The sequence below is a fragment of the Streptomyces sp. NPDC051567 genome (genome assembly GCF_044454165.1).
GTDB lineage: Bacteria > Actinomycetota > Actinomycetes > Streptomycetales > Streptomycetaceae > Streptomyces.
In genome coordinates this window covers 26,682-83,976 of record NZ_JBITDK010000005.1, presented here as the reverse complement: position 1 = coordinate 83,976, position 57,295 = coordinate 26,682, and the positions used below count along the sequence as shown (strand labels likewise).

At 71.9% G+C, this 57,295-nt stretch carries 49 protein-coding genes (1 of these 49 running past the window's edge); 27 read left to right on the top strand and 22 right to left on the bottom strand.

Annotated features, from left to right (window positions below):
* Together ACIA5F_RS08050 and ACIA5F_RS08045 are read right to left on the bottom strand one after the other, a co-directional pair.
* Positions 1-278 carry the start of a hypothetical protein gene (locus ACIA5F_RS08050; RefSeq protein ID WP_399350381.1) on the bottom strand. 3,034 nt of this gene lie to the left of the window's left edge, so only the first 278 of its 3,312 coding nucleotides appear in the window; the start codon lies at positions 276-278; its stop codon lies beyond the left edge, outside the window.
* On the bottom strand, positions 257-1,375 hold the full coding sequence (locus tag ACIA5F_RS08045) for a hypothetical protein (RefSeq protein ID WP_399350379.1): 1,119 nt from the start codon (positions 1,373-1,375) through the stop codon (positions 257-259). The genes ACIA5F_RS08050 and ACIA5F_RS08045 overlap by 22 nt, the downstream gene beginning before the upstream one ends.
* A gap of 3 nt (positions 1,376-1,378) precedes the next feature.
* Between ACIA5F_RS08045 and ACIA5F_RS08040 the strand changes: the two genes are divergently transcribed.
* Positions 1,379-2,287, top strand: a complete 909-nt coding sequence (locus tag ACIA5F_RS08040) for a serine/threonine protein kinase (RefSeq protein WP_399350377.1) — start codon at positions 1,379-1,381, stop codon at positions 2,285-2,287.
* Here the strand turns inward: ACIA5F_RS08040 and ACIA5F_RS08035 are convergent.
* Positions 2,260-5,013 (bottom strand): ATP-binding protein, encoded by a 2,754-nt coding sequence (locus ACIA5F_RS08035; RefSeq protein ID WP_399350375.1) that lies wholly within the window; start codon positions 5,011-5,013, stop codon positions 2,260-2,262. The two genes, ACIA5F_RS08040 and ACIA5F_RS08035, sit on opposite strands and share 28 nt — an antisense overlap.
* A 301-nt stretch (positions 5,014-5,314) precedes the next feature.
* Between ACIA5F_RS08035 and ACIA5F_RS08030 the strand changes: the two genes are divergently transcribed.
* The 4 genes from ACIA5F_RS08030 (at position 5,315) to ACIA5F_RS08015 (ending at position 7,209) form a co-directional block, all read left to right on the top strand.
* A complete protein-coding gene (locus ACIA5F_RS08030; protein WP_399350373.1) occupies positions 5,315-5,464 on the top strand; it encodes a hypothetical protein in 150 nt (49 codons plus the stop codon).
* 119 nt (positions 5,465-5,583) lie between these two features.
* Positions 5,584-6,333, top strand: a complete 750-nt coding sequence (locus tag ACIA5F_RS08025) for a hypothetical protein (RefSeq protein WP_399350371.1) — start codon at positions 5,584-5,586, stop codon at positions 6,331-6,333.
* The gene (locus ACIA5F_RS08020; protein WP_399350369.1) at positions 6,330-6,641 is read left to right on the top strand and encodes a helix-turn-helix domain-containing protein; all 312 of its coding nucleotides are present in this window, start codon (positions 6,330-6,332) and stop codon (positions 6,639-6,641) included. The genes ACIA5F_RS08025 and ACIA5F_RS08020 overlap by 4 nt, the downstream gene beginning before the upstream one ends.
* A gap of 205 nt (positions 6,642-6,846) precedes the next feature.
* The gene (locus ACIA5F_RS08015; RefSeq protein WP_399350367.1) at positions 6,847-7,209 is read left to right on the top strand and encodes a hypothetical protein; all 363 of its coding nucleotides are present in this window, start codon (positions 6,847-6,849) and stop codon (positions 7,207-7,209) included.
* Between the two features lie 39 nt (positions 7,210-7,248).
* Here ACIA5F_RS08015 and ACIA5F_RS08010 read toward each other — a convergent pair whose 3' ends face one another.
* The 6 genes from ACIA5F_RS08010 to ACIA5F_RS07985 all read right to left on the bottom strand — a co-directional run bounded on the left by ACIA5F_RS08010 (position 7,249) and on the right by ACIA5F_RS07985 (position 16,904).
* Positions 7,249-7,767, bottom strand: a complete 519-nt coding sequence (locus ACIA5F_RS08010) for a DUF4240 domain-containing protein (RefSeq protein ID WP_399350365.1) — start codon at positions 7,765-7,767, stop codon at positions 7,249-7,251.
* A 120-nt stretch (positions 7,768-7,887) separates the two neighbouring features.
* Positions 7,888-10,584 (bottom strand): pyruvate dehydrogenase (acetyl-transferring), homodimeric type, encoded by a 2,697-nt coding sequence (gene aceE / locus ACIA5F_RS08005; RefSeq protein WP_399350363.1) that lies wholly within the window; start codon positions 10,582-10,584, stop codon positions 7,888-7,890.
* 337 nt (positions 10,585-10,921) lie between these two features.
* Entirely contained in the window at positions 10,922-11,545 is a 624-nt protein-coding gene (locus ACIA5F_RS08000; protein WP_399350788.1) for a GntR family transcriptional regulator, read from the bottom strand.
* A gap of 203 nt (positions 11,546-11,748) precedes the next feature.
* Positions 11,749-13,536, bottom strand: coding sequence for a 2-oxoglutarate dehydrogenase, E2 component, dihydrolipoamide succinyltransferase (gene sucB / locus ACIA5F_RS07995; RefSeq protein WP_399350361.1), 1,788 nt, complete (start codon positions 13,534-13,536; stop codon positions 11,749-11,751).
* Positions 13,537-13,629: 93 nt separating this feature from the next.
* Complete coding sequence (lpdA, locus tag ACIA5F_RS07990) at positions 13,630-15,018, bottom strand: dihydrolipoyl dehydrogenase (RefSeq protein WP_399350359.1); 1,389 nt, start codon at positions 15,016-15,018, stop codon at positions 13,630-13,632.
* Between the two features lie 356 nt (positions 15,019-15,374).
* A complete protein-coding gene (locus ACIA5F_RS07985; RefSeq protein WP_399350357.1) occupies positions 15,375-16,904 on the bottom strand; it encodes a leucyl aminopeptidase in 1,530 nt (509 codons plus the stop codon).
* Positions 16,905-17,262: 358 nt separating this feature from the next.
* On the opposite strand from ACIA5F_RS07985, the gene ACIA5F_RS07980 reads away from it, so the two are divergent.
* The 5 genes from ACIA5F_RS07980 (at position 17,263) to ACIA5F_RS07960 (ending at position 24,159) form a co-directional block, all read left to right on the top strand.
* Positions 17,263-19,290: a hypothetical protein gene (locus ACIA5F_RS07980; RefSeq protein ID WP_399350355.1), complete on the top strand. Its 2,028-nt coding sequence runs from the start codon at positions 17,263-17,265 to the stop codon at positions 19,288-19,290.
* 201 nt (positions 19,291-19,491) lie between these two features.
* Positions 19,492-21,057: a GT4 family glycosyltransferase PelF gene (gene pelF / locus ACIA5F_RS07975; RefSeq protein WP_399350353.1), complete on the top strand. Its 1,566-nt coding sequence runs from the start codon at positions 19,492-19,494 to the stop codon at positions 21,055-21,057.
* Positions 21,054-22,595, top strand: a complete 1,542-nt coding sequence (locus ACIA5F_RS07970; protein WP_399350351.1) for a hypothetical protein — start codon at positions 21,054-21,056, stop codon at positions 22,593-22,595. The genes pelF and ACIA5F_RS07970 overlap by 4 nt, the downstream gene beginning before the upstream one ends.
* Before the next feature lie 101 nt (positions 22,596-22,696).
* Positions 22,697-23,347: a spherulation-specific family 4 protein gene (locus ACIA5F_RS07965; RefSeq protein ID WP_399350349.1), complete on the top strand. Its 651-nt coding sequence runs from the start codon at positions 22,697-22,699 to the stop codon at positions 23,345-23,347.
* Entirely contained in the window at positions 23,344-24,159 is an 816-nt protein-coding gene (locus ACIA5F_RS07960) for an endo alpha-1,4 polygalactosaminidase (RefSeq protein ID WP_399350347.1), read from the top strand. The genes ACIA5F_RS07965 and ACIA5F_RS07960 overlap by 4 nt, the downstream gene beginning before the upstream one ends.
* A 163-nt stretch (positions 24,160-24,322) precedes the next feature.
* On the opposite strand, the gene ACIA5F_RS07955 is transcribed toward ACIA5F_RS07960, so the two are convergent.
* The 5 genes from ACIA5F_RS07955 to ACIA5F_RS07935 form a co-directional block, all read right to left on the bottom strand.
* The gene (locus ACIA5F_RS07955) at positions 24,323-25,564 is read right to left on the bottom strand and encodes a sensor histidine kinase (protein ID WP_399350345.1); all 1,242 of its coding nucleotides are present in this window, start codon (positions 25,562-25,564) and stop codon (positions 24,323-24,325) included.
* 29 nt (positions 25,565-25,593) lie between these two features.
* A complete protein-coding gene (locus ACIA5F_RS07950; RefSeq protein ID WP_399350343.1) occupies positions 25,594-26,358 on the bottom strand; it encodes a hypothetical protein in 765 nt (254 codons plus the stop codon).
* Positions 26,355-28,262 (bottom strand): phosphatidylglycerol lysyltransferase domain-containing protein, encoded by a 1,908-nt coding sequence (locus ACIA5F_RS07945; RefSeq protein WP_399350341.1) that lies wholly within the window; start codon positions 28,260-28,262, stop codon positions 26,355-26,357. The genes ACIA5F_RS07950 and ACIA5F_RS07945 overlap by 4 nt, the downstream gene beginning before the upstream one ends.
* Before the next feature lie 106 nt (positions 28,263-28,368).
* Complete coding sequence (gene cobT, locus ACIA5F_RS07940; RefSeq protein ID WP_399350339.1) at positions 28,369-29,433, bottom strand: nicotinate-nucleotide--dimethylbenzimidazole phosphoribosyltransferase; 1,065 nt, start codon at positions 29,431-29,433, stop codon at positions 28,369-28,371.
* A gap of 82 nt (positions 29,434-29,515) precedes the next feature.
* Positions 29,516-30,739, bottom strand: a complete 1,224-nt coding sequence (locus ACIA5F_RS07935) for a bifunctional adenosylcobinamide kinase/adenosylcobinamide-phosphate guanylyltransferase (RefSeq protein WP_399350337.1) — start codon at positions 30,737-30,739, stop codon at positions 29,516-29,518.
* A gap of 104 nt (positions 30,740-30,843) precedes the next feature.
* On the opposite strand from ACIA5F_RS07935, the gene ACIA5F_RS07930 reads away from it, so the two are divergent.
* Positions 30,844-31,056 carry a hypothetical protein gene (locus ACIA5F_RS07930; protein ID WP_399350335.1) on the top strand — a complete coding sequence of 71 codons (213 nt, stop codon included), beginning with the start codon at positions 30,844-30,846 and terminating at the stop codon, positions 31,054-31,056.
* Positions 31,057-31,155: 99 nt separating this feature from the next.
* Here ACIA5F_RS07930 and ACIA5F_RS07925 read toward each other — a convergent pair whose 3' ends face one another.
* Entirely contained in the window at positions 31,156-31,899 is a 744-nt protein-coding gene (locus ACIA5F_RS07925; protein ID WP_399350786.1) for a class I SAM-dependent methyltransferase, read from the bottom strand.
* 65 nt (positions 31,900-31,964) lie between these two features.
* The gene (locus ACIA5F_RS07920) at positions 31,965-32,573 is read right to left on the bottom strand and encodes a DUF3043 domain-containing protein (RefSeq protein WP_399350333.1); all 609 of its coding nucleotides are present in this window, start codon (positions 32,571-32,573) and stop codon (positions 31,965-31,967) included.
* A 324-nt stretch (positions 32,574-32,897) separates the two neighbouring features.
* Between ACIA5F_RS07920 and ACIA5F_RS07915 the strand changes: the two genes are divergently transcribed.
* Complete coding sequence (locus tag ACIA5F_RS07915) at positions 32,898-33,692, top strand: PspA/IM30 family protein (RefSeq protein ID WP_399350332.1); 795 nt, start codon at positions 32,898-32,900, stop codon at positions 33,690-33,692.
* 13 nt (positions 33,693-33,705) lie between these two features.
* On the top strand, positions 33,706-33,984 hold the full coding sequence (locus ACIA5F_RS07910) for a hypothetical protein (protein ID WP_399350330.1): 279 nt from the start codon (positions 33,706-33,708) through the stop codon (positions 33,982-33,984).
* A gap of 53 nt (positions 33,985-34,037) precedes the next feature.
* Here ACIA5F_RS07910 and ACIA5F_RS07905 read toward each other — a convergent pair whose 3' ends face one another.
* A complete protein-coding gene (locus ACIA5F_RS07905) occupies positions 34,038-34,811 on the bottom strand; it encodes a hypothetical protein (RefSeq protein ID WP_399350328.1) in 774 nt (257 codons plus the stop codon).
* Positions 34,812-34,898: 87 nt separating this feature from the next.
* Between ACIA5F_RS07905 and cobS the strand changes: the two genes are divergently transcribed.
* The 3 genes from cobS to ACIA5F_RS07890 all read left to right on the top strand — a co-directional run bounded on the left by cobS (position 34,899) and on the right by ACIA5F_RS07890 (position 39,798).
* Positions 34,899-35,720 carry an adenosylcobinamide-GDP ribazoletransferase gene (cobS, locus tag ACIA5F_RS07900; protein ID WP_399350326.1) on the top strand — a complete coding sequence of 274 codons (822 nt, stop codon included), beginning with the start codon at positions 34,899-34,901 and terminating at the stop codon, positions 35,718-35,720.
* Positions 35,721-35,754: 34 nt separating this feature from the next.
* Positions 35,755-36,480, top strand: coding sequence for a response regulator (locus tag ACIA5F_RS07895; protein ID WP_399350324.1), 726 nt, complete (start codon positions 35,755-35,757; stop codon positions 36,478-36,480).
* Between the two features lie 189 nt (positions 36,481-36,669).
* Positions 36,670-39,798 carry an efflux RND transporter permease subunit gene (locus tag ACIA5F_RS07890; protein WP_399350322.1) on the top strand — a complete coding sequence of 1,043 codons (3,129 nt, stop codon included), beginning with the start codon at positions 36,670-36,672 and terminating at the stop codon, positions 39,796-39,798.
* Between the two features lie 80 nt (positions 39,799-39,878).
* Here ACIA5F_RS07890 and nadA read toward each other — a convergent pair whose 3' ends face one another.
* Complete coding sequence (gene nadA, locus ACIA5F_RS07885) at positions 39,879-41,066, bottom strand: quinolinate synthase NadA (protein WP_399350320.1); 1,188 nt, start codon at positions 41,064-41,066, stop codon at positions 39,879-39,881.
* Between the two features lie 295 nt (positions 41,067-41,361).
* Here nadA and ACIA5F_RS07880 point away from each other — a divergent pair, with 295 nt between their 5' ends.
* A complete protein-coding gene (locus ACIA5F_RS07880; RefSeq protein WP_399350318.1) occupies positions 41,362-41,718 on the top strand; it encodes a HesB/IscA family protein in 357 nt (118 codons plus the stop codon).
* A 110-nt stretch (positions 41,719-41,828) separates the two neighbouring features.
* Here ACIA5F_RS07880 and ACIA5F_RS07875 read toward each other — a convergent pair whose 3' ends face one another.
* Positions 41,829-43,295 (bottom strand): hypothetical protein, encoded by a 1,467-nt coding sequence (locus ACIA5F_RS07875; RefSeq protein ID WP_399350316.1) that lies wholly within the window; start codon positions 43,293-43,295, stop codon positions 41,829-41,831.
* 90 nt (positions 43,296-43,385) lie between these two features.
* Positions 43,386-43,622, bottom strand: coding sequence for a hypothetical protein (locus tag ACIA5F_RS07870; protein ID WP_399350314.1), 237 nt, complete (start codon positions 43,620-43,622; stop codon positions 43,386-43,388).
* 132 nt (positions 43,623-43,754) lie between these two features.
* On the opposite strand from ACIA5F_RS07870, the gene ACIA5F_RS07865 reads away from it, so the two are divergent.
* Positions 43,755-44,732, top strand: coding sequence for a carbohydrate kinase family protein (locus ACIA5F_RS07865; protein WP_399350313.1), 978 nt, complete (start codon positions 43,755-43,757; stop codon positions 44,730-44,732).
* 67 nt (positions 44,733-44,799) lie between these two features.
* Here ACIA5F_RS07865 and ACIA5F_RS07860 read toward each other — a convergent pair whose 3' ends face one another.
* A complete protein-coding gene (locus ACIA5F_RS07860) occupies positions 44,800-46,191 on the bottom strand; it encodes a cysteine desulfurase/sulfurtransferase TusA family protein (protein WP_399350311.1) in 1,392 nt (463 codons plus the stop codon).
* A gap of 289 nt (positions 46,192-46,480) precedes the next feature.
* On the opposite strand from ACIA5F_RS07860, the gene ACIA5F_RS07855 reads away from it, so the two are divergent.
* The 4 genes from ACIA5F_RS07855 (at position 46,481) to ACIA5F_RS07840 (ending at position 51,040) form a co-directional block, all read left to right on the top strand.
* A complete protein-coding gene (locus tag ACIA5F_RS07855; RefSeq protein ID WP_399350309.1) occupies positions 46,481-47,542 on the top strand; it encodes a cytochrome c oxidase subunit II in 1,062 nt (353 codons plus the stop codon).
* Positions 47,539-49,272, top strand: coding sequence for a cytochrome c oxidase subunit I (gene ctaD, locus ACIA5F_RS07850; RefSeq protein WP_399350307.1), 1,734 nt, complete (start codon positions 47,539-47,541; stop codon positions 49,270-49,272). Before ACIA5F_RS07855 ends, ctaD begins: the two co-directional genes overlap by 4 nt.
* Positions 49,269-49,667, top strand: coding sequence for a cytochrome c oxidase subunit 4 (locus ACIA5F_RS07845; protein ID WP_399350305.1), 399 nt, complete (start codon positions 49,269-49,271; stop codon positions 49,665-49,667). The genes ctaD and ACIA5F_RS07845 overlap by 4 nt, the downstream gene beginning before the upstream one ends.
* Positions 49,668-49,792: 125 nt before the next feature.
* Positions 49,793-51,040, top strand: coding sequence for an Ig-like domain-containing protein (locus tag ACIA5F_RS07840; RefSeq protein ID WP_399350303.1), 1,248 nt, complete (start codon positions 49,793-49,795; stop codon positions 51,038-51,040).
* A 119-nt stretch (positions 51,041-51,159) separates the two neighbouring features.
* Here the strand turns inward: ACIA5F_RS07840 and ACIA5F_RS07835 are convergent, their stop codons facing one another.
* The gene (locus ACIA5F_RS07835; RefSeq protein WP_399350301.1) at positions 51,160-51,561 is read right to left on the bottom strand and encodes a hypothetical protein; all 402 of its coding nucleotides are present in this window, start codon (positions 51,559-51,561) and stop codon (positions 51,160-51,162) included.
* Positions 51,562-51,785: 224 nt separating this feature from the next.
* On the opposite strand from ACIA5F_RS07835, the gene ACIA5F_RS07830 reads away from it, so the two are divergent.
* From ACIA5F_RS07830 to trpD, 5 genes are all read left to right on the top strand, one after another.
* The gene (locus ACIA5F_RS07830; RefSeq protein ID WP_399350299.1) at positions 51,786-52,406 is read left to right on the top strand and encodes a heme-copper oxidase subunit III; all 621 of its coding nucleotides are present in this window, start codon (positions 51,786-51,788) and stop codon (positions 52,404-52,406) included.
* A 76-nt stretch (positions 52,407-52,482) separates the two neighbouring features.
* On the top strand, positions 52,483-53,292 hold the full coding sequence (locus ACIA5F_RS07825) for a c-type cytochrome (protein ID WP_399350297.1): 810 nt from the start codon (positions 52,483-52,485) through the stop codon (positions 53,290-53,292).
* The gene (locus ACIA5F_RS07820) at positions 53,289-54,347 is read left to right on the top strand and encodes a Rieske 2Fe-2S domain-containing protein (protein ID WP_399350295.1); all 1,059 of its coding nucleotides are present in this window, start codon (positions 53,289-53,291) and stop codon (positions 54,345-54,347) included. Before ACIA5F_RS07825 ends, ACIA5F_RS07820 begins: the two co-directional genes overlap by 4 nt.
* Positions 54,344-55,993 (top strand): cytochrome bc complex cytochrome b subunit, encoded by a 1,650-nt coding sequence (locus tag ACIA5F_RS07815; RefSeq protein WP_399350293.1) that lies wholly within the window; start codon positions 54,344-54,346, stop codon positions 55,991-55,993. Before ACIA5F_RS07820 ends, ACIA5F_RS07815 begins: the two co-directional genes overlap by 4 nt.
* A gap of 175 nt (positions 55,994-56,168) precedes the next feature.
* Positions 56,169-57,233: an anthranilate phosphoribosyltransferase gene (gene trpD, locus ACIA5F_RS07810; RefSeq protein WP_399350291.1), complete on the top strand. Its 1,065-nt coding sequence runs from the start codon at positions 56,169-56,171 to the stop codon at positions 57,231-57,233.
* The last annotated feature ends 62 nt before the right edge of the window (positions 57,234-57,295 follow it).

Below are 57,295 nucleotides of genomic sequence, written 5' to 3'. Positions count from 1 at the left end.
GCGGAGCGCTCCTGGAACGGCCAGAGTGTCTGGCGGGCCGTGCGGAGCACAGCCTCGGCACCGGGGTCGAGCGAAGCCGACCAGACCCGGGCGAAGGGGTGTCCACCGAAGAGCACCCAGCCCGCCACGACGGATGTTCCGGGCAGCAGCGTTTCGAGAAGCAGCAGACCGGTCTCCACCCGGCACAGCTCCTCCAACTGCGTCCGGTCCAGACGGTGTCCTGGATGTGCGGCGAGTTCGTCCACCACCGGACGGGTCACTGGTGCGATGTCACGCATGGGGCTCCTTCTGAGCTGTGGTGGGAGAGCGGCGCCGGACGGCCGAGTCCGGCAGGGCTGGTGAGCCGTACGCGGGGGACGGCGGCCACGTCGAGGCACGACTCGAACGCCTCCCGGAAGCCGGGTCGGCGGATGTGGTGGTCGGGAACGGCCACGATCAGCGTTCCGTCGACGTGCGAGAGGAGTTCGGACACCCGTGCCGCCAGCAGCCCGGGGTGCTTCCGGTCGTACACGCCCAGCAGACGGGGCTCCTGGCCGGCCGGTGAGGTCAGGCGGAAGAGGCTCCGTGCGGGTTCGTGCGGTTCCACCGTGACTCCGTGCACGGTCAGGCCCGTCAGAACGGCCCGCTCGGTGGGCGCGGTCAGACAGAGGAACGTGCGCAGCGCCGGATCGAGCAGCAGGGCGCCGTCCGGCGCCGTGTCCACCCGTGGCGGCGGGAGCTCGGTGGCGCAGTCCTCCCGTTCGCACGGGACGGACGGAGCGTTCCGTCCGCTCCCACCGGTCGGCCGGTGCGCGGGGAGTCCGCAGCCGGTGCACAGCAATTGCCCCGTACCGGCAGGGGAGTAGACCCTGCGGACCTGCTCCCACACCCGGGGGTCGCCGCCCCGGCCGTCAGGGACGACCGGGTGGGTGAGGAGGAAGGACCGGCACTCCCGGAACAGTGAGGGCGTCGGACAGCGGGCTTCGATGTGTGCCATCAGCCGGTTCGCCCGCTGCTCCACCAGACCGTGCCGACCGTACGACGCGAGCTCGGCACAGGTACGGGTCGGGACGCCGGTCTCCGGCACCAGCAGCCGGGCCTCCGGAGGCACCAGCCGGGACGGCGGGCGGACCGGGAACTGCCCGATCGTGCGGTGCCTGCACCAGCCGACGAGCGCGGGCAGGTTCTCCGGCGGCTCCACGCTGTGGGCCATGCAGTACAGCACGACCCGGTCGAGCGCGGACTGCGCTTCGCGCGGGTACGGCAGGGCGAAGGCATGGGGCAGCCACGACCGGGAAAGGATGACCAGGGCCCTGGCCAGCAAGGCCAGGATTTCCATGGCGGACTGGGTGCCTTCCTGCGGCTGGCCGGTGGTGACGGCGGCGTCAAGGGGCAAAGGGTGACCCTCCTGGGGGTGGTGTGCGTGCGCGGTGAGGTCGTCGGCGATCGGTTCAAGGTGTACGAGCAGGTGACAACGGCCGGTCAGGGAGAGCTGTACAGCGCTTTCGAGGACGGGACGGGGCGGAAGGTCGCGGTGAAACTCCAACTGCCCAGGGCATTCGAGGAGACGTCCGAGTACGGACTCGACGCGCGGGACATGAAGGACGAAGCGGTGCGGGGCGTCCGGCTGGCCGGACCGGGCATTCCCGAGATCTACTGGCACGGGCCCTACGACAACCGGTACTGCATCGTCATGGAGTATCTGGAAGGGCCGACCCTGGCCGAGGCCCTGGCGCGGCGCCGGCCGGTGAAGACGCCCACCGTGGCCGCCGTCGTCGGCAGGCTCTGCGAGATCCTCGGCCGGGTGCACGGGGAGGGGCTCGTGCACCGTGATGTCAAACCGTCGAACGTGATGCTGGAATCTCCGCGGGGCCGGGTGAAGCTCCTGGACCTCGGATACGCGGAACGGGCCGGCCGGCTGCCGTACAGGACGGCGGGTACCGTCGGCTGGATGGCCCCCGAGCAGTTCGACGCGCGCGTGGTGGTGACACCGGCCTCGGACATCTTCGCCCTCGGATGCCTGATCCTGGACATGACGGTGATGACGCTTCCCTACGGCGCGGGGCCGGGCCGCCCGGAGCGGAGCGCACCGGTTCTCCCCGCCGACCGCCTGGCAGCCCTGCCCGGGGATCTGCGGGACCTGGCCCTCGCCATGGTGTCCTGGGCGCCGGGAGATCGGCCCGGTTCCGCGAAGGAGGTGCTCGACGCGCTCGCGCCGGTACTGCCGACTCCGGGGAGCCCGCCCCCGGCCAGGCCCCTGGACCCCGATCCGACCACGGGCTACCGGCTGGCCGGCCGGTCCTGCTGAACCGTGTCGTGGTCCTGGATGCGGCCTTCCAGGTTACGGGCCCTGCGCAGGGACTGCCGTACCTCGGCCAGGCTTCCGGACCGTAGCTGTACCCGGCCCAGCAGGCGGAGCGTCCGGGCTTCGCGGGGCCAGTAGTCCAGGGAGCGGTAGAGCTTCACCGCCGCCGCGTAGGCGGCGGCGGCCGGCCGGAGGTCTCCTCCGGCCGCATGGACATCGCCGATGGTGACGAACACGTTGGCCTGGCTGCTGCGGTCCGTCGTCGTCACGAAACTGTCCTGTGCCGCCGTCGCGTGCGCCAGGGCTTCGGCCCGGTCCCCCCGGTCCAGTGCCAGCCGGGCCATGCCGTTCAGGGCGCTCCCCGCGCCCAGCGGGTCGTCGAGCTCCCGGAAGACGGCGAGGGCCCGTACGAACTGCTCCCGTGCCTCGTCGGGGAGCCCTTGCTTGCGCCGCACCCCGGCGAGCATGTTCAGGGACAGGGCAAGGCTCATCCGGTCCTCCGCCGAGGACTGCCGCTCGCTCAGCGCGATCGCGTGCCCGAGGTGGGCGGCGGCCACCGGCAGCCGGTCCCGGTCCTGGTTCCAGTAGCAACCGGCGAGCATCCGGTGGACCATCGCCCGTTCGCCGGCGTTCGTGATGTCCTGGGAGGTGGCGAGCACGTCCGTGAGGTTGCGGGCCGCTTCCTCGTACCGGCTCCTGCGCCACTGGTAGGTCACGAGGGCCATGGACAGGAGCCATACGGTGCGCACGTCACCGGCCTCACGGGCCAGTTCGAGCACCGCGCGGGCGGTCTCGTACTCCGAGTCGAGACAGAGCATGGCCGCCTTCTCGCTCCCGGGGGTGTCGGTCCTGATGTCCGGCCGGTCCGCGACCGGCAGGTGACGGCCCCGGACCAGGACCCGGTCACAGGCCCACACCTGGTGCAGCATGTGGTCGCAGATCCGTCGTACGGTGCGGGCGCGGACGGCCTCGCCCAGGGGCGGGGTGAGCTCCCGGGCGTAGATCCGGATCAGGCCGTGCAGGGTGAGGCGTTCGGCGGTGCGTTCCAGGAGACTGGCCGCGGTCAGTTCGTCTGCGGCCCGGCCGGGGTCGGCGATGCCTGCCGCCGGGCCGAGGTCGAGGAGCGCGTGCCATCCGATGGAGGGGCCGGGGTGGACGGCCAGCTGCCGCAGCAGCAGGGCGGCGGGTTCCGAAAGGTGCCGGTAGGAACAGTCGAAGGCGAGCCGGACACTGACCTGCTCACCGTCCGACGATGTCAGCGCGTCCAGTGCGGCCCGGCCGTCGCGCAGTTCGCCGACCAGGATGCGCAGATCGGCCAGCGGGCGGTTGCGGATGCGGCCGGCGACGATGGTGAGTGCCAGGGGGAGCCGGTCGCAGAGGTCGACCAGTTCATGGACGAGTTGTTCCGCGAGCCGCGGGTTCCCGGCCCCGTGCTCCCGGCTGACGGCCTGGTGGAGCAGGGCGGCGGCGTCGGCCCGGTCGAGCGGTGTGATGCGCATGCTGTGTGCCTCCTCGCCGTCACAGACGCCCCGCAGGGCGTTGCGACTGGTCACGATGGTGGCGCTGGTACCTGATCCCGGCAGGAGCGGAATGAGTTGCTCCGAATTTCGGGCGTTGTCCAGGACGACGAGTACCGAGCGCTCTGCCAGTGCGGACCGGTAGGCGCAAATCTTGCCGTTCAATGTTGCTGGAACGGGTTCGACACCGAGCGCGTCGAGGAACCCGGCCAGGACGTCCTCGGGGTCGGCTCCCTCGGCACGGCCCACCGTGTACCCGTGGAGGTCCTGGTACAGAGTGCCGCCGGGGAAGCGGGACTCGCAGCGGGCGGCGATGCGCAGGAGCAGGGCGGTCTTGCCCACGCCGGGGAGGCCGCTCAGCAGCACGATCCGCCGACGGTGTTTCTGGCCACCGGTGAGCAGGGACCTCATCTCTCGCAGTTCCGCGCCGCGTCCGGTGATCGGCCGGCCGGTCGGCGGGAGCTGGCGGGGGACCCGGGGCCGGCTGCCGCGGCCGTCCGGGCGTCGGCCGGCGGGCTGTTCGCGGGCGTAGTAGTTGATGGTGGCCCGCAACTGGGCGCCGGGTGTTCCGTGCCGGGCGGTCCACTCTGCGATCTCCTGCCTGACCTCCGACGTCCTGCGGCAGGAGGCGAGCGCCTCCACCCGGAGCCCGAACAGGTCCTGGTCGCCCGGCCACAGGGCCAGCAGCCGTTCGGTGTCGTCCAGCACGGCCGGCACGTCGTTCGTGGCGAGCTCGGCCCGGAGACACGCGAGCCACGCCCGGTGCCGCTCGTCGTCCAGTCGTGACCGTTCCTTGCGGAACAGGTCGGCAGGCAGGTGCCGGAGGGCGCCGCCGTCGTCGCACAGGCGGAGCACGTCGCGGAGCCGGCGAGCGAGGTCGGCACTGTCCGGTGGGCTCTGCCGGTCCGCGACGACATCGCGCAGGTGTGCCAGGTCGACGCGGTCCCTGGGCACCTTCAGCGAGCAGACCTGGTCATGACTGGTCACTTCGACATCCGGCAGGGCCTTGCGCAGTTGCTTCAGGCACGTCCGGAACGCCGCATTGCTGGGTGGTTCTCCCAGCCATGCCAGGTTCTGGAGCTGGGAGTGCGGCCCTTGCAGACCGGGGGAGATCAGGAGGGCGGTGAGCAGCCTCGTCTGCAGAGGGCTCGTGAGGAGAGCGGGCCAGGCGGTGAAGAAGGCATCGCGGGGCCCGAGTACCCGGAATTTCATGGAGGTTCCTTCGAATGCTCTCGCCGGCGGTGCGGCGTATCAGCGAAACACCTTCAGGATCATGGCACTTGACCTCGCCTTTCATGCCCGCATTTCAGGTATGGCGATTAATGGCCCTCCCGCCTCACGCCTGCCTCACGCCTGGCTCACGCGCGGCCGTCCGCGCCTCTCACCGGGGCTGGCAGCATCGGTCGAGTCGAGAACGGGACGGCCGACGAAGGCCCGTTCCTTTTCGGCTCTCTTGCGAATATTCAGACGGGTGTTCGCATTCTGGTGAATCGAAAAGAGAAGGAGTCCTTTCATGGTGAAGCCGAAGAAGACCGTCCGCGGACGCCCGATGCCGACCCGCTCGGACTGCTCCCCGCGCCGTGCGCAGCCGTCGGCCCCGCGAGCGGGCGGTGTCGTCCCGGCAGGAGACACCCCGGCCGGCGGACGGCCGGACCAGGGCTGACCGGAGCCCGATACCGCCGGGTGCCCGCCGGGACGGCGGGCACCCGGCCCCTGCCCCCTCCTTTGCCTCCTTTGCGGGCATCCGAGCATCCGAGCATCCGAGCTGTGAGGAGCACTTCCATGGCACTACTCCGCTGGAACGGCGTGCACGAAGCCATCGAGGAACACGTCACCCGCACCGCGTTCTTCCGGCAGACCTGCCTCCTCGTCCCCCTCGGTACGGAGCGGGTCTCCGTGCTGCCGCAGGAAGCCCGTGGCGTGGTCTACGGCCCGCGGGCCGACGACCCGCTCCGCGCGGCGCTCTGGCAGCTGGTGATCCACAGCGCCCACGAGGAACGCGCCCCCTCGGAACACTGGCGCATGTTCGCGATCTGGCTCGCCGCCCCCGGCCTTCGGCGCACCGCCCACCGCGTCGCGGCGCGCATGCGCGCCGACCGCAAGGACGTGGAGGGCGAACTGCTCCTGGGCCTGCTGGAGGAGATCCGCGACTGTGACCCGCAGAGCCCGGCCGCGATCGGCCGTGTCCTGCGGGCGGTCCACGGACGGGCCTGGTCGTACGCCCGGTCCACGTCGGTGGAGAGGGTCGTGGCGGAAGTCTCCGAGGAACGGGCGTCGTGGGACCCGTTGCGCGGCCGGGGCGACGCCGGACCGGAGACCCCCCGGGAACCGGAGGTCCCGCCCCCGCCTGCCCCGCCCGAATTCCCGGCCCCGCTGCGGTGCGCGGGGTCGGCGACCCGGAGGGAGGGCGAGCGGCTCGGGGTACTGGCCGAGCACCTGGACCTGGAGGACCTGGTGTTCCGGGCGAGGCGCCCGGGGACCGGCCGACGCATCGGCACGCTCGCTCTCCGCGCCCCCGGAGGCGCCCGGTGAGCACACGTCAGGAATCCGCACTCACCTTCGCGGAAGCGTTCGTCCTGCCGCTCTCCGTCGACCTGCGTACGGCAGCCCGCGCCTTCGGCATGTGTATCGCGACGGCCTACAAGCTGGTGCGCGAGGGAGGGTTTCCCTGCTCCGTGGTCAAGGTGGGCCGCAAGTACCGCGTGCCCACCGCGGACCTGATGCGCAGCCTCGGCATCGAGGAGATGCCGGTGTACGCGAGCGACGTACGCTCCGGCGCGGACTGGGCGGCCGGGGAGCGGGTGCCCGAAGGAGGGGCTCAACTGCTCTTCGACTTCTGACCGGCATCTCACGGTCGCCGGACCGGACCGGACCGGACCGGACCGGACCTCGGATTCGGGCCGGGTCATGGCTGGCGGCAGGCTTTTACCGTTCTCCGGGGGGAACGGTGGAAGGCCCGCTGCTTTTGACAGCGGGGCGGGGGCGGGTGAGGGTGGGAAGGGCTTCACGTCCTGTTCCGCGAGCTATGTTCGGAGGTGCATGAGAATGCGCCGCAGGATCGTTGCGACCGTCATCGCCGGCGCCGCCGGGATCACCCTCGGCCTGCTGCCGGCCGGCAGCGCCTTCGCCTCGGACGGCCCGTGGCACGGCTCCGGCTACTCCCAGAGCCGGTACCACTCCCACGGGGACGACTGCTGCGGTGACAACTCCGGCTGGAACGACCGCCACAGCGGGTGCTGGTACGACGACGGCTGGTACGACTCGGGCTGGAACGACTGCTGCGGCAACTCGGGCTGGAACGACCCGAACTGGCACCACTCCGGCTGGGACGACTCGGGCCGCAACCACTGGGACGGCGACTGGGCCGGCTGGAACCACGGGGACGGCTGGTACCACGGCGGCCACTGAGGGCCCACCCGCGCACCCACCCCCACCCGGGCGCCCCGCTCAGTCCCGGAAGCGGTCCCAGAGGTGGGGGAAGCGTTCCGACAGGACGGCCTCGTCCTCGAAGTCCAGCGGGGTGCCCACCGGCTCCGGCGGGGGGAGCGGGAGACCCAGGTCCGGGGTCTCCGCGCCGGTCAGCCGCTCGTACGCCTCGTCGGCCGCGTACCCCAGCTCCTCGCCGTCGCCGTCGATCTCCTCGTCGAACTCGTCCAGCAGCTCCGCCAGCGCGTCCGGGTCGTGGACGCCGCCCTCGAAGACCTCCCGGCCCTGGCCGATCAGCCAGCAGCGGAAGTAGTCGAAGGCGTCGTCGCTGGCCCCGTCGAGCAGTACCCACGCGGCGCCCCACAGGTCCCAGGTGTACGACCGGTTGTACCGCGACTCGAAGTGCCGGGCGAAGTCCACGACGGAGTCCGGGTCGAGCTGCGCCAGCCGCTCCACGAGCAGCTCGGCGTGCTCCTCGGGGTCGCCCTCGGCGTCCTCGCGGGTACGGTCGACGATCTCCCAGAACTCCGTCTCGTCCATCACCGCTCCAGCATCACGGGTCCGCCACCGGGCCGCCACCGCGCTGACGGCGAAAGGCCGGTGTCCGCCCCCCCGGTGAGGGGGTCGGACACCGGCCTTTCGACCTACGGGGACGGCCGGTCAGAGGCCGTAGCGCTCCCGGGCCTCCTTGACGGTGGAGGCCGCGACCTCACCGCGGCGGGCGAGCTGGGCCAGCGCGGCCACCACGATCGACTGCGCGTCGACACCGAAGTGGCGACGGGCGCCCGCACGGGTGTCGGACAGGCCGAAACCGTCCGTGCCCAGCGAGGTCCAGTCCTGCTCCACCCACTGGCTGATCTGGTCCGGGACCTGACGCATCCAGTCCGAGACGGCCAGGACCGGACCGGCGGCGCCCTCCAGCGCGCGGGTGACGTACGGGGTGCGCACCTCGCCGCGCAGCAGCGCCTCGTCGCACTCCAGCGCCTCGCGCCGCAGCTCGCCCCAGGAGGTGGCGGACCAGACGTCGGCGGCCACGTTCCAGTCGGCGGCGAGCGTGCGCTGCGCCTCCAGGATCCAGTGGATCGCCGTGCCCGAGGCCATCAGCTGGATCTTCGGGGCGCCCGCCGCGGGGGCGGCCTCCGCCAGGTCGGCCGCCGTGTTGAAGCGGTACAGCCCCTTGAGGATGCCCTCCTCGACGCCCTCGGGCATCGCGGGCTGAACCTTCGGCTCGTTGTAGACCGTCAGGTAGTAGAAGACGTCCGAGTCCTCGCCCGGGGCGGTCTCGCCGTACATCCGGCGCAGACCGTCCTTGACGATCACCGCGATCTCGTACGCGAAGGCCGGGTCGTAGTTGAGCGACGCCGGGTTCGTGGAGGCGATCAGGTGCGAGTGGCCGTCCGCGTGCTGGAGGCCCTCGCCGGTGAGGGTCGTACGGCCGGCCGTGGCGCCGACGATGAAGCCCTTGCCGAGCTGGTCGGCGAGCTGCCACATCTGGTCGGCGGTGCGCTGCCAGCCGAACATGGAGTAGAAGATGTAGAACGGGATCATCGGCTCGCCGTGCGTCGCGTACGACGTACAGGCGGCGATGAAGTCGGCCATGGCGCCGGCCTCGGTGATCCCCTCGTTGAGGATCTGGCCGTCCTTGGCCTCCTTGTAGTACATCAGCTGGTCACGGTCGACCGGCTCGTACGTCTGGCCCAGCGGCGAGTAGATGCCGGCCGACGGGAAGAGGGACTCCATGCCGAAGGTGCGGGCCTCGTCGGGGACGATCGGCACCCAGCGCTTGCCGGTCTCCTTGTCCCGCATCAGGTCCTTGACGAGCCGGACGAAGGCCATGGTGGTGGCCATCTCCTGCTTGCCGGAGCCCTTGAGCAGCGGGGCGAAGGAACGGTCCGACGGGGCGGGCAGGGCCACGCGGTGGACCTTGCGGGCCGGGGCCGGGCCGCCGAGCGCCGCGCGCCGCTCGTTGAGGTAGCGGACCTCGGGGGAGTCCGCGCCGGGGTGGCCGTAGGGGACCTGGCCGTCGGCGAAGGCGCTGTCGGGGATCGGGAGTCCGAGCTTGTCGCGCATGCTCTTGAACTCGTCGGTCGTCAGCTTCTTCATCTGGTGGTTCGCGTTCTTCGACTCGAACCCGGCACCCAGCGTGTAGCCCTTGACGGTCTGCGCCAGGATGACCGTCGGCGCGCCCTTGTGCTCCAGGGCGGCCTTGTACGCGGCGTACACCTTGCGGGGCTCGTGGCCGCCGCGGGAGGTGTGGAAGCACTCGGCGATCTTCGCGTCGGAGAGCACGCCGGCCAGCTGCACCAGCGCGGGGTCCGCGCCGAAGAAGTGCTGGCGGATGTAGGCCACGTCACGGGTCGCGTACGTCTGGAACTGCGCGTCCGGGACCTCGCGTAGGCGGCGGACCAGGGCGCCCGTGGTGTCGAGCTGGAACAGCTCGTCCCAGGCGGAGCCCCACAGCGACTTGATGACGTTCCAGCCGGCGCCGCGGAACTGGGCCTCCAGCTCCTGGACCACGCGGAAGTTGGCGCGGACCGGACCGTCGAGGCGCTGCAGGTTGCAGTTGATGACGAAGGTCAGGTTGTCGAGCTGCTCGCGGGAGGCCAGGGCCAGGGCGGCGGTCGACTCGGGCTCGTCCATCTCGCCGTCGCCCAGGAAGGCCCAGACGTGCGAGTTGGCCGTGTCCTTGATGCTCCGGTTCTGCAGGTAGCGGTTGAAACGCGCCTGGTAGATCGCGGAGAGCGGGCCGAGACCCATGGAGACCGTCGGGAACTCCCACAGCCACGGCAGGCGCCGCGGGTGCGGGTAGGACGGCAGGCCGTTGCCGCCGGACTCCTGGCGGAAGTTGTCGAGCTGCTGCTCGGAGATCCGGCCGTCGAGGAAGGCGCGGGCGTAGATGCCGGGGGAGGCGTGGCCCTGGATGTAGAGCTGGTCGCCCGATCCGTCGGCCTCCTTCCCGCGGAAGAAGTGCTGGAAGCCGGTCTCGTACAGCCAGGCCGCCGAGGCGAAGGTGGCTATGTGGCCGCCGACGCCGTACTTGGAGCCGCGGGTCACCATGGCAGCCGCGTTCCAGCGGTTCCAGGCGGTGATCCTGGCCTCCATCTCCATGTCGCCGGGGAACTCGGGCTCCGCGGCGGTGGGGATGGTGTTGACGTAATCCGTCTCCAGCAGCTTCGGCAGCGCCAGGCCGGCGGCCTCGGCGTGCTGGAGCGTGCGGCGGAGCAGGTATTCGGCGCGGCGCGTACCGGCGGCCTGGGCGACGGCGTCGAGGGAGGCCGCCCATTCGGCGGTCTCCTCGGTGTCGCGGTCCGGGAGCTGATCGAGCTCGCTCGGAAGTTTTCCTACGGGGTCGGACATCGGTGTGCGCCGCCTTCCGGACAAAGGAGAGGTGGTGAAGAAATCCCTGACGGGCAGGACAGGGTCGTCGGACCCCAGGGGGGTCCACGAATGACTGTAAATCGCTGATCGATGATCGATCAAACGAAACGGACGAAGAAACGTCCATATGAAGAAAGTCGGCACCCCGTGCCAGGAAACAAGGCACCCAGTGCCGGGTAAATCGGTATAAAAGGGCGCGCGCTCAGAGGTGCCTGGAGGCGCTCAGGAGTGCTCGGACCGCAACTGGGCAGCGGCCGGACAGCAGCCGGGTGGCGGTCGGGCGGCAGCCGGGTGGCTCGGGTGACCGCCGGGCGGTTCAGGCGCGCGGGGCGCAGCCCAGGACGTGGCGCTTCACCAGCAGCCCGATGTCCGGATCTCGCTCCCGGAACGCCGCGACGAGGGCCGCGTGCTCCTCCGCGTAGGACTTCTGGACGGTGCCCAGCCAGCGGATGGACAGGGCCGTGAACACCTCGATGCCCAGGCTCTCCCAGGTGTGCAGCAGCACGCTGTTCCCGGCCGCCCGCACCAGTTCCCGGTGGAAACCCACCGTGTGCCGGACCTGCGCCGTGCCGTCGTCGCGCCGGTCGGCCTCCCACAGGGCGGCCACGTGCGGCTCCAGCGCCGCGCAGTCCGACGCCAGCGCCGGCGCGGCCAGCTCGGCCGCGATCTGCTCCAGCCCGGCCCGGACCGGGTAGATCTCCTCCAGGTCCGCCGCCGAGAGGTTCCGTACGCGGACGCCCTTGTTCGGCGCCGACTCGATCAGCCGCAGCGTCTCCAGCTCGCGCAGGGCCTCCCGTACGGGGGTCTGGCTGACCTCCAGCTCCACGGCGATCCGCCGCTCGACGATCCGCTCCCCGGGCTTCCAGCGTCCGCTGACGATCCCCTCCACGATGTGCTCGCGGATCTGCTCGCGCAGCGAGTGCACGACGGGTGGGGTGATCATCGACGCTTCATCTCCTGGGGCACGCGGTCCGATGCGTAGACCATACGGCGCGTGACCGCCGTCGCGATGCGTTCCCGGTGGTCGACCGGGAGTGAGGCTGGTTACAGGGCGGGCAACGACGGCGCCCCCGCCCGGAGGTGTTCCGGGCGGGGGCGCCGAGTGGAGCGGTGGCCTGGTCGGCCGGTGGGACGTGCCCGGCCTCAGAGGCCGAGCTCGACCTCGAACTCGCCGGCTTCGAGGATCGCCTTGACGGCCGAGAGGTACCGGGCCGCGTCCGCGCCGTCCACCAGACGGTGGTCGTAGGACAGGGTCAGGTACGTCATGTCGCGGATGCCGATGTTGGTGCCCTCGGCGGTCTCGATGACCACCGGGCGCTTGACCGTGGCACCGATGCCCAGGATGGCGACCTGGTTCGGGGGCACGATGACCGTGTCGAACAGCGCGCCGCGCGAGCCGGTGTTGCTGATGGTGAAGGTCGCGCCCGACAGCTCGTCCGGCGTGATCTTGTTGCCCCGGACCTTGGCGGCCAGATCGGCCGTGGCCTTGGAGATGCCCGCCAGGTTGAGGTCACCGGCACCCTTGATGACCGGGGTCATCAGGCCCTTCTCGGAGTCCACGGCGATGCCGATGTTCTCCGAGTCGAAGTAGGTGATGGTGCCCTCGTCCTCGTTGATCCGGGCGTTGACGACCGCGTGGGCCTTCAGCGCCTGGGCCGCGGCCTTGACGAAGAACGGCATCGGCGAGAGCTTGACGCCCTCGCGGGCCAGGAAGGAGCCCTTGGCCTTCTCGCGCAGCTTCATGATCTTGGTGATGTCCACCTCGACCACGGAGCTGAGCTGGGCCTGCGAGTGCAGGGCCTTCATCATGTTGTCGCCGATGACCTTGCGCATGCGGGTCATCTTGACCGTCTGACCGCGCAGCTCGGAGACCGCGACGGCGGCCTTGGCGGCCGGAGCGGCAGCGGCGGCGACCGGCGCCGGAGCGGCGGCGGCCTTGACGGCCTCGGCGGCGGCCAGGACGTCCTGCTTGCGGATGCGGCCACCGACACCGGTGCCCGAGACCGTGGACAGGTTCACGCCGGACTCCGTGGCGAGCTTGCGCACCAGCGGGGTCACGTACGCGCCCTCGTCCCCGGCGGACACCGCGGGGGCGGCGGCCGGAGCGGCGGGAGCCACGACCGGAGCCGGAGCCGCGACCGGGGCCACGGGAGCGGCCGGGGCGGCCACGGGGGCGGCCGGGGCCGGAGCGGCGACGACCGGAGCCGGAGCCGGAGCAGCCGGAGCCGCCACGGGGGCCGGAGCCGCCACGGGGGCCGGAGCCGGGGCCGCGGGAGCCGGGGCCGGAGCGGGGGCCGCGCCGGCCACACCGATGACGGCCAGACGGGCGCCGACCTCGGCGGTCCCGTCCTCGGGGACCAGGATCTCCAGCAGGGTGCCGGCGACCGGGGCGGGGATCTCGGTGTCGACCTTGTCGGTCGAGACCTCCAGCAGCGGCTCGTCGGCCTCGACCGACTCGCCGACCTGCTTCAGCCAGCGGGTGACGGTGCCTTCGGTGACGGACTCGCCCAGGGCGGGGAGCACGACATCGGTGCCGGAGGCGGCGGGTGCCTCGGCGGCGGGGGCCTCGACAACGGCCGGAGCCGGGGCCGGGGCGGCCTCGGCGACCGGAGCGGCGGCCGGAGCCGGGGCTGCCGGAGCGGCCACGGGGGCGGCCTCGGCGGCCGGGGCGGCGACCGGCTCCGGCGCGCCGGAGCCGTCGTCAATGACGGCCAGCTCGGCGCCGACCTCGACGGTCTCGTCCTCGGCGACCTTGATGGAGGCCAGGATGCCGGAGACGGGCGAGGGGATCTCGGTGTCGACCTTGTCGGTCGACACCTCCAGCAGCGGCTCGTCGGCCTCGACGCGCTCGCCCTCGGCCTTCAGCCAACGGGTGACAGTGCCCTCGGACACGCTCTCTCCGAGCGCCGGGAGGGTTACGGAAACCGGCATGGTTTCAGTTGCTCCTAACGGATGGGTTCCCCCGCCCGCGCACGGCGCTGAGGGCGGGGGAAGGTGCGGAAGTGGTCGTCGCGTCCGGGACGATCAGTCGTGGGAGTGAAGCGGCTTGCCGGCCAGGGCCAGGTGGGCCTCGCCGAGCGCTTCGTTCTGGGTCGGGTGCGCGTGGATGAGCTGCGCGACCTCGGCCGGCAGGGCCTCCCAGTTGTAGATCAGCTGGGCTTCGCCGACCTGCTCGCCCATCCGGTCACCGACCATGTGGACGCCGACCACGGCACCGTCCTTGACCTGGACGAGCTTGATCTCGCCCGCGGTCTTGAGGATCTTGCTCTTGCCGTTGCCCGCGAGGTTGTACTTCAGGGCCACGACCTTGTCCGCGCCGTAGATCTCCTTGGCCTTGGCCTCGGTGATGCCGACGGACGCGACCTCGGGGTGGCAGTACGTGACGCGCGGCACACCGTCGTAGTCGATCGGGACGGTCTTGAGACCGGCCAGACGCTCCGCGACCAGGATGCCCTCGGCGAAGCCGACGTGCGCGAGCTGGAGGGTCGGGACGAGGTCGCCGACGGCCGAGACGGTCGGCACGTTGGTCCGCATGTACTCGTCGACGAGCACGTAGCCGCGGTCCATCGCGACGCCCTGCTCCTCGTAGCCCAGGCCCTGGGAGACCGGGCCGCGGCCGATGGCGACCAGCAGCACCTCGGCCTCGAAGGTCTTGCCGTCGGCCAGCGTCACGCGGACGCCGGACTCGGTGTACTCGGCCTTGTCGAAGAAGGTGCCGAGGTTGAACTTGATCCCGCGCTTGCGGAACGCGCGCTCCAGGATCTTCGAGCTGTTCTCGTCCTCGACCGGAACGAGGTGCTTGAGGCCCTCGATGACGGTCACGTCGGTGCCGAAGGACTTCCACGCCGAGGCGAACTCGACGCCGATGACGCCGCCGCCCAGGATGATCGCGGACTCGGGCACGCGGTCCAGGACCAGCGCGTGGTCCGAGGAGATGATGCGGTTGCCGTCGATGTTCAGGCCCGGCAGCGACTTCGGCACGGAGCCGGTCGCCAGCAGGACGTGGCGGCCCTGGACGCGCCGGCCGTCCACGTCGACGGAGGTCGGCGAGGAGAGGCGGCCCTCACCCTCGATGTAGGTCACCTTGCGGGAGGCGACCAGGCCCTGCAGGCCCTTGTACAGGCCCGAGACGACCTCGTCCTTGTACTTGTGCACACCCGCGATGTCGATGCCCTCGAAGGATGCCTTGACACCGAACTGGGCGGCTTCGCGAGCCTGGTCGGCGACCTCGCCCGCGTGCAGCAGAGCCTTCGTGGGGATGCAGCCGTTGTGCAGGCAGGTGCCGCCGAGCTTGTTCTTCTCGATCAGGGCAACGTCCAGACCCAGCTGGGATGCGCGCAGAGCCGCGGCGTAACCGCCACTGCCACCGCCGAGGATCACTAGGTCGAAAACGGTGCTGGCGTCGTTCGCCACGTCACGTCCTCCATGCATGTGCGCCGGGCACCGGTCCTCTGTGACCGGGCGGCGGCTGGTAATCGGCCGCTTGTATCTTTCGGCCCTGTGGTGGGGGCCCTGTCCTGCCGAGAACCCATCTTCGCATTTGTCGGGGGAACGCGGGACGCCGGGCCCACGATGTGGCAGGTCGTTCCGCCCGAAGCGGGGGTTACCACGGCGTAGCGGCCCCGGTCCCCCCAGAAGTTTCGTTATGAGCTGAACACGTCACCAGCACCTCCCGAGCCCACCCCGAGCCCCGGTCGAGTCCGACCGGGGCCCGGGGTGCGCCGCGTCCCGCCCGCGCGGCACCCGCGCGGGCGGGCGGGCCGGTTGCGTCAGCCCAGGTCGCCGGTGGCGGTGCGCTCGGCCAGCCGCACCAGGGTGCGCACGGCCGAGCCGGTGCCGCCCTTGGGGGTGTAGCCGTACGGGGCGCCCTCGTGGAAGGCCGGGCCCGCGATGTCGAGGTGGGCCCAGGTGATGCCCTCGCCGACGAACTCCTGGAGGAAGAGGCCGGCCGTCAGGCCGCCGCCCATGCGCTCGCCCATGTTGGCGATGTCGGCGGTGGGGGAGTCCATCCCCTTGCGCAGGTCGGCGGGGAGCGGCATCGGCCAGGACGCCTCGCCGACCTCCTCGGCGATCTCGTGGATCGAGGTGCGGAAGGCGTCGTCGTTGGCCATGATGCCGAAGGTCCGGTTGCCCAGGGCCATCACCATCGCGCCGGTCAGGGTGGCGACGTCGACGATCGCGTCCGGGTTGTCCTCGGACGCCTTGGTCAGGGCGTCCGCGAGGACCAGGCGGCCCTCGGCGTCGGTGTTCAGGACCTCGACGGTCTTGCCGCTGTACATGCGCAGCACGTCGCCGGGGCGGGTGGCGCCGCCGGAGGGCATGTTCTCGGCGAGCGCGAGCCAGCCGGTGACATTGACCTGAAGGCCCAGCTTGGCGACGGCGACGACGGCGGCGAACACGGCGGCGGCGCCGGACATGTCGCACTTCATCGTCTCGTTGTGACCGGCCGGCTTCAGCGAGATGCCGCCCGAGTCGTAGGTGATGCCCTTGCCGACGAAGGCGAGGGTCTTCTCCGCCTTGGCGTGGGTGTAGGTGAGCTTCACCAGGCGCGGCGGGTTGTCCGAGCCCTGGCCGACGCCCACGAGGCCGCCGTAGCCGCCCTTGACGAGCGCCTTCTCGTCCAGGACCTGGACCTTGACGCCGTGCTCCTTCGCGGTCGCGGAGGCGACGGCGGCGAACGCCTCGGGGGTGAGGTCGTTCGGCGGGGTGTTGATCAGGTCGCGGGCGACGTTGACCTCGGCCGCGACGACCGTGGCGCGCTCGGCCGCGGCCTTGTGCTCCTTGTCGCGCGGCTTGGCGCCCAGCAGGGCGACCTCGGCCAGCGGCTGCTTGGGGCCGCTGTTCTTCGAGGCCTTCTTCTCGCCGCCCTGGTAGGCGGTGAAGGCGTACGCGCCGAGCAGCGCGCCCTCGGCCACGGCGGTGACGGCGGAGGCGTCGTCCAGGGGGAGGGCGAAGGCGGCCTTCTTGACGCCGTGCAGCGCGCGGGCGGCGGCGCCGGCGGCGCGGCGCAGCGCCTCCTCGTCGTAGGACTCGTCCTGCCCGGGGACGGGGCCGAGCCCGACCGCCAGCACGACCGGGACCTTGAGACCGGCCGGGGCGGGCAGCTTGGTGATCTCGCCTTCGGCGCCCGAGGCGCCGAGGGCGTCGAGCACGGTGGCGAGCTTTCCGTCGTACGCCTTGTCCACGGCCTCGGCGCCGGCGGCGACGACGGGGCCCTTGGCGCCCTTCGCCACGCCGACCACGAGGGCGTCGGCGCGGAGCGTCGCCGGGCCGGCAGTGCTGAGAGTCAGAGCAGTCACGGTGGTGAAGTCTCGCTTCCGTTTGTGTGGTGTGAGGCCGCGGTCGGACGCGGGATCGCCGGCCGTTCCGCGAGCGATCGTATTCCGCCCCGGTGGCCGCCGGAAATGAGCGTACGCGCACGCACTCGTCCGTACGACATTCGAGGGTTTGTCAAGTTGTTCTAGGGATACGCCTTGAGATTCACCCGTACGTGGACTCTGCACCAGGTTTGCCGGTGAGACCTGACGAGGTCCGAGAGACTCGGGGCACTCTCGCAAGGGGACGCGGGGTCTCTTTGCATGATTTCCACAGAGCCTCCCCGGTCCGGCCATCCGCCCGGAACCGCGCCGGAGGACGCCTGCGGGGGGAAAGGCCGACATGGTCAGCAAGAACCGGATGAACAGAGTCGCCGCGGCCACGGCCGCGGCGGTACTGATGTCCCTGGCGGTGCCCGCCGCGACCGCACAGGCGGCGGCCTTACCGCGCGTCGACCTCAAGGTGCTGGTCGTCGACGACGGCGGCAGCTCCGTCGAGGCGCTCACCGCGGAACTCCGCTCCACCGGAGTCCCGTTCACCCGCGTCGACCTGGGCAGCCCCGGCCGCCCGGTCATCGACGCCGGGTTCCTCAGCGACACGCTCGACGGACGTCCGCGCGCCAAGTACCAGGGCGTGGTCCTGCCCAACGAGAACCCGTTCGGCGCCGGCTCCGCCGAGATGGCCGCGCTCGCCGCGTACGAGAGCGCCTACGGAATCCGGCAGGTCGACGCCTACACCTGGGCCCACCCGGAGGTCGGCCTGGAGTACACCGACAACGGGGGGTACACCGGGGTGCTCGACGGCACCCCCGCCACGGTCACCGAAGCCGGCCGGACGGGCCCCTTCGGCTACCTCGGCGGACAGGTCACCTTCGAGGACAACTCCCCCCTGGTCATGGAGAGCTACGGCTCCATCGGCAAGCCGCGGGCGGGCTACACCAGCTACCTCGACGCCCCGGCCGGCGCCGGCCGGGCCTCGCTCCTCGGCGAGTACACCCACGACGGGCGCAGCGAACTGGTCGTGACCTTCGGCTACAACCAGAACCAGCAGCAGTTCCGGCTCCTCGCCCGCGGCATCGTCGAATGGCTCACCCAGGGCGTCCACCTCGGACAGAGCCGCAACTACTTCGCGGTCCACGTCGACGACGTCTTCGCCCCCGACGGCCGCTGGAGCAAGGAACTCAACTGCACCCCCGGCGACTACGGCTGCCCGGAGGAGGAAGGGGCCGCGGGCGCCATCCGGATGACCGCCGCCGACGCCGTGTACGCGGCCCAGTGGCAGCAGTCCCACGGCTTCACCCTCGACATGGTCTTCAACGCGGGCTCCGGCGAGGAGTGGAAGACCGAGAACGGCGGCACCGACGCCCTCACCGCCCAGCTGATCGCGGACCGGGCCAGGTACCGCTGGATCAACCACACGTACACACACCCGTTCCTCGGCTGCGTCCAGGACACCACCACCGTCCCCTGGACCTGCGCGAAGAACGCCCAGTCCGCCGTGACCTGGATGAGCCGCGCCGAGATCTCCGCCCAGATCCGCGACAACGTCGTCTGGGCCGCGTCCAAGGGCATCACCCTCGACCGCACCGAACTCGTCACCGGCGAGCACTCGGGACTCAGGACCCTCCCGCAGCAGCCGCAGGACAACCCCAACCTGGCCGGCGCGCTCGCCGACAACGGCGTCACCTGGATCGCGAGCGACAACTCGCGCGAGACCGCGCAACGCCCCGTCGGCGCCGCCCTCACCGTCCCGCGCCACCCGATGAACGTGTACTACAACACGGGCACCCGGACCGAGATGGCCGACGAGTACAACTGGATCTACACCAGCCGCGCCGACGGCGGCAGCGGCGCCTGCGAGGACAACCCGGCCACCACCACCTGCCTGCCGGCCCCCCTCGACGTCACCACCGGCTTCCTCGAACACATCGCGCCCGCCGAGGCCCGGACCGCCCTGCGCCACGTGCTGTCCAACGACCCGCGCCCGCACTACGTCCACCAGTCCAACCTCGCCGAGGACCGCATCCTCTACCCCGTCCTCGACCAGGTCCTCACCACCTACCGGACCCTCTACGCGCCCAGCACGCCGATCGTGAACCAGAGCCAGAAGGACACCGGGACCGAATTCACCCGCCGCGACGCCTGGGACAAGGCGCTCGCGGAGGGCAAGGTCACCGCCTACCGCATCGGCAAGGACGTCACCGTCAAGGCGCCCTCCGGAGTCGTCGCCCCGGTCACCGCTCCCACCGGCACCAAGAAGCAGCACCTGCTGGGCACCACGGACTTCGGCACCGCCTACGCCGGCACCCGCTCCACCTGGACCGCGCCCGAACTGCTCCAGAGCGCGGTCACGCTCAAGCTGCCCAGCTGACCGGCGAGCAGGCCCTGTCGCCGGAGCCCCGCACCCCGGCCGCCTCCCCCGGACGCCCTCCGGGGGAGGCGGCCGGGCGGTGCCCCCGGGCCCCCGCCGCTCCGGCGACAGAACCCGGCCGCCCACCACGCGCACTACCCAGCGCCGGCCGTCCGTGACCACGGACGCCGGCCCCTTTTCCGTCCTGGGGGGACACACCGCATGAGCCATGGGCGTCATGTCACCATGCTCACCGAAGGCACCTACCCGCACGTCCACGGGGGCGTCAGCACCTGGTGCGACCAACTGGTACGCGGTATGCCGGAGGTCGACTTCAACGTCATAGCCCTGACCGGCTCCGGACGCGAGCCGGTCACCTGGGAACTCCCGCGCAACGTCTACCGGCACACCTCCGTCCCCCTGTGGGGCCCCGCCCCCGGACGCCGCCACACGGTGTTACGGGGCCGGGCGCGGCGCCGCTTCACCGAGGTCTACGAGACCTTCCTGCTCTCCCTGCTCGAACCCGCCACCGGCCCCGGCGACCACCGCTTCTCCGAGGCCCTGCGCGACCTGGCCCTGCTCGCCCGGGCGGGCACGCTCGCCCCGGCACTGCGCTCCGAGTCCGTCCTGCGCCTGCTGACCTCCCTGTGGACCCGCCCCGGCCTCACCACCGCCGACGCGAAACCCACCCTCCACGACGCGCTCACCGCCACCGACCTGCTGGAACACGCCCTGCGCCCGCTCTCGGTACGGATACCTCCCGACAGCGTCGCGCACGCCGTCAGCAGCGGCCTCGCCACCCTCCCCGCCCTCGCCGCCGCACACCTCGACGGGGTCCCCTTCCTCCTCACCGAGCACGGCATCTACCTGCGCGAGCGCTACCTCGGCTACCGCAGCGCCGCCCAGCGGTGGCCCGTCAAGGCCCTGATGCTCGGCTTCTACCGCGCGCTCAACACCGAGGGCTACCGGCGGGCCGACCTCATCACCCCCTGCAACCGGTACAACCGCCGCTGGGAGGAGCGCGGAGGCGCCGCCTCCGACCGCATCCGCACCGTCTACAACGGCGTCGACCCGCACGCCTTCCCCGAGGCGGGCCCCGAACCCGAGGTGCCCACCCTCAGCTGGTGCGGCAGGATCGACCCCATCAAGGACCTCGAAACCCTCATCCGGGCCTACGCCTTCATCCGCGAGGAGGAGCCCGCCGTCCGGCTGCGCCTCTTCGGCCCGGTCCCGGCGGGCTGCGAGGAGTACAAGCTCCGCCTGGAGAAGCTCGCCGCCGAACTCGGCGTGAGCGACGGCATCACCTACGAGGGCCGCATCGAGCAGGTCGCCCGCGCCTACGCGGCCGGAAGCGTCGTCATGCTCTCCAGCATCAGCGAAGGCTTCCCCTTCAGCATCATCGAGGCCATGTCCTGCGGCCGGACCACCGTCTCCACCGACGTCGGCGGGGTCCGCGAAGCCGTGGGCGACACCGGCCTCGTCGTCCCGCCGCGCGAGCCCGAGACCATGGCCCGCGCCACCCTCGCCCTCCTGCGCGACGACGCGCGCCGCGCCGAACTCGGCCGGATGTCCCGCGAGCGGGTCGTGGAGAAGTTCACCCTCGACCAGTCCGTGGACGGCTTCCGCCACATCTACCGCGGCCTCGCCGACGAGAAGCGGGCCGGCCGGCCCGTCCCGCCCCTCCACGAGGGCGACGCGCGGACCCAGCGGCCCGCCGACCCCTGGTACCGCGAACTCGCCCACATGGGCCGCCCCCGCGCGAAGACCGGGGAGGCGGACCCGAGGTGAGCGGTTCCCTCTGGCTCAAGGCCCCGCACGACCCCGGGGACGGAATGCTGCCCGCCGTCCCCCGGCCCCCGCGCACCGGCCCGCGGACCCCCGCCGCCGACCCGATGGACGAACTCGCCGAACGCCTGGCCGGCTTCGTCGGCGCCGCCGTCCACCCCGACGAGATCGCCGCCGTCCTCGAATCCGACGGCATGACCGACGAGTACATCCGGCTCACCTACGGCCGCCACGACTCCTTCGCCCTCGCCGAGGAGCTCTACGCCCGGGTGCCCCGCTCTTTCCCGGAACCGGCCGGCGCCCCCGACCCCTGGAAGGTCTCCCTCACCGCCTGCCTGCTGCGCGGGGTCGTCTTCGCCCTCCCCGGCCTCGCCTACGTCCTGGGCGCACCCCTGCTCGAAGGCCCGCCGGACCGGCTCGGCCTGCCCGCCGGGACGCTGACCCTCCTCGCCGGAGCCCTCATCGGCTGGGTCTGGGACCAGACCCTCTCCCACCGCGCGTACTCCTGGCTCGGCCTCGGCGACCGGGCCGCCGCCGGACGGACCCTCCTCGTCGGCGCCCCCGCCGGAGCCCTCCTCGGCGCCGCCGCCGCGCTGGCCGTCCCCGGCGGCCCGCCGTTCTCGTACGCCTTCGCCGCCGGACAGGCCCTCTACGTCGGGGCCGCCACCGTCCTGCTCGTCCTCGGCCGGGAACGGCTGCTGCTCGCCGCGCTCGCCCCGATGGCCGCCGGGGCCGTGCTCTCCCTCCTCACCGACCCGCCCGTCCCCGCCCGGGTGACCCTGCTGGCCCTCTCCCTGCTGGCCGCCTGCGCCCTGGCCGTACGGGAACTGCGACCGGCCGCCGCCCTGCGGGCCGCCCTGCTGCGCCTGCGCACCCGCCCCGGACGCCGCCCCGGCACCGGCCCGGTGCGCTGGCGGACCCTGCGCGGCCCCGAGGAGGAGCACACCCCGCACGGCCCCCGGCTCGCCGACTCCGTCCCCTACGGGGTCTTCGGCCTCGGCACCGGCCTGCTCGTCCTCTACGCCGCCCTGGGAGAGGTCCTCTCCGGAGGCCCGGCCGAGGCCGTCGCCGCCCCCTCGGCGGTCGCCCTCACCCTCAGCATGGGCCCCGCCGAATGGCTGCTGCACCGCTTCCGCAGCGGCAGCCTGGCGGGGCTGCGGGCCGCCCGCTCCTCCCGGACGTTCCGGCACCGGATGCTCACCACCCTGGCCCAGTGCCTCACCGGGTACCTGGCCGTCCTGCTCGCCCTGGGCCTGACCGGAACCCTGCTCTGGCCGCACGCGCCGACCCTCACCGGAGCCCGGGTCGCCACCCTGCTCCTCCTCGGCGCCGTGATGTGGACCGGGCTCCTCCTCCAGTCCTTCGGCGCGGTCCGGCCCGCCGCCGTCGTCTGCGCCGCCGCCGCCACGGCCCAGAGCCTGGCCCTGCTGACCGGAGCGGGCCAGCCCCGGGTCGTCCAGCTCGTGGTGGCGGGCACGGCCGCCGCCGCCCTGGCCGCCCTGGTCTGCCTCCTCCTCGGCCGCGCGACCGCCCACCGCTGACACGTGAACCCGTCACCGCACGACCGGACCGCCGGACGACCGAACCACGAACACCGAACACCGAACACCGAACGACCGACTGATCGAAGACAAGGGACCTCATGCTCCTGGTGCCCCTCTACGAGCACCCCGCCGACCGGCCCGAGGCATGGGAGCGGCTCATCCGCTCCGCGGACCGGCTGCACTCGGTGGTGCTCAACCCCGACAACGGGCCGGGCGAGGCCCCCGACGAGCGGTTCGCCCGCGTCGCCGGACGGCTGCGCGAGGCCGGCGTCCCCGTCCTCGGCTACACCGACACCGACTACGGGCGGCGCCCGCACGCGGCCGTCGTCCAGGACCTGCTGCGCCACCGCGACTGGTACGCCACCGACGGCGCCTTCCTCGACCAGGCCGCCTCCGGCCCCGAACCGCTGGCCCACTACGGGCGGCTCGCCGTCGCCGCCCGCGCCGCGGGCGCCCGCACCCTCGTCCTCAACCACGGCACCCACCCCCACCCCGGATACGCCGGTCTCGCCGACCTGCTCGTCACCTTCGAAGGCCCCTGGGACGCCTACCGGGAGGCGACCGCCCCACCCCCCTGGACCGCCGACCACCCCGCCGACCGGTTCTGCCACCTCGTCTACGCCGTCCCCCCGGGCGCCCCCGCCGCCGAACTCGCCGCCGCCCGGCGGGCCGGCGTCCACTGCGCGGTCCCCGGCACCGGAGCCCACCCGTGGTCCACCCTTCCCCACGCCCTGGAAGTGACCGGATGAACACCCGCCGACTGCGCCTCGCCCTCCTCACCACCCTGCTCCTGCTCGCCGCCTGCACGGCACAGCCGGACGACGACGAGGCCCCGGCCCCCGGCCCCGCCCCGGCGCCGGGCAGCCGCTGGCAGCCCACCCCGGGCCTCGCCTGGCAGTGGCAGCTCAGCGGGAAACTCGACACCTCGGTGGACGTCCCCGTCTACGACATCGACGGTTTCACCACCACCAAGGCACAGGTCGCCACCCTGAAGAAGGCCGGGCGCAAGACGATCTGCTACCTCTCCACCGGCGCCTGGGAAGAGTTCCGGCCCGACGCCGACGACTTCCCCAAGACCCTCCTGGGCCGGGGCAACGGCTGGGACGGCGAACGCTGGCTCGACATCCGCCACCGCGACACGCTGGAACCCCTGATCGCCAAACGGTTCGACATGTGCCGGGAGAAAGGGTTCGACGCGATCGAACCGGACAACATGGACGGCTACCGCAACAAGACCGGCTTCCCCCTCACCGCCGACGACCAGCTCCGCTACAACCGGCTGATCGCGAAACTCGCCCACGACCGGGGCCTCGCCGTCGGACTGAAGAACGACCTCGACCAGATCCCCCAACTGGTCGGCGACTTCGACTTCGCGGTCAACGAACAGTGCGCCCAGTACGCGGAGTGCGACCGCCTCACCCCCTTCACCTCCTCCGGGAAGGCCGTCTTCCACGCGGAGTACGAACTCCCCCCGGACCGCTTCTGCGGCCGCTCCCGCGCCCTGAACCTCAGCTCGATCGCAAAGAAGTACGAACTGGACGCCTGGCGCAAGGGGTGCTGAGTTTTTTTGGGGCTCGGTTCGCCTCCGGGGCGCTCGGAGCCTGACTCACGAGGTCGTACGTGCTCAGAACGCTCGTCCCTCGCGTTCCTCCGCGCGCTCGACCTCGCCCCCAGACTCCGTCCGGGGGCCCTCGGAACGGATGGGGGCCGGAGCGCGGGCGGGTTCAGGTCAGGGGGAGGACGGCGTGGACGCGGTAGCCGCCTCCGTAGCGGGGGCCGGCGAAGCAGGAGCCGCCCAGGGCGGTGGCCCGTTCGCGCATGCCGAGCTGGCCGTGGCCCCCGCCCGGGTCGGCGGGCTCCGGGGCGGGGCCGGCCGGGGCGCCGCCGTCGTCCAGCACGGTCACCTCCACCGAGGCCCCGACCCGCACCACGCTCACCTCGGCGCGGGCCCCGGGGCCCGCGTGCTTGCGCACGTTGGTCAGCGCCTCCTGGATCACCCGGTACGCCGCCAGGTCCACCGCGGCCCGCGGCGCCGGCTCGTCCCCGAGCTGGACGACCACCTCCACCGGCAGCCCCGCGTACCGGAAGGTGTCCACCAGATCGTCCAGGACGGCCAGACCGGGCGCGGGCTCGGTCGGCGCCTTCGGGTCACCGGACTGCCGCAGCAGCCCCACCGTGGCCCGCAGCTCGTTCAGGGCCGAACGGCTGGCGTCCCGTACGTGGGCCAGCGCCTCCTTGGCCTGGTCGGGACGCTTGTCCATGACGTGCGCGGCCACCCCCGCCTGCACGTTGACCAGGGCGATGTGGTGGGCCACCACGTCGTGGAGGTCCCGGGCGATCCGCAGCCGCTCCTCGGCGACCCGCCGCCGCGCCTCCTCCTCCCGGGTCCGCTCGGCCCGCTCGGCCCGCTCCCGGATGGCGTCGACGAAGGCCCGGCGGCTGCGCACCGCGTCCCCCGCGGCGGCGGCCATCCCGGTCCAGGCGAAGATGCCGAGGTTCTCCTGCGCGTACCAGGGCAGCGGGCCGGCCAGCATGGACACGCCCGTCATCCCCGCCATCGTGAGCAGGCCGATCTTCCAGGTGGTGGGCCGGTCGGTGCTGGCGGCCACCGTGTACAGGGCGATCACCGCACACATGGCGACGGGCGCCCGCGGCTCCCCGACGACCAGCTCCAGCAGCGCCAGCCCGCCCGTCACGGCGAGCACGGTACGGGGCGCACGGCGCCGGAAGACCAGGGCCGCCGCGCCCAGCACCATCAGGACCAGCGAGAACGGCTCGGGCGCACGCGTCCCGAAGGCGGGCCCGTGCACCCCGTGCGGATCGACGAAGGAGCCGACGACCATGCAGACGAGCGCCCCGGACGCGAGCACGGCGTCGGCGGCGAGCCGGTGGGTCCGCGTCCACTGCCGGGCGGCGGTCAGGGGTCCGAGGTGTGTCGTCGTCACCCGGACACGGTACGGCCTCATGGGGCGGGCCGGACCTGAGGAAGCCGGACCTAGGGCCGGTCCACGGGCGGCGCGGGCGGTACCGGCGGTACGGGTGTCCGCGTCTTCCGGTCGCAGGGGGGCGGGTGCCGTCCGAGCGGGGTCCGGGAGCGCCGGGGCCCCCACCTCGCCCGGACCGCGCACACCACCATGACCGCGGCGATGGCCGCCAGGTGCTCCTTGCCCGCCAGGTTGTTCTTGACCAGCACCTCGCCGGTCATCACCACGACCACCAGGGCGGCGGTCAGGTAGGCCCGGTAGCGCCAGCAGACGTAGACGGCGAGCCCCACCACGGCCGCCGAGGGCCCGGTGTCGTTGACGACCCGGTCGGAGACGGGCAGGCCGAAGGGATGGTCGGGGCCGAGCGCGACCCCGATCCGCGCGTACGTGGTCCCGGCGAGCGTGGCGAGGTAGCCGACCGCCAGCGTCCGCCACCAGCCGACGCAGATCTCCGAGATCCCGAAGACGAACAGGATCTGCGCCAGTGCCCCCCACACCGGCAGGTCCAGGGCCGGCACGAACAGCGACAGCGGGGTGCGCAGCAGCGCCTGCCAGAGCGGGTCGACGGCTTTGACCGACCCGAGGTCCTGGACCGCCCGGAACCCCCAGGACTGGTTCTGCACGATCTGGAAGACCGAGGTCAGACAGACCGCGCCGAGGGTCATCGGGACCGCCCGCCACCTCTCGTGGACGAGCGCGTCCCGGACCGTCCTGTACGGGGGCCCCCACTCACGGCGGGCGAACCGCCGCAGCGGGGCAGGGGTCCACACCGTCAACGCATCGTCTCCAGGTGTCTGCGGTGCAGCCACTTCGGCAGGCCGGGGGCCTCCAGGAAGCCCTCGGCCCGGCCCGCCGCGATGCCGATCCGCAGCAGGTCCGAACTCTTCTCGAAGAGCATGAACCGCGGTTCCCAGATCGGCCGGTATTTGGCGTTGGCCCGATAGAGGGACTCGATCTGCCACCAGCGGGAGAAGAAGCTCAGCAGCGAGCGCCACATCCGCAGCACCGGGCCCGCGCCGAGCCTGGACCCGCGCTCGAAGACGGACCGGAACATCGCGAAGTTCAGCGAGACCTGGGTGACCCCGATCTCCCGGGAGCGTTCGAGGAGTTCGATGACCATGAACTCCATCAGGCCGTTCTCGGAATCGCGGTCGCGGCGCATCAGGTCCAGCGACAGGCCCTTGGGGCCCCAGGGCACGAAGGACAGCACCGCCCGCAGCTCGCCGTTGCCGTCGGTGCACTCCAGCATCACGCACTGGCCGTCGCCCGGGTCGCCCAGCCGGCCCAGCGCCATGGAGAAGCCGCGCTCGGTCGCGCCGTCGCGCCAGTCGTCGGCGCGGCGCAGCAGGACCTCCATCTCCCCGGCCGGGATGTCGGCGTGGCGGCGGATGCGGACGGTGTACCCGGCGCGCTTGACGCGGTTGTACGCCTGCCGGACGGTCCGCATGGCGCGGCCCTCCAGCGTGAACTCGTCGGTCTCGACGATCGCCTCGTCGCCGAGTTCCAGGGCGTCCAGGCCGTGCCGGGCGTAGATCTGCCCGGCCTCCTCGCTCGCGCCCATGACGGCCGGGACCCAGCCGTGCTCACGGGCCTCGGCGAGCCAGGGCTCGATGGCGCCGGGCCACGCCTCGGGGTCGCCGATCGGGTCGCCGGAGGCCAGCGAGACCCCGCCGACGACGCGGTAGGTGACGGCGGCCTTGCCGGTGGGGGACCAGATGACGGACTTCTCGCGGCGCAGCGCGAAGTAGCCGAGCGAGTCGCGGTCGCCCTGGCGGGCCAGGAGCGCCCGCAGCCGTTCCTCGTCCTCCTCGGTGAGCGGGTCCACGGCGCGGCGCGAACGGAAGGCCGCGAAGAGCACGGCGAGCAGCAGCACCATCGACATGACGTTGATGAAGACGTCCACCCAGGAGGGCGTGCTGATCGCCTGGTACGCCTTGTCGTCCGGGGCCAGGGTGATCAGCCGCATGACCCCGTACCGCCAGCGGGCGAGGAAGGGGGCCGCTGAGCTGTCGGGCGCGGTGTTGGTGGCGCCGACCAGCAGGGCCGCGACCAGCGAGGTGACCAGCAGGCCGAAGGCGGCCACGACGGTGGCCAGCACCGGGTTGGAGCGGTCGCCCCGGGCGTAGAACTCGCGGCGGCCCAGGAGCAGGGCGCCGACGAAGGCCGCGGTCAGGGCGAGCGAGACCCAGTTCTGGGCGTGGTCGCGGAACTCCGGGTAGCAGAGGCTGAACTCGCCCTCGGTACAGGGCGCGAAGGCCGCCACGGCGAAGGCCAGCAGCAGCATCCCGCCGAGCACCAGGTTCAGGATCCAGGCCGCGCGCTTGCGGCGGCCCATGGTGACGGCGAGCAGCAGCGAGAAGAGTCCGGAGGCGAAGCCCGCGGTGAGCAGGTACGGGGTGTAGAAGTCGGCGGTGTTGTGCTTGCGCAGGTCCTGCCCGAGCGAGAGCCACACCGCGCTGAGGAAGTTGACGAAGGTGACGGCGCGCAGGTACCAGACCGCGAACGCGGCACCGCGCCGGGAACGGGCGCTGCCCCTCCCGGTCTCCCGGCCGCCCCCCGCCGCCTTGCCGGCGCCTTCGCCGCCGGTCTCTTTCCTGCCGGTCGTCCGGTCTGGTGCCTGGCCGGCCGCCGGTACGGCGCTCCGGTCGGTCTCTGCGCTGGTCAAACGGACCTCTCCCATGAAAAGCGATGATATGGGGCGTCGCCGTCCATGCTGGGGTTCCCCCGGACGGAGTGTGGGAAGGGCCCGGGGCCACGGCCTGGTCAGGACCGCGGGCCCCGGTCACTCAGGGGGCCGGCTCGTGCACCGCTCGTTCGGGGAGTTCCGCCGCGAGTGCGGCGGCGGCCTGGACGAACGGGAGCGCCAGCAGGGCCCCGGTTCCTTCTCCCACAGTGACGCCGTGGGCGAGCACGGGGTTGAGCGCCATCCGGTCCAGCGCCTTCGCCTGGCCCGGCTCGCCGCTCGCCTGCCCGGCCAGCCACCAGTCCGGGGCCCGGAACGCGGCCCGCTGGGCCACCAGCCCGCAGGCCGCCGAGACGACGCCGTCGAGGATGACCGGCGTCCGGCGGACCGCCGACTGGAGCAGGAAACCGGTGATCGCGGCCATGTCCGCGCCGCCGACCGCCGCGAGCAGCGCGACCTGGTCGCCGAGGACCGGCCGGGCGCGGCGCAGCGCGTCACGGATCGCCGCGCACTTGCGCATCCAGGCCAGGTCGTCGATGGGCAGACCGCCCCGGCCGGTGACCACCGAGGCGTCGGTGCCGCACAGGGCGGCGACGAGCGTGGCGGCGACGGTGGTCCCGCCGACGCTGAGGTCCCCGAGGACGACGAGGTCGGTGCCGGAGTCGGCCTCCTCGTCGGCGATCCGCATCCCGAGCCGCAGCGCCGCCTCGGCCTCCCCGGCCGTCAGCGCGTCCTCCACGTCGATCCGCCCGCTGCCGCGCCGCACCCGGTGGACGGTCACGTCGGCGGGGAGCAGCGCGGGATCGCAGTCGAGCCCGGCGTCCACGATCCGTACGCCGGCCCCGAACCGGCGGGCCAGCACGGCGACGGGGCTGGCCCCGTCGAGCACGGCCCGGACCAGCTCGTGGCCGGTGGAGGCGGCCCGCGCGGAGACACCCCCGGCGGCGATCCCGTGGTCGGCGGCGAACAGCACGACACGGGGACGCTCGACCGGCCGCACCGGCACCCGCCCCTGCGCGGCGGCGAGCCACTCGGCGAGCTCGTCGAGCCGGCCCAGCGCGCCGGGCGGCACGGCCAGCCGTTCACGGCGGTCCTCGGCGTCACGCCGGACGCCCCCGTCGGGGCGCTCGATCAGATCGGAGAAGTCGTCGAGATTCAGCGTGGTCATCTGCCAGAGCGTACAGCCGGTGGGACGGCCCCCGGCCGCCCTCCGGCCCGGCTCCGCCCGGGTTCCGGCCACGACGGGCGGGTCACTCCTTGAGGACCAGGGCCTGTCCGGCCACCACCAGCAGGACGTGCTCGCACTCCCCGGCCACGGCGTTGTTGAGGCGGCCCAGCTCGTCGCGGAACCGGCGGCCCGAGGCCGTCGCGGGGACGACCCCCGACCCCACCTCGTTGCTGACCAGCACCACCGTGCGGCGGGTCGCGCGGACGGCCGCGACCAGCGCGGCGGCCCGTTCGCGCAGCCGCTGCCGGCCCTCCCCGGCCCAGACGGCGTCGTCCCAGGCCCCGGCCCGGTCCATCGCGTCGGTCAGCCACAGCGCCAGGCAGTCGATCAGCAGCGGCGGCCCGTCCTGCGCCAGCAGCGGGACCAGGTCGCAGCTCTCCACCGTCCGCCAGGCCGCCGGCCGGCGCTCCCGGTGCAGGCCGACCCGGTGCGCCCAGTCCGCGTCCCCGTCCCGGACGCCGCCGGTGGCCACGTAGAGCACCCCGGGGAAGGCCGCCAGCCGCCGCTCGGCCTCGACGGACTTGCCCGACCGGGCGCCGCCCAGCACCAGGGTCCGGCGCGGCACCTCCGTCGCCGGGCGGTGCTCCCCGACGGTCACGGTGGTGCCGTCCGGGACCGCGCGGGCCCCGGCGGCGGCGCACCGGCGCTCCAGCTCCCGCCCCGGCGGGGTGTCGTGGTCCAGGTGGACGGCGATCACCTCGGTGTCCGGGCCGACCGCGCCGCCCGCCCGCAGCCGCGCCACCGCCTCGGGCCGCCCCAGCACGTCGGCGAGGACCACGTCGTACGGGCGGCGCGCCCCCGGGCCGCCGCCGGGCCGGGACTCCCCGGTGCCCGCCGGTGCCCCGCCGGGCGGCAGGTACAGCAGCCGGGCGCCGTCCGGGCCGGTCACCTCGTACCCGGTGCCCGGCGCGTCCATCGGCACCGCCCGCACCCGGTGCCCGGAGATCACCGACAGCTCCCGCCCGTCCGGGACCCGCCCGGCGGCCGGCAGCCCGGGCGGCAGCTCGACGGCGGGCCCGTCGTGCGGGTGGGTCAGCAGGACCTGGCGCACCCCGGCCAGCGAATGCCCGGCGCGGGCCCCGGCCAGTACCGCGCCGGGGGTCAGGTCGAGCAGCAGCGCCCCGTCCACCAGGACGGCCGTCGCGGCGCGGGACCGGGCGCCGGAGCTGACCGCGCAGGCCGCGCAGGGACACCCGGGGCGGGGGAGTCCTTCGGGGGTTCCGGTGCCGAGCAGAGTGAGTTCCACAGGATGATCCTCCCGCTTCGCCGGGACTGCTGCGCGCCCGGTTACTCTGCGGGCAGACTCAAGGCGAGAAGCGTGCGAGCGACGGACGAGCAACGGAGGCGGACATGGCGTGGACGTGGCGGTTCGAGACGGCCGAGGGCACCGGGACGAGCCCGTCGGTGGTACCGGAGGAGTTCACCACGCAGGGGGACGCGGAGTCCTGGATCGGTGAGTACTGGAAGGACCTGCTGGAGGGCGGCACCGAGCAGGTGAAGCTCTCCGACGACAACGGGACCGAGCTCTACACGATGAGCCTGCGCGCGGCGCTCGGCGCCTGAGCGCCTTCCCGTCCCGCTCCCTGTTCCCGGGCCGGCGCGGCCCGGGAACAGGGCGGGAGCGGGAGTTCACAGCGGTTCGCGGGGGAGCGGGGCAGGGGTTCAGCCCCGGACGCCGCACAGGTGCAGCAGCGAGGCGACCCCGCGGTACGGATCGGTGCGCCCGGCCCGGTCCTCGGCGGCGAGCAGCCGGTCCAGCTCCTCCTCGGGCGGGAGGCCGTCACCGGTCTCGGTCCCGTCGGTGAAGACGCGTACCCCGTACCAGCTCTGGAGCGGCGCCCCGATCCCGGACAGGGTGGCGGTCAGCCCGGCCAGCCGGTCGGCGCGCACCTCCAGACCGAGCCGGTTGGTGTACTCGACGCGGTCGAAGGCGTCCAGCGCCCCCGCCCAGTCGCCGTTCAGGCCGGGCCGCATGGCGAGGGCGTCGCCGTTGCGCACCAGCAGGGAGAGCAGCCCGCCGGGGGCCAGCATCCGGGCCAGCCCGGCGAGCATGGCGTCCGGCTCGGGCACGTACATCAGCACGCCGTGGCAGAGCACCACGTCGAAACTGCCGGGGAGGAAGTGGGCGCCGGTCTCGCGGCCGTCGCCCTCCATGAACAGGACCCGGTCCCGGATGCCGGCCGGTTCGCCGGCCAGCGCCGTCCGGGCGACCTCCAGCACGGCGGGGTCCTGCTCCAGCCCCGTCACCTTGTGACCGGCGCGGGCCAGGCGCAGCGCCTGGGTGCCCTGGCCCATGCCGACGTCGAGGACGCGCAGCCGCTGCCCGACGGGGAAGCGGTGCGCGATCTGCTCGTCGGTCTGACGGCCCACGAGCTCCTGGCGGACGACGTTGCGCAGTCCGCCCAGCCCTTCGAGCCAGAGCCGGGACCCGCCCGGGGACCCGCCCACCGCGGCACCCGGCGGCGCTTGGCTCAGGGCCGTTCCCCGCGCTTGACCTGCGGCTTCGGCAGCCGCAGCCGGCGCATCTGCAGGGTGCGCATGAGGCCGTAGGCGACGGCGCCGCGGCGCGGCTCGTCGGGGAAGCGGGTGGCCAGCGCCTTGCGCAGGCGCAGGAAGAGGCCGATGGAGTCGAGGACGATCAGCACGATCACACCGAGCCACAGCAGCAGGGCGATGTTCTGGATCGAGGGCATCTTCACCATGCTGAGCACCAGGATGATCACTGCCAGCGGCAGGAACATCTCGGCGATGGAGAAGCGGGAGTCCACGAAGTCGCGGACGTACCTGCGGACGGGGCCCTTGTCGCGGGCGGGCAGGTAACGCTCGTCGCCACTGGCCAGCGCCTCGCGCTGCTTGGCCATCTCCACGCGACGGCGTTCACGGGCTCGTTTGGCATCCTCCTTGCGGTTGCCGGTCGAGGCCACCACGGCCTTGCGCTGCGACTGGGCCACAGCACGCTTCGGCGTAGGGCGGCCCTTCGGGGCCTGCGGGTCACGGGGCTGCGAAAGGTCGGCGCTCGCCTTGTCGGCGGCGGCGGCCTTCTCTTCCTTGGAGGAACGGCTACCAAACACAAAACCCAAGCGTACGTGGTCGCGGGCACGGGCCCCACCCCCACGGGGAACGATCCGGCAACGGCGGGCGTCCTCCCTGCGAGAGGTCCGGGCTCCCGCACGAGGTCCGGCGGGCTCCGCTCCTGGGACCACCTACTGATCGTCTACTCCTCACGCCTGACACGGCGGGGGGCACAGTCGTCCTGGAGGAGGAGCCCATCGGTACCCGAACAGTGCGGTAATGGAGACGGGGCCCGTAGTGTGGGTTCTGTGGCGATCGTCCCGGCACGACCGGGGGGTCGCACCTGTAGGTGACCTGGAGCGAAGTCCGTCAGAAGGGGGCGCGCGAAGCCCATGAGCGGTGTCATGAAGCGTATGGGGATGATCTTCCGCGCGAAGGCGAACAAGGCCCTTGACCGGGCCGAGGACCCGCGCGAGACCCTTGACTACTCGTACCAGAAGCAGCTGGAGCTGCTCCAGAAGGTACGCCGCGGGGTCGCCGATGTCGCGACCTCCCGCAAGCGGCTGGAGCTGCAGCTCAACCAGCTCCGGAGCCAGTCGGCCAAGCTGGAGGACCAGGGCCGCAAGGCCCTCGCCCTGGGCCGGGAGGACCTGGCCCGCGAGGCCCTCTCCCGCCGGGCCTCGCTCCAGCAGCAGATCGCCGACCTGGAGGTGCAGCACCAGACCCTCCAGGGCGAGGAGGAGAAGCTGACCCTCGCCGCCCAGCGGCTCCAGGCCAAGGTGGACGCCTTCCGCACGAAGAAGGAGACCATCAAGGCCACCTACACCGCGGCGCAGGCGCAGACCCGGATCGCGGAGTCCTTCTCCGGCATCTCGGAGGAGATGAGCGACGTCGGCCTGGCCATCCAGCGGGCCGAGGACAAGACCGCGCAGCTCCAGGCCCGCGCCGGCGCCATCGACGAGCTGCTCGCCTCGGGCGCCCTGGACGACCGCAGCGGTCTGGGCTCCAAGGACGACATCCAGGCCGAGCTGGACCGGCTCTCCGGCGGTTCGGACGTGGAGCTGGAACTCCAGCGGATGAAGGCCGAGCTGGCGGGCGGTCCTTCCGCGCAGCAGCAGTCCATCGAGGGCGGCGCCCCGGGCTCCGCCCAGCAGCAGCACCACCCGCACCGGTTCGACAAGCAGTAGGACGGGGCCCGTCATGATTGTCCGCATCATGGGGGAGGGCCAGGTGAGGCTGGCCGACAGCCACCTCACCGAGCTCAACGCGCTGGACGACGAACTGCTCGCGGAGGTCGAGAGCGGCGACGAGGCGGGCTTCCGCCGCACGCTCGGCGCCCTCCTCGACGCGGTCCGGCGGTTCGGCGAACCCCTCTCCGACGACTCGCTGCAACCGTCCGAGCTGATCCTGCCCGGCCCGGACGCCGGCCTGGACGAGGTCCGGGCGCTGCTCGACGACGACGGCCTGATCCCGGGCTGACCCACCCGGCCCCGGGCTGACCTGTTCACCCCGCGGCCGGGGCCGCCCCGGGCTCAGCGTGGGCGCCGCTCCCCGTCCGGGGGCGTCCGCTCCGGGTCGGGGGCCCCGCCGATGAAGTCCTCGACCCGGCGCCGCGGCCCCGCCCACCGCCGGTCGTGCCGGAAGGCCCGCAGCCCGGCCCGCGCCCGGGCCCGCGGGCGGTTCGCGTAGAACCTCCGCGCGTACGGGGAACCGGGCCGGGCCAGCCGGACCGCGCCGACCAGCGCCACCAGCGGGATGACGACCCCGAACACCGCCGTGCGCGGCTTGCCCTTCCACAGGGCGATCAGGGCCAGGAAGAAGTTGGTGGCCGTGTTCATGACGACGACGCCCCGGCTGTGCCGCTCCCCGGGACTCAGCTCGTCGACCCCGAAGGGCAGGAACCCGCCCAGCACCAGCGCCACCAGCGCGGCCGTCAGCACCACGATCTCCACGCTCTTGCGGCCCCGCTCGCTCCAGTAGACGTCGTCCAGGTGCAGGATCAGCGCGAACTCGTCCAGCACCAGCCCCGCGCCCATCCCGAAGATCACCGCGGAGAGCATCGCGGCGGTGCTGTGGCGCCCGCTCGCGATCGCCCCGAACCCGCCGACGATCACGAGGATCACCCCCGGCACCACGTGGTGGACGTGGACACCGCCCGGGGAGAGGTTCCTGAACGGCCCCTTCCCGGCCCGGATCAGCCGGGTGATCACCCGGGTCACCAGGAACGACAGGACGAACGAGACCAGCGCCAGCAGCAGGGGCAGCTTCCCCGGCTCCACGATGTTCCGGTACCACCAGTGACCCATGCCGCAGCCTCCCAGCCGGGCGGCGCTCCCGATGCGGCCCGTAGCGGGTAAGTTACCGCCCGCCCCGAGCAGGTAGCGTTCACGCGGATGACAGATTCGTTCGACGATCCGCCCCCGACGCCGCCACCAGGCCGCGCCTCCCTGCGCGACGGCGTCCGCTTCGCCTTCGGCACCCTCACCGTGCTCCCGGCCCGCATCACCCGCTGGGACCGCCCGGCCGCCCGGACCGGGATGGCCTGCGCCCCCCTCGCCGGGCTGGCCGTCGGCCTGCTCGCGGCCGTGCCCGGGGTCCTCCTCCTGCTCCTCGGCGGCGGTCCGCTGCTCGCCGCGGCCGTCACCGTCGCCGTGCCCGCCGCCCTGACCCGGGGCCTGCACCTGGACGGACTCGCCGACACGGCGGACGGACTGGGCAGCGCCAAACCGGCCGGGGAGGCGCTGCGCGTCATGAAGCAGTCCGACATCGGCCCCTTCGGCGTCGTGACCCTGCTCTTCGCCCTGCTGGTCCAGGTGGCCGCGCTCGCCGAGGTCTACGCCGGCGGCTGGGGCCGGGGCGCGCTCGCCGTCGTCCTGGCCGCCGTCACCGCCCGGCTCGCCATGACCCTCGCCTCCCGCGCCGGGGTCCCCGCGGCCCGCCCCGAAGGACTCGGCGCGGCGGTCGCCGGAGCGGTCCCGCACCGCGTCGCCGCCGCCGTCACCGCCCTCGTCCTGGCCCTCGCCGCCCTGGCCGCCCTGCCCCTGGGTCTGCCGTCCGCCGCCCAGCACGTCGCGGCGGTCCTGGCGGCCCTCCTCGCCGCCGAGCTGCTGCTGCGCCGCTGCGTCCGCCGCTTCGAAGGCGTCACCGGCGACGTCTTCGGCGCCCTGGCCGAGACCGCCGCGACCACCGCCCTGCTGGTCCTGGCCCTCGGCTGATCCCGGCCCGGGGCGTCGGCGTACGCTGCCCCCCGTGGACCCCTCCCCGCCGCCCCGGCCCGCCCCCGTGCCCATCCGCGTCCTCCTCGCCGACGACCAGGCCCTGCTGCGCAGCGCCTTCCGGGTCCTCGTCGACTCCGAGCACGACATGGAGGTCGTCGGCGAGGCCTGCGAGGGGGCCCAGGCGTACGACCTGGCCCGCCGGACCCGGCCCGACGTCGTCCTCATGGACATCCGGATGCCCGGCACCGACGGGCTCGCCGCCACCCGCATGATCAGCGCCGACCCCGGGCTCGCCGCCGTCCGCGTCGTGATGCTGACCACCTTCGAGGTGGACGAGTACGTGGTGCAGGCCCTGCGCGCCGGGGCCTCCGGCTTCCTCGGCAAGGGCGCCGAGCCCGAGGAACTGCTCAACGCCATCCGGGTCGCCGCCGCCGGTGAGGCACTGCTCTCCCCGGCCGCGACCAAGGGGCTCATCGCCACCTTCCTCGCCCAGGGCGGCGGCGCGGACCAGGCCGCCGGGGCCCCGGGCGGAGCCCACACCGAACGGCTCGCCGCGCTGACCGTCCGCGAGCGCGAGGTCCTCGTCCACGTCGCCGCGGGCCTGTCCAACGACGGGATCGCCGGACGGCTGGAGGTCAGCCCGCTCACCGTCAAGACGCACGTCAACCGGGCCATGGCCAAGCTCGGCGCCCGCGACCGGGCCCAACTGGTGGTCGTCGCCTACGAGTCGGGACTGGTCCGGCCCCGCGCCGAGTGACCCCGCCCACCCCCGGGGCCGCCCGAAGGCCGCTCCGCGGGGGCGGGGAGTACGACGGGAGTACGCAGGGGCGTACTGCGGACGCGGTATGCCGGGCCCCAGGACGGGACCTGCGAGCGACGCCGGGGCCCGGCCCCGTGGGACAGGGTGGGTAAGCCCCCGCGTACGTCACTGCAGAGAGATACACCCATGTCCTGGCTGTCCCGATTCAGCCTTGCCCAAAGGGCGTTGATCGGCCTCGTGTCGCTCGTCGCGCTCCTCTTCGGCGCCATAGCCGTCCCGCAGCTCAAGCAGCAGCTGCTGCCCTCCATCGAACTGCCGATGGTCTCCGTGCTCGCGCCGTACCAGGGCGCCTCGCCCGACGTGGTGGAGAAGCAGGTCGTCGAACCGATCGAGGCCGCCCTCAAGGGCGTCGACGGCATCACCGGCGTCACCTCCACCGCCAGCGAGGGCAACGCCCTCGTCATGGCCACCTTCGAGTACGGCGACAGCGGCACCAAGCAGCTCGTCGCCGACGTCCAGCAGGCCGTCAACCGGGCCCGCGTCCGGCTGCCCGCCGAGGTCGACCCGCAGGTGGTGGCCGGTTCCACCGACGACATGCCGACCCTCGTCCTCGCCGCCACCTCCGACAAGGACCCGCAGGCCCTCGCCGCCCAGCTGGAGGCTTCCGTCGTCCCCGTCCTCTCGGACATCGACGGCGTCGGCCAGGTCACCGTGGACGGCGTCCAGGACACCCAGGTCACCGTCACCCCCGACAACGCCAAGCTCGCCGGCGCCGGGCTCGACGGCCTCACGCTCGCTCAGGGCCTCCAGGCGGGCGGCGTCAGCGTCCCCGCCGGCTCCTTCGACGAGGAGGGCAAGAACCGCACCGTCCGCGTCGGTTCCGGCTACACCTCCCTGGCCCAGCTGACGGACCTGCGCCTGAGCCCCGCCCCCGGCAAGCCCGCCGTGCGCCTCGGTGACGTCGCCACCGTCAAGGAGGAGCCCGCCAGGCCCGCCTCCATCACCCGCACCGACGGCAGGCCCAGCCTCGCCCTCGTCCTCACCATGGACAAGGACGGCAGCGCCGTCGCCATCTCCGACGCCGTCAAGGAGAAGCTGCCCGCGCTGCGCTCCACGCTCGGCTCCGGCGCCGAGCTGACCGTCGTCACCGACCAGGGCCCGGCCGTCGCCAAGGCCATCTCCAGCCTCACCACCGAGGGCCTGCTCGGCCTGGTCTTCGCGGTGATCGTGATCCTGGTCTTCCTGGCCTCGGTCCGCTCGACGCTGGTCACCGCCGTCTCCATCCCGCTCTCCGTCGTCCTGGCGCTCATCGTGCTGTGGACCCGCGACCTGTCGCTCAACATGCTGACCCTGGGCGCGCTCACCATCGCCGTCGGCCGCGTCGTCGACGACTCGATCGTGGTCCTGGAGAACATCAAGCGCCACCTCGGCTACGGCGAGGAGCGCGAGGCCGCCATCCTCACCGCGGTCAAGGAGGTGGCCGGCGCGGTCACCTCCTCCACGCTCACCACCGTCGCCGTCTTCCTGCCGATCGGCCTCGTCGGCGGCATGGTCGGCGAGCTCTTCGGCTCCTTCTCGCTCACGGTCACCGCGGCCCTGCTGGCCTCGCTGCTCGTCTCGCTGACCGTCGTCCCGGTGCTCTCGTACTGGTTCCTGCGCACCCCGCCGGGCGTGACGGCCGGGGACCCCGGGAGCGTGGCCCGCGCCCGGCGCGAAGCCGAGGAGAAGGAGGCCCGCAGCCGCCTCCAGCAGTTCTACGTACGGGTCCTGGGCTTCGCCACCCGGCGCCGCCTGACCAGTGTGGCCATCGCCGCCGCCGTGCTCGTCGCGACCTTCGCGATGACCCCGCTGCTGAAGACCAACTTCTTCGACGAGGGCGAGCAGGACGTCCTGACGGTCAAGCAGGAGCTGGCCCCCGGCACCTCGCTGGCCGCCACCGACGAGGCGAGCCGCAAGGTCGAGAAGGCGCTGGCCTCGGTCAAGGGCGTCAAGAGCTACCAGGTCACCGTCGGCTCCTCCGGCTTCATGGCCGCCTTCGGCGGCGGCACCGGCTCCCACCAGGCGTCCTACCAGGTCACCCTCAAGGACGCGGGCGAGGCCGCGGCCGTCAGGAAGGAGATCGAGGCCGGACTCTCCCGGCTCGACGGCATCGGCGACACCAGGATCGCGGCGGGCGGCGGCTTCGGCGGCCAGAACCTCAGCGTGGTCGTCAAGGCCGGTGACGCCGCGACCCTGGCCGAGGCCGCCGAACAGGTCCGGGCCGAGATCGCGAAGATGACCGACGTCACCGACGTCCAGAGCGACCTCTCCCAGTCCGTGCCCCGGATCTCGGTGACCGCCGGGCCCAGGGCCGCCGACGCGGGACTCAGCCAGGCGGCGCTCGGCGCGGTCGTCGGACAGGCCGTCCGGGGCAACCCGGCGGGCAAGGTCGTCCTGGACGACACCGAGCGGGACCTCGTCATCCGCTCCGCGAAGCCCGCCACCACCCTGGCCGAACTCCGGGCGCTCCCCGTCGGCCCGCTCAAGCTCGGTGACCTCGCCCAGATCGAGCTGGTCCCCGGCCCGGTCGCGATGACCCGGATCGACGGCGCCCGCGCCGCCACCGTCACCGCGAAGCCGGTCGGCGACAACACGGGCGCGGTCGGCACCGCGCTCCAGGCGAAGTTCGAGGCACTGGAGCTGCCCGCCGGGGCCACCGCCTCCATCGGCGGGGTCTCCGAGGACCAGGACGAGGCGTTCGGCTCGCTGGGCCTGGCCATGCTCGCGGCCGTCGCGATCGTCTTCATGCTGCTGGTGGCGACCTTCCGGTCGCTGGTCCAGCCGCTGATCCTGCTGGTCTCCGTGCCCTTCGCGGCGACCGGCGCGCTCGGCCTGCTCCTGATCACCGGGACCCCGCTGGGCGTCCCGGCGATGATCGGCATGCTGATGCTCATCGGCATCGTGGTCACCAACGCGATCGTCCTGATCGACCTGGTCAACCAGTACCGCGCCCAGGGCATGGGCGTCGTCGAGGCGGTCGTCGAGGGCGGCCGTCACCGGCTCCGCCCGATCCTGATGACGGCCCTGGCGACGATCTTCGCGCTGCTGCCGATGGCGCTCGGCGTCACCGGCTCGGGCGGGTTCATCTCGCAGCCGCTCGCGGTGGTCGTCATCGGCGGCCTGGTCAGCTCCACCCTGCTGACCCTGCTCCTGGTCCCGACCCTCTACACGATGGTGGAGCTCCGCAAGGAGCGCCGCCGCTCGCGCAAGGCGGCCCGCCTGACGGTGGTCCCCGCCCCGGCCGACCCGGCACGTCAGACCCCGGCCGGGGTCTGACCGAGGACCGGTGCCGTACGCGCCGAAGGGCCGCCCCCCTTGTCCGGGGGCGGCCCTTCGGCGCGTACGGATCGCGCGAGTTACGGGAGCGCGAGCATCCGCTCCAGGGCGAGCTTCGCGAAGCTCTCCGTCTCCTTGTCCACCTGGATCTGGTTGACGAGGGTCCCCTCGGCCAGGGACTCCAGGGTCCACACCAGGTGGGGGAGGTCGATGCGGTTCATGGTCGAGCAGAAGCAGACCGTCTTGTCGAGGAAGACGACCTCCTTGTCCTCGTCGGCGAAGCGGTTGGCCAGCCGGCGGACGAGGTTCAGCTCGGTGCCGATGGCCCACTTGGAGCCGGCCGGGGCCGCCTCCAGCGCCTTGATGATGTACTCCGTCGAGCCGACGTGGTCCGCCGCCGCCACGACCTCGTGCTTGCACTCGGGGTGGACGAGGACGTTCACCCCGGGGATGCGGGCCCGGACGTCCTCGACCGAGTCGACCGAGAACCGGCCGTGCACCGAGCAGTGCCCCCGCCACAGGATCATCCTGGCGTCGCGCAGCTGCTCGGCGGTCAGGCCGCCGTTCGGCTTGTGCGGGTTGTAGAGGACGCAGTCGTCCAGGTCCATGCCCAGGTCCCGGACGGCGGTGTTGCGGCCCAGGTGCTGGTCCGGGAGGAAGAGGACCTTCTCGCCCTGCTCGAACGCCCACTCCAGGGCCTTCTTCGCGTTGGACGAGGTGCAGATCGTGCCGCCGTACTTGCCGGTGAACGCCTTGATGTCGGCGGAGGAGTTCATGTACGAGACGGGCACCGTGGCCTCGGCTATGCCGGCCTCGGTCAGGACGTCCCAGCACTCCGCGACCTGCTCGGCGGTGGCCATGTCGGCCATCGAACAGCCGGCGGCCAGGTCGGGCAGGACGACCTTCTGGTCGTCCGAGGTCAGGATGTCGGCCGACTCGGCCATGAAGTGGACACCGCAGAAGACGATGTACTCGGCCTCCGGGCGGGCGGCGGCGTCCTTGGCCAGCTTGAAGGAGTCCCCGGTGACGTCCGCGAACTCGATGACCTCGTCACGCTGGTAGTGGTGGCCGAGGATGAAGACCTTGTTCCCGAGCTTCTCCTTGGCCGCGCGGGCACGTGCCACCAGGTTCGGGTCCGACGGCGAGGGCAGGTCGCCGGGACACTCCACCCCGCGCTCGCTCCTGGGGTCGGCCTCGCGGCCGAGCAGCAGCAGGGCAAGAGGCGTCGGCTGGACGTCCAAAGGCTGGGCGGTGGTCACGACACGCACCCTTTCTGTTTCTGCGACAAGTGACTTCGGGAGACATCGGTTCGACTTCTCGTCTATTTGACGTTATCTATCATAACCGGTTCGTGTCACTTTGACGATGCCGATAGTGTCAATGTGACGCATTACCCCGCGGGAGCTTGGACCCGCCCCTTCGCACGGTGTGCGAGCATGAATATCTGAAACGAGCGCCCGGCCGTGGAATGAAACCGGGGCCCCGCTCGTTGCCACCGACGGCAAGAGTCCGACGTTTCCCTGCCCTGCGGCGGGGAGCCGCCCACTTCGGGAGTGAATGCAGATGTCCGTACAGGACGACAAGACCACCGTGACCGACGGCATCCTCCTGTCCGACGCCGCCGCCGAGAAGGTCCGTACCCTGCTCGCGCAGGAGGGCCGTGAGGACCTGGCGCTGCGCGTCGCCGTCCAGCCCGGTGGCTGCTCCGGCCTGCGCTACCAGCTCTTCTTCGACGAGCGCTCCCTCGACGGCGACGTCGTCAAGGACTTCGACGGCGTCAAGGTCGTCACCGACCGGATGAGCTCCCCGTACCTGCACGGTGCCTCCATCGACTTCGTCGACACCATCGAGAAGCAGGGCTTCACGATCGACAACCCGAACGCCACGGGCTCCTGCGCCTGCGGCGACTCGTTCAACTAGAACGGCCCGGCAGCCTGGCTGCCCCGGCGGTCAAGTCTGTACGACGAGGGCCCGCCTCCGGTCGAGTGCGACTGGAGGCGGGCCCTCGTCGTGCGCGGACCGCCCGGGACCTACTGGCGGGGCAGCGGCTTGCCCGTGGTCGCGTCGACCACCTTGCGCTCCCCGAGCGGCTGCCGGAGCGTCACCGTCCGGGACATCTCCTGGGCGAGCGCGACGCACGACTGCCCCGGCTTGTCCGGCGTATCGGTGATCTTCACCAGGACGGAACCGGACTCCTCCCGGGCCTCCACGGCGTAGCTGGAGCAGAGCCCGCCCCAGAAGTTCACCGTCAGCTTCCGGTCGGCCTCCGCGTACGAGAACCCGGGCACGGTCCGCCCCTGCGCCGGGGGCGCCGCGCCCTCCCCGGCTACCGCAGACTGGACCACCGTCCGGTCCGGGCCGCCACCGGCCCCCGCCACCTGGAAGAGCCAGGCCGGGACCAGGCCCCGCGCGCCGTCCACCGTCCCCGGGGCCAGCCCCAGCACGGCGCCCCGCACCGTCTCCGTGCGCGGGGACTTCACCGGCTCGGGCCGCGCGGCGCACACGGAGGTGTCCGTGGCGGTCCCCGCCGGGGCGTCCGCGCCCAACGGGACCGGGGTGGCGCAGGCGCCGGTCCCCGGGCCGGCGCCGTCCGCCGGGCGGGCCGACGCGGCGTTGAGCCGGGCCAGCGCCTCCACGGCCCCGACCACCGGCCGCTCGGCCGTCCGTACGGGCTCCTTCAGCTCGCCGCCGCCCGCCACCACCTGGGCGTCCGCCCCCACGCTCACCGTGGTGGACCAGCCCCGGGTGGGCAGTCCGCCGATCACCGGGTCCGCCGTCACCACCCGGACCGCGCCCTGGACGAGGCGGGCGTCCTGCTTCGCGGCCCCCTGGCCCAGGGCCTTCAGCACCGGGGCCGCCGCCGCCCTGGCCGCCTCCTCGGAGACCGGCGGGCCCCCGCCCGTGCCGGAGCCGCCGCTCTCCTTCCCGGCTCCGGGGAGCGTGGCCGGGCCGCAGACGTCCTTGCCGCGCACGCAGTCGCCCGTACCCGTCGTGAAGCGGGTGAAGGTCCAGGTCCCCGGGGCCTTGAGGGTCACCGTGAGCCGGGGCCCGGCCCCGTCCGCGGCCTCCCCGACCAGCCAGACGTCACCGGTGAGCCGGGGCGCGCCCGTGATCCCGAGGACCGCCGCGAGCCGGGCCACCTCCGCCCCGGTCACCTCGCCGGAGGCGGCGAAGGACGGCGCGTCGCCCGGGGCCGCCGGGAGCGGGACCTCGGCGCGGTAGGTCACCCCGCCGCCGGCCGGGTCGGGCTCCCCGGGTGCGATGCCGGGGCCCGGTTCCGTCCGGGGGGCCGCCGGAGGCTGCGCCGACCGGTCCGCCGACCGCTCCGTCACGGCCGACCGCCCGGCCGTGACGGAGCGCCCGCCGTCCCCGTGGGCCGTGGCCGCCCAGTAGGCCGTGCCGCCGCCGGTCAGCAGGACGGCGGCGGCGACCGAGCCGACGGCCCAGGCGGGCCGTCGTCGTGTGCCGTGTGATGTTCCGGGTTGTTCGCTGGTCACCAGATCGCTCCTTCGCCCGTCCCGTCGTCCTGACGCGGGTGTGACGAAGCCGGGGCCCGACCGGTTCCCCCGGTCCTCCGGCCCCGCCGCTCAGTCCCCGTACGCGGCGGTGGAGGCGATCAGGCGGGCCGAGGAGGGCGGGACGCTGACCCCGTGGATCTGCGAGGGCGCCACCCGGGCCGGCCGGGGCCCGGCCGGGACCGTCCAGTGCGGGGCCATCCGGGCGCAGTCGCCCAGCAGCCGTGCGAGACCGGGGCCCCGCGAACCTTCCGCGCCGTGCGTCCCGCTGGTGTACTCGGCGTACCCGAAGCCATCGGTAGAGGTCATGGAGGCACCGTAGGCACCCCGGACCATGAGAAGAAAGACCTACTACGGGGTAGTTTCGTACGGTCGGCTCAGGGCCGGTGAACGGGTAGTTTTGAATGTCCCCTTGCCGTCCTCCGCAGGAGCATCCACGCCGTGCGCATCGCAGTCACCGGCTCCATCGCCACCGATCACCTCATGACCTTCCCCGGCCGTTTCGCCGACCAGTTCGTCGCGGACCAGCTGCACACGGTCTCCCTCTCCTTCCTCGTCGACAACCTCGACGTACGACGGGGCGGGGTCGGCCCGAACATCTGCTTCGGCATGGGGCAGCTCGGCAGCCGCCCGGTCCTCGTCGGCGCCGCCGGCTCCGACTTCGACGAGTACCGCGCCTGGCTGGACCGGCACGGCGTCGACACCGAGTCCGTCCGCATCTCCGAGGTCCTGCACACCGCGCGCTTCGTGTGCACCACCGACGCGGACCACAACCAGATCGGCTCCTTCTACACGGGCGCGATGAGCGAGGCCCGGCTGATCGAGCTGAAGTCGGTCGCCGACCGGGTGGGCGGCCTGGACCTGGTCCTGATCGGCGCCGACGACCCCGAGGCGATGCTCCGCCACACGGAGGAGTGCCGGACCCGGTCCATCCCCTTCGCCGCGGACTTCTCGCAGCAGATCGCCCGGATGGACGGCGAGAACATCCGCACCCTGATGGAGGGGGCGACGTTCCTCTTCTCGAACGAGTACGAGAAGGGCCTGATCGAGTCGAAGTCGGGCTGGACGGACGAGGAGATCCTCGCCAAGGTCGGCACCCGGGTCACCACCCTCGGTTCCAACGGCGTCCGCATCGATCGGGTCGGCCACGACCCGATCGTCGTCGGCTGCCCGGAGGAGACCGCGAAGGTCGACCCCACGGGCGTCGGCGACGCCTTCCGCGCCGGGTTCCTGACCGGCCTGGGCTGGGGCGTCGGCCTGGAGCGGGCGGCCCAGGTCGGCTGCATGCTGGCGACGCTGGTCATCGAGACCCTCGGCACCCAGGAGTACACCCTGGCCCGCGCCCACTTCATGGAGCGCTTCGCCAAGGCCTACGGCGACACCGCCGCGTCGGAGGTCCAGGCCCACCTGGCCGTGTGACGGCTCCCGGGCCCGGGGGCGGCGCGCGAGTGCCCCCCCCGGGCTCCCGGGGTCCCGGCCCGCCCCCTCATACCAGGCGGCGGACGGTGTACGCGACACCCACCTCACGCGGGGCTTCGCCGACGTACGCGTGGCCCCGCATCGCGCACCACGCGGGCACGTCCAGCCGCGCCACCTCGTCGTCCGACACCACCGTCACCGTGCCGCCCACCGGGACCGTGACGATCGCCCGCGCCAGCTCGATCACCGGCTGCGGACAGCGCAGCCCCAGCGCGTCCAGCTCGACGGAGTCCGCCACCGGGGGCGCCGCCGGGACCGCCCCCGGGACGGAGTGCGCCCCGAGCTTCTCCCGGACCCCCGCCACCACGCCCGGCAGCACCTCCAGGAAGGCGTTGACCTCCCCGGCCGTGGTCCCCGGCGGCAGGGAGACCCGTACGTTCCCCTCGGACAGCACCCCCATCGCCCGGAGCACATGACTGGGGGTCAGCGTGGAGCTGGTGCAGGACGAGCCCGAGGAGACCGAGAACCCCGCCCGGTCCAGCTCGTGCAGCAGGCTCTCGCCGTCGACGTACAGGCAGGAGAAGGTGACCAGGTGCGGAAGCCTGCGCTCCGGGTCCCCGGCCACCTCCACGTCCGGGACCAGCCGGGCCACCCGCCGCCGGATGCGGTCGACCAGGACCCGCAGCCGGGCCGCCTCCTCCCCGGCCTCCGCCCGCACGGCCCGCAGCGAGGCCGCCGCCGCCACGACGGCCGGCAGGTTCACGAAGCCGGGGGAGCGGCCCGACTCCCTCTCGTCCGCCGGACCCCGGGGGGAGAAACGGACCCCCTTGCGCACTGCCAGCAGGCCGACCCCCGGAGGGCCGCCCCACTTGTGCGCACTGCCCGTCAGCACCGACCAGGCGCCCTCCACCGGGCCCCAGCCGAGCGACTGGGCCGCGTCCACCAGCAGCGGCACCCCGGCCGCCGCGCAGACCTCGGCCACCTCCGCCACCGGCTGGACCGTGCCCACCTCGTGGTTGGCCGACTGGAGACAGGCCAGCGCCGTCCCCGGCTCCAGCGCGGCGGCGTACCCGGCCGCCGTCACCGCACCCGAACGGTCCACCGGGACCTCGGCGACCGTCCCGCCGCGCCCTTCGTGCGCCGCCGCCGCGTGCAGCACCGAACTGTGTTCGACCGCCGAGACGACCAGCCGGCCGCCGACGCGCCGACGCCCCGCCAGCACCCCCGCCACGCCCGTGTGAACCGCGTGCGTCCCCGAAGGAGTGAACACCAGCTCGTCGGCACGCACCCCCACGGCCTCCGCCGCCGCCTCCCGCGCCGCGTCCAGCAGCAGCCTGGCGCGCCTGCCCTCCCGGTACAGCCTGGCGGGATCGGCCCAGCCCTCGTCCAGGGCCGCCTGGAGCGCCTGACGGGCCACGGGGTGCAGGGGGGCGGCGGACGCGCTGTCGAAGTACGGCATCCGGCCACCGTAAAGGGAGGGGACGTGCGGAGCACACCGGGGTCAGGGGCCGTCAGATGCCCTGCGGAGTCTGTCGTTCCGGGTGCCCGGGCCTGTCCCCCGGACGGCCGATCCACCCCTTCGGGGGCAGTAGCGGCGCGTTGGGCACCCTCCCCGCGCGACCCCAAATAGCGTCCAGTAGGGTTTGGTCCGCATAAACATCCAAACCCCTGCCTGCGTCAGGGCCGGCGACCGACCCGAACACGGCCGCGGCCGGCCGCGCGGGCCGAGACTCTCGGGAAGGCGCTACGTGAGTCCCTACGGCTCCGACCTCCCCCATCGCCCGAAGGGCCTGGGAGGTACCCCCATGCCGCGGCGTCCGATGCGGCGGAAGCTGCTGCAGGCGCTGACTGCGGGCGTGGTCCTGGCGACCGCCACTGGTTGCTCGTATACATGGAAAGACTTCCCCCGCCTCGGAATGCCGACTCCGGTGACCGAGGAGGCGCCGCGCATCCTTTCGCTGTGGCAGGGCTCCTGGGCCGCGGCACTCATCACGGGCGTCCTGGTGTGGGGCCTGATCATGTGGAGCGTCATCTTCCACCGGCGCAGCCGGACGAAGATCGAGGTTCCGCCGCAGACCCGGTACAACATGCCCATCGAGGCGCTGTACACCGTGGTTCCGCTCATCATCGTCTCGGTGCTCTTCTACTTCACCGCGCGTGACGAGTCCAAGCTGCTGGCCCTCTCCGCCAAGCCCGCCCACACGATCAACGTGGTCGGCTTCCAGTGGAGCTGGGTCTTCAACTACGTCGAGAACGTCGACGGCGACGTCAGCACCCCCAAGCCGCGGCTGCTCCCGGTTCCCGAGGGCGCCGAAGGTGAAGCCGCCAAGCCGAGGACGACGCAGGTCCCCAAGGAGCTCGCGTCCATCCCGGACCGTTTCCTCAAGGACTTCCCCGCGGGCGCCGAAGGCGTCTACACCAAGGGCGTCCCCGGTGACCGGAACCCGGACAAGGGCTGGCCGGGCCCGACCCTCTACCTGCCCAAGGGTGAGAAGGTCCGCTTCATCCTGTCGTCGAACGACACCATCCACTCCTTCTGGGTGGTCCCCTTCCTGTTCAAGCAGGACGTCATCCCGGGCCACACCAACGTCTTCGAGGTCACCCCGACCCAAGAGGGCACCTTCATGGGCAAGTGCGCCGAGCTCTGCGGCGTCGACCACTCCCGGATGCTCTTCAACGTCAAGGTCGTCTCGCCCGAGAAGTACCGGGCGCACCTCAAGGAGCTGGCGGAGAAGGGGCAGACCGGGTACCTCCCGGCCGGCATCAAGCAGACCGACCCGGCCCGGAATGCGGAGACGAACAAACTGTGAGCATCCTCAACGAATCCCAGGGTGCCGCCGCAGCTGACTCGTACGAGAACGAGCTGCCGGTACGGCGCAAGCAGCCGGGCAACGTGGTCGTGAAGTGGCTGACCACCACCGACCACAAGACCATCGGCACGATGTACCTGGTCACCTCGTTCGTGTTCTTCATCATCGGTGGGGTCATGGCGCTCTTCATGCGCGCCGAGCTGGCCCGTCCGGGTACGCAGATCATGTCGAACGAGCAGTTCAACCAGGCGTTCACGATGCACGGCACGATCATGCTGCTGATGTTCGCGACGCCGCTGTTCGCCGGATTCGCGAACTGGATCATGCCGCTCCAGATCGGCGCGCCCGACGTGGCGTTCCCGCGGCTGAACATGTTCGCGTACTGGCTGTACCTCTTCGGCTCGATCATCGCGGTCGCCGGCTTCGCCACCCCCGGCGGCGCCGCCGACTTCGGCTGGTTCGCCTACTCCCCGCTGTCGGACGCCGTCCGCTCGCCGGGCATCGGCGCCGACATGTGGATCATGGGTCTGGCCTTCTCGGGCTTCGGCACGATCCTCGGCTCGGTCAACTTCATCACCACGATCATCTGCATGCGCGCGCCCGGCATGACGATGTTCCGCATGCCGATCTTCACCTGGAACGTGCTGCTGACCGGTGTCCTGGTCCTGCTCGCCTTCCCGGTGCTGGCCGCCGCGCTCTTCGCGCTGGAGGCCGACCGCAAGTTCGGCGCGCACGTGTTCAACTCGGCCAACGGCGGCGCCTTGCTGTGGCAACACCTCTTCTGGTTCTTCGGACACCCAGAGGTGTACATCATCGCCCTGCCGTTCTTCGGGATCATCTCCGAAGTGATCCCGGTCTTCTCGCGCAAGCCGATGTTCGGTTACATCGGCCTGATCGCCGCGACGATCGCGATCGCCGGCCTCTCCGTGACCGTGTGGGCCCACCACATGTACGTCACCGGCGGCGTCCTCCTACCGTTCTTCTCCTTCATGACCTTCCTGATCGCGGTACCGACCGGTGTGAAGTTCTTCAACTGGATCGGCACCATGTGGAAGGGCTCACTGTCCTTCGAGACACCGATGCTCTGGGCCGTCGGCTTCCTGATCACCTTCACCTTCGGTGGTCTGACCGGCGTCATCCTGGCCTCGCCCCCGATGGACTTCCACGTCTCCGACTCGTACTTCGTCGTCGCGCACTTCCACTACGTCATCTTCGGCACCGTGGTCTTCGCGATGTTCGCCGGCTTCCACTTCTGGTGGCCGAAGTTCACGGGCAAGATGCTGGACGAGCGGCTCGGCAAGATCACCTTCTGGACGCTGTTCGTGGGCTTCCACGGCACGTTCCTGGTGCAGCACTGGCTGGGCGCCGAGGGCATGGCCCGCCGTTACGCGGACTACCTGGCCGCCGACGGCTTCACCGCGCTGAACACGGTCTCGACCATCAGCTCCTTCCTGCTCGGTCTGTCGATGCTGCCGTTCATGTACAACGTCTGGAAGACGGCGAAGTACGGCAAGAAGATCGAGGTCGACGACCCGTGGGGTTACGGCCGCTCGCTGGAGTGGGCGACGTCCTGCCCGCCGCCGCGGCACAACTTCCTCACCCTGCCGCGGATCCGTTCCGAGTCCCCGGCGTTCGACCTGCACCACCCGGAGATCGCGGCCCTCGACCACCTTGAGGACCACAGCGCCGGGAACAAGGCCGTCGCGGGCGCCAAGGAGGCCGGAAAGTGAAGATCCAGGGCAGGATGTTCCTCTGGCTCTCCTTCTTCATCCTGATCATGGCCGTCGTGTACGGCGTGTGGTCGAAGGAGCCCGTCGGCACCACCGCGCTCTTCCTGGCCTTCGGCCTGAGCGTCATGATCGGCTACTACCTGGCCTTCACGGCCAAGCGCGTCGACGAGATGGCCCAGGACAACCTGGAGGCCGACGTCGCCGACGAGGCCGGTGAGCTGGGCTTCTTCGCCCCGCACAGCTGGCAGCCGCTCTCCCTGGCCATCGGTGGTGCACTCGCCTTCCTGGGTGTCATCTTCGGCTGGTGGCTGATGTACTTCTCGGCTCCGGTCATCCTGATCGGCCTGTGGGGCTGGGTGTACGAGTACTACCGCGGCGAGAACCAGAACCAGTAGACGCCGCATCCCACGGCCCGGCCGTGTGAACCTGGGGCCCGGATACCTCTTTCGGAGGTATCCGGGCCCCTCGTTTGCAGTCCCTCCGCGCGCAGCATCTGACATATCTTCATAGCGTTGGCGCCATGAAGCACTCACCGCGTCTTTGGACGGTACTCGGCTGCTCCCTGCTGGTCGCGTCCCTCGGGGCCGGCGCCACCGCGTGCGGGTCCGGCGACCGCAACCCGCTGTCCGCCCGCCCGTACGACGCGGGCGACCAGCTCGCCTTCAACAAGGCCGCCGGCAGCCGTCCGGTCGACCCCGGCCGGCCCCTGGAGGTCACCGCCAAGAGCGTCGACGCCCGGATCACCGACGTGAGCGTCGTGGACAGCCACGGCCGCCTCCTGGCGGGCGAGCTGACGGCCAAGGGCGACCGCTGGCACAGCACCGTCCCGATGGCCGCGGGCGTGCGCTACACGGTCACCGTGAGCACCGAGGACAAGCGGGGCGCCCCGGGACAGCGCACGATGACGTTCGACACCACCCCGTCCAAGCAGGTCCTCAAGGTCGAGTTCGGCCCGGACGCGGGCAAGTACGGCGTCGGACAGCCCCTCACCGCCGATCTCAACGAACCCGTCAAGGACAAGGCCGCCCGCAAGCTCGTGGAACGCGGCCTGGTCGTGGAGACCCCGGACCGGGTCGAGGGCGCCTGGCACTGGGTGGACGACAAGAGGCTCCACTTCCGGCCGAAGGAGTACTGGCCCGCCAACTCCACCGTCTCCGTCCGGAGCAACCTGGAGGGGGTGCGGATCGACAACGACCTCTACGGGGCCGTCTCCAAGCCGCTGGAGCTGGAGATCGGGGACCGGGTCGAGGTCGTCACCGACGCCTCCTCGCACTACCTGACGTTCAAGCGCAACGGAGAAGTGGTCAACACCATCCCGGTGACCACCGGGAAGCCCGGCTTCTCCACCCGCAACGGTGTCAAGGTGGTGCTCGGCAAGCAGTACTTCGTCCAGATGCGCGGCGACTCCGTCGGCATCGGCGGCAGCGAGTACTACAACCTGCCGGTCTACTACGCCACGCGCGTCACCTGGAGCGGTGAATACGTCCACGCCGCCCCGTGGTCCGTCGGCTCCCAGGGCTACGAGAACGTCAGCCACGGCTGCACCGGCATGAGCACCGGGAACGCCGCCTGGTTCTACGAGAACATCACCGAGGGCGACATCATCCAGGTGATCAACAGCATCGGCGACGACATGGACCCCTTCGGCAACGGCTTCGGCGACTGGAACGTCGACTGGCCCGACTGGCGCGAGGGCAGCGCCCTGCTGAAGGGCACTCAGGAGGGCCGCAGCCCCATCGACACGGCCCGCCTGCGGCCCCAGGTCTGAGACCCGGCCCGCAGCACCGGTCAGGGCCGCGGGACGGCGCGGGGGCCCGTATCGGCCCCCGCCGGCGCGCGGGGGTCCGTCACGGGCCCCCCCGCGCCGGGAAGCCGCCTCAGGGGCCCTCAGGCGGCCGGAGACAGGCGGGCCCGCAGGAGGCCCGCCAGGGCGTCCGCGAAGTCCACCGGGTCCACCGGAAGGGTCACCGCCGCGTCCGCGCGGCTCCAGGTGGCCAGCCAGGCGTCCTGAGGCCGCCCCATCAGGAGCAGCACGGGCGGGCACCGGAAGATCTCGTCCTTGATCTGCCGGCACACCCCCATGCCCCCGGCCGGGGTGGCCTCGCCGTCCAGCACGCACACGTCGATGCCGCCCGCGTCCAGCTCGGCCAGGACCGCCGGCAGGGTCGCGCACTCCAGGAACTCGACCGGCGGCAGATCGGCGGCCGGCCTGCGCCCGGCCGCCAGCCGCACCTGCTCCCGGGTGCCCGCGTCGTCGCTGTAGACCAGAACCCGCGTAGTCGCCCGCATTTTCGTTCCTCCACGTGTCCGTGAATCACGTTGATGTTGCCTGGGGTGTCCCGGCGGAGCCGGGGGAGGGATGCTACTCCGTCCGCCCCGTCGTCAACATCGGTTCGGACACCCTCACCGGTCACGCCCACGGGCCGTTCTGATGGGCCGTTCGGGCCTTGCACACGCCCCGGACACTCCGAACGGCACCCCCCGGGGTGAGGGCGGGATAAGCGACCGACATAATGTCGGTCGTGGCGACAGCAACGACAGTAGATACCGGGCACGCGCACCCGACGGTCAACCGGCCGAACCTCGTCAGCGTCGGAACCATCATCTGGTTGAGTTCCGAGCTGATGTTCTTCGCGGCCCTCTTCGCGATGTACTTCACCCTGCGATCCGTGACAGGCGCCGAGTACTGGTCAGAGCAGGCTTCGGCCTTGGATCTGCCCTTCTCGGCGGCGAACACCACGATCCTGGTGCTTTCCTCGCTCACCTGCCAGCTCGGCGTATTCGCCGCCGAGCGGGGTGACGTGAAGAAGCTCCGGACGTGGTTCATCGTCACGTTCGTGATGGGTGCGATCTTCATTGGCGGCCAGGTGTACGAGTACACCGCGCTGGTCATGCACGAGGGCATGAGCCTCTCGTCCGGTCCGTACGGCTCGGTCTTCTACCTGACCACCGGCTTCCACGGTCTGCACGTGACGGGCGGTCTCATCGCCTTCCTGCTGGTCCTCGGCCGGACGTACGCGGCCAAGAGGTTCACCCACGAACAGGCCACGTCGGCCATCGTCGTGTCCTACTACTGGCACTTCGTCGATGTCGTCTGGATCGGCCTCTTCGCCACGATCTACCTGATCAAGTAGCGAACACGTCACCGGGTCCGACCCGGCACTCCATCCAGTCACACCGACGCAGAAGATCCTGACACCGGGGTAATCCGTGAAAAAGCTCTCCGCACGACGACGCCATCCGCTGGCGGCGATCGTCGTTCTACTCTTCGCGCTGGCGGCCACTGGGGGGCTTTACGCCGCCTTCGCCCCCGCGGGCAAGGCGCAGGCCGACGAGACCGCCCAGTCCCTCGCCATCGAGGAGGGCAAGAAGCTGTACGCCGTGGGCTGCGCAAGCTGCCACGGAACCGGCGGTCAGGGTTCCACTGACGGCCCCAGCCTGGTCGGCGTCGGCTCCGCATCCGTCGACTTCCAGGTGAGCACGGGCCGCATGCCGGCCCAGCAGCCCGGCGCCCAGGTGCCGAAGAAGCCCAACATCTACTCGCAGGCGCAGATCGACCAGATGGCCGCGTACATCGCGTCCCTCGGTGCCGGTCCGATCACGCCGACCGAGAAGCAGTACGACCCGGCGGGTGCCGACATCGCCAACGGTGGTGACCTGTTCCGCAACAACTGCGCGCAGTGCCACAACTTCACCGGCGAGGGCGGCGCGCTGACGAACGGCAAGTACGCCCCCAACCTTGAGGGCGTCTCGCCGAAGCATGTCTACGAGGCCATGCTCACCGGCCCGCAGAACATGCCCTCCTTCCCGGACAGCACCATGCCCGAGAAGCAGAAGAAGGACATCATCGCGTATCTCCAGAACGTGAACGGTGAGAAGTCGAACAACCCCGGCGGTCTGAAGCTCGGTGGCCTCGGCCCCGTCTCCGAGGGTCTCTTCGGCTGGATCTTCGGTCTGGGTACGCTGATCGCTGTCGCCGTCTGGGTCGCGGCCCACACCGCTAAGGCCAAGAAGTCATGAGTAGCCAAGACATTCCCGAAGAGAAGCACCTGCCGAGCGAGCAGGGCGACGTCCACCACGGTGGCGTAGCGGTCGCGGACGACCCGTTCGCCGACCCGGGCCTGCCGGTCCACAAGCCGCGCATCCAGGACCTCGACGAGCGGGCGGCGAAGCGCTCCGAGCGCACCGTCGCGTTCCTGTTCACGCTGTCGATGCTGGCCACGGTCGGCTTCATCGCCTCCTACGTGGCCTTCCCCGTCGACAAGATCGTGTACATCTTCCCGATCGGGAAGGTGAGCGCGCTCAACTTCGCCCTGGGCATGACCCTGGGCACGGCGCTCTTCTGCATCGGCGCGGGCGCGGTCCACTGGGCCCGCACCCTGATGTCCGACGTCGAGGTCGCCGACGAGCGCCACCCGATCGCCTCGGCCCCCGAGGTCAAGGCGCAGGTCCTCAAGGACTTCGCCGACGGCACCAACGAGTCCGGCATCGCCCGGCGCCCCCTGATCCGCAACACGATGCTGGGCGCGCTCTCCATGCTGCCGCTCTCCGCCGTCGTGATCCTGCGCGACCTGGGACCGCTGCCCGAGGACAAGCTGCGCAAGACCCTGTGGGCCAAGGGCAAGCTGCTCATCAACCAGAACACGATGGAGCCGCTGCGTCCCGAGGACGTCATCGTCGGTTCGCTGACCTTCGCCATGCCGGAGGGCCTGGAGCAGACTCAGCACGACTTCCAGGTCCAGATCGCCAAGGCCGCCCTGATGATCGTCCGGATCAAGCCGGAGGACATCAAGGACAAGCAGGAACTGGAGTGGTCCCACGAGGGCATCGTGGCCTACTCCAAGATCTGCACCCACGTCGGCTGCCCGATCAGCCTGTACGAGCAGCAGACGCACCACGTGCTCTGCCCGTGCCACCAGTCCACCTTCGACCTCTCCGACGGCGCCCGTGTCATCTTCGGCCCGGCAGGTCACGCGCTTCCGCAGCTGCGGATCGGTGTGAACGGCGAAGGCTTCCTCGAAGCGCTCGGCGACTTCGACGAGCCCGTCGGCCCCTCATTCTGGGAGCGCGGATGAGCACTGCCAACGAAACCAGCGAACGCAACGAACACGGCTCGGCGCGCAAGGCGCCGGCCGGTGAGCGCGTAGCGGACTGGGCGGACAGCCGCCTGGGCATCTACGGTCTCGCCAAGGCCAACATGCGCAAGATCTTCCCGGACCACTGGTCCTTCATGCTGGGTGAGATCTGCCTGTACGCCTTCATCATCATCATCCTCACCGGTGTGTACCTCACGCTCTTCTTCCACCCGAGCATGAACGAGGTCACGTACCACGGCTCGTACGTGCCGATGCAGGGTGTCCACATGTCCGAGGCGTTCGCCTCGACACTGGACATCAGCTTCGACGTCCGTGGCGGTCTGCTCATCCGGCAGATCCACCACTGGGCGGCGCTGATCTTCGTCGCGGCCATGTTCGTGCACATGATGCGCGTCTTCTTCACGGGCGCCTTCCGCAAGCCGCGCGAGATCAACTGGATCTTCGGATTCCTGCTGCTGATCCTGGGCATGTTCACCGGTTTCACCGGTTACTCGCTCCCGGACGACCTGCTCTCGGGTACCGGTGTCCGCTTCATGCAGGGCGCCATCCTCTCCGTCCCGATCGTCGGCACCTACCTGTCGATGTTCCTCTTCGGCGGCGAGTTCCCGGGCGGCGACTTCATCGCGCGGTTCTACTCGGTCCACATCCTGCTGCTGCCCGGCATCATGCTGGGCCTGATCGTGGCCCACCTGATCCTGGTCGTCTTCCACAAGCACACCCAGTACGCGGGCCCCGGCAAGACCGAGAAGAACGTCGTCGGCATGCCGCTGCTGCCGGTCTACATGGCCAAGGCCGGAGGCTTCTTCTTCCTGGTCTTCGGTGTCATCGCGGCCGTCTCCGCCATCGCCTCGATCAACCCGATCTGGGCGCTCGGCCCGTACCGCCCGGACTACGTGTCCACCGGCGCGCAGCCCGACTGGTACATGGGTATGCCCGAGGGCCTCATCCGTGCCATGCCCGGCTGGGAGATCGACCTGGGCGGCTACACGCTCGTCCTGGGCGTGTTCATCCCGCTGCTGCTCTTCCCGCTGGTGCTCGGCGCGATCGCCATGTGGCCCTTCATCGAGGCCTGGGTCACCGGGGACAAGCGCGAGCACCACATCCTGGACCGCCCGCGCAACGTCCCGACCCGTACGGCCTTCGGTGTCGCCTGGATCGCGGAGTACGTCGTGCTGCTGATCGGCGGTGGAAACGACATGTTCGCGCAGTACTTCCACCTCTCGATCAACTCGATCACCTGGTTCGTCCGGATCGGCTTCTTCGTCGTCCCGGTCGTCGCCTTCATCATCACCAAGCGGATCTGCCTCGGCCTCCAGCGCCGGGACCGGGACAAGGTGCTGCACGGTCGCGAGACCGGCATCATCAAGCGCCTGCCGCACGGTGAGTTCGTCGAGATCCACGAGCCGCTCTCGCAGGGCAAGCTGCACACCCTCACCTCGTTCGAGCAGTACGAGGCGATCGAGGCCGTCCCGACGGTCGACGAGAACGGTGTCGAGCGCAAGGCGAAGCCCATGGAGAAGCTCCGGGTCAAGCTCAGCCAGGGCATCTACGGCGGGGACAACCAGATCCCCAAGCCCACGGTGGAGGAGTACAAGGAGATCCAGAGCGGCCACGGCCACCACTGATCCCCGCAGGAACGCATGAGGGACCGGCTCCCCGGCCGGTCCTGGTGTCGCCACGGTGAGAGCCCCGTCCAGTGCCTGGACGGGGCTCTTCGCCGTCCGGCGGGGCTGGATAGGCTGAACCCCTTCCCATTCGACGTGGAATCTCCGACGATTCGACGAGCAGCAGGAGCGGACCATGAACGTGGTGACCCCGGCAGGCGGCGACAGCGTGACGGTCCGTGGCTGGCCGGGTGTGCTCGACGCCCTGCTGTCCGGCCGGGACCTGCGGGCCGACGACACGGCCTGGGCGATGGACCACATCATGCGCGGGGAAGCCACCGACGCCCAGATCGCCGGTTTCGCGGTCGCGCTGCGGGCGAAGGGGGAGACGGTCGCGGAGATCAACGGCCTGGTCCGGGCCATGTACGCGCACGCCAACCTGATCGAGGTGCCGGGCCGGACGGTCGACATCGTCGGCACGGGCGGCGACGGCGCCAAGACGGTGAACATCTCGACGATGTCGGCGGTCGTGGTGGCCGGCACGGGCGCCAAGGTGGTCAAGCACGGCAACCGGGCCGCCTCCTCCGCGAGCGGGGCCTCGGACGTCCTGGAGAAGCTCGGCGTCAGCCTCGACCTGACCCCGGAGCGGGTCGCGCAGGTCGCGGAGGAGGCGGGCATCACCTTCTGCTTCGCGGTGAAGTTCCACCCGGCGCTGCGCCACGTGGCCGCCGCCCGCCGGGAGCTGGGCATCCGCACCACCTTCAACTTCCTCGGCCCGCTGACCAACCCGGCGCGGGTCCGGGCCCAGGCGACGGGCGTGGCCGACGCCCGGATGGCCCCCATCGTGGCGGGCGTCCTGGCCGAGCGGGGCTCCTCCGCGCTGGTCTTCCGGGGCGACGACGGCCTCGACGAGCTGACCACGACGGCCACCTCGCGGGTGTGGTGGGTCCGGGACGGCCAGGTGCGGGAGCAGCCGTTCGACCCGCGTGACGTCGGCATCCCGCTGGTCGACGTCGCGGAGCTGCGGGGCGCGGACGCCTCGTACAACGCGGACGTCGCCCGCCGCCTGCTGGCCGGTGAGGCGGGCCCGGTCCGGGACGCGGTCCTGCTGAACTCGGCGGCGGCCCTGGTGGCCCTGGACCCGGGCACGGGCACGCTGGAGGAGCAGATCGCCGCGGGGATCGCCCGCGCGGCGCACGCCGTCGACTCGGGCGCCGCGCGCGCGGCCCTGGAACGCTGGGTGGCCGCCAGCAACGCGTAGGCCGTGTCCCCGAAGTGCCGTGCCACAGCCCCCGGCGGCTCCGTAGCCGCCGGGGGCTGTGG

What these genes read in the sequence shown, in the direction of transcription:
- cobS (WP_399350326.1), top strand. Translation starts at nt 34,899, where the DNA reads ATGACAGATTCGTTCGACGATCCGCCCCCGACGCCGCCACCAGGCCGC.
- ACIA5F_RS07835 (WP_399350301.1), bottom strand. Translation starts at nt 51,561, where the DNA reads ATGCGGGCGACTACGCGGGTTCTGGTCTACAGCGACGACGCGGGCACC.
- ACIA5F_RS07965 (WP_399350349.1), top strand. Translation starts at nt 22,697, where the DNA reads ATGCTCCTGGTGCCCCTCTACGAGCACCCCGCCGACCGGCCCGAGGCA.
- ACIA5F_RS07915 (WP_399350332.1), top strand. Translation starts at nt 32,898, where the DNA reads ATGAGCGGTGTCATGAAGCGTATGGGGATGATCTTCCGCGCGAAGGCG.
- ACIA5F_RS08010 (WP_399350365.1), bottom strand. Translation starts at nt 7,767, where the DNA reads ATGGACGAGACGGAGTTCTGGGAGATCGTCGACCGTACCCGCGAGGAC.
- ACIA5F_RS07930 (WP_399350335.1), top strand. Translation starts at nt 30,844, where the DNA reads ATGGCGTGGACGTGGCGGTTCGAGACGGCCGAGGGCACCGGGACGAGC.
- ACIA5F_RS07870 (WP_399350314.1), bottom strand. Translation starts at nt 43,622, where the DNA reads ATGACCTCTACCGATGGCTTCGGGTACGCCGAGTACACCAGCGGGACG.
- aceE (WP_399350363.1), bottom strand. Translation starts at nt 10,584, where the DNA reads ATGTCCGACCCCGTAGGAAAACTTCCGAGCGAGCTCGATCAGCTCCCG.
- pelF (WP_399350353.1), top strand. Translation starts at nt 19,492, where the DNA reads ATGAGCCATGGGCGTCATGTCACCATGCTCACCGAAGGCACCTACCCG.
- ACIA5F_RS08030 (WP_399350373.1), top strand. Translation starts at nt 5,315, where the DNA reads ATGGTGAAGCCGAAGAAGACCGTCCGCGGACGCCCGATGCCGACCCGC.
- ACIA5F_RS07980 (WP_399350355.1), top strand. Translation starts at nt 17,263, where the DNA reads ATGGTCAGCAAGAACCGGATGAACAGAGTCGCCGCGGCCACGGCCGCG.
- ACIA5F_RS08035 (WP_399350375.1), bottom strand. Translation starts at nt 5,013, where the DNA reads ATGAAATTCCGGGTACTCGGGCCCCGCGATGCCTTCTTCACCGCCTGG.
- ACIA5F_RS07955 (WP_399350345.1), bottom strand. Translation starts at nt 25,564, where the DNA reads ATGAGGCCGTACCGTGTCCGGGTGACGACGACACACCTCGGACCCCTG.
- ACIA5F_RS07860 (WP_399350311.1), bottom strand. Translation starts at nt 46,191, where the DNA reads ATGCCGTACTTCGACAGCGCGTCCGCCGCCCCCCTGCACCCCGTGGCC.
- ACIA5F_RS07960 (WP_399350347.1), top strand. Translation starts at nt 23,344, where the DNA reads ATGAACACCCGCCGACTGCGCCTCGCCCTCCTCACCACCCTGCTCCTG.
- cobT (WP_399350339.1), bottom strand. Translation starts at nt 29,433, where the DNA reads ATGACCACGCTGAATCTCGACGACTTCTCCGATCTGATCGAGCGCCCC.
- ACIA5F_RS07905 (WP_399350328.1), bottom strand. Translation starts at nt 34,811, where the DNA reads ATGGGTCACTGGTGGTACCGGAACATCGTGGAGCCGGGGAAGCTGCCC.
- ACIA5F_RS07820 (WP_399350295.1), top strand. Translation starts at nt 53,289, where the DNA reads ATGAGTAGCCAAGACATTCCCGAAGAGAAGCACCTGCCGAGCGAGCAG.
- ACIA5F_RS07830 (WP_399350299.1), top strand. Translation starts at nt 51,786, where the DNA reads ATGTCGGTCGTGGCGACAGCAACGACAGTAGATACCGGGCACGCGCAC.
- ACIA5F_RS08025 (WP_399350371.1), top strand. Translation starts at nt 5,584, where the DNA reads ATGGCACTACTCCGCTGGAACGGCGTGCACGAAGCCATCGAGGAACAC.
- ACIA5F_RS07880 (WP_399350318.1), top strand. Translation starts at nt 41,362, where the DNA reads ATGTCCGTACAGGACGACAAGACCACCGTGACCGACGGCATCCTCCTG.
- ACIA5F_RS07890 (WP_399350322.1), top strand. Translation starts at nt 36,670, where the DNA reads ATGTCCTGGCTGTCCCGATTCAGCCTTGCCCAAAGGGCGTTGATCGGC.
- ACIA5F_RS07840 (WP_399350303.1), top strand. Translation starts at nt 49,793, where the DNA reads ATGAAGCACTCACCGCGTCTTTGGACGGTACTCGGCTGCTCCCTGCTG.
- ACIA5F_RS07815 (WP_399350293.1), top strand. Translation starts at nt 54,344, where the DNA reads ATGAGCACTGCCAACGAAACCAGCGAACGCAACGAACACGGCTCGGCG.
- trpD (WP_399350291.1), top strand. Translation starts at nt 56,169, where the DNA reads ATGAACGTGGTGACCCCGGCAGGCGGCGACAGCGTGACGGTCCGTGGC.
- ACIA5F_RS07945 (WP_399350341.1), bottom strand. Translation starts at nt 28,262, where the DNA reads ATGGGAGAGGTCCGTTTGACCAGCGCAGAGACCGACCGGAGCGCCGTA.
- sucB (WP_399350361.1), bottom strand. Translation starts at nt 13,536, where the DNA reads ATGCCGGTTTCCGTAACCCTCCCGGCGCTCGGAGAGAGCGTGTCCGAG.
- ACIA5F_RS08015 (WP_399350367.1), top strand. Translation starts at nt 6,847, where the DNA reads ATGCGCCGCAGGATCGTTGCGACCGTCATCGCCGGCGCCGCCGGGATC.
- ACIA5F_RS07910 (WP_399350330.1), top strand. Translation starts at nt 33,706, where the DNA reads ATGATTGTCCGCATCATGGGGGAGGGCCAGGTGAGGCTGGCCGACAGC.